Raw genomic sequence first — 57,671 nt, 5'->3', positions numbered from 1 at the left:
TAGTTCTATCTTCCTTCCTGCCTACTTTCAATCCATTCTCTTTCTCCTATTAAATGTTCTAAGAGATATTTAAATGTCCAATTCTCTGTTAATGGTGTTACTACAGCTAATATAACTCCAACAACAATCTTCCTGGCATATGGTATTAATACGGATAATTCCTTTGATTCACAATTATTAAATAAAATTAATCTTTCTTTAGATATACTTTCATTATAATTTATTATCTTAATCCCACTAATTATATCCTTAACCTTCATATCTGCCATATCTGGTGTTACATTAATAAATTTCAGGTTTGCCATCTTAAGTTTTTCTAGTTCTTCATTACTAAGTCCATAAACTAAAATACACTTACTATTTTCTAGCACACCTTTCACCTCAACTATTCAATTATTTCTGGTTCTTTATATTCTTCTCCAAAAGTCTCAACTGTCATAGATTTTATAACTTGATCTTCATATGGCTTATCATTATAATCTCTTTTTGTATTTACTATTTCATCTGCTACTTCCATACCCTCAATCACTTTACCAAATGAAGCATATTGATCATCTAAATGTGGAGCATCTTTAACCATAATAAAAAATTGACTTCCTGCTGAATTTGGATCCATTGTTCTAGCCATTGATAAAACACCTCTTGAATGCTTTAATTCATTTTTGAACCCATTACGTGAAAATTCCCCTTTTATACTATATCCAGGGCCTCCCATTCCTGTTCCTTCTGGACAACCCCCTTGAATCATAAAACCTGGAATCACCCTGTGGAATATTACCCCATCATAAAATCCTCTTTTAATTAAATCTATAAAATTATTTACTGTATTTGGAGCTATTTCTGGATAAAGCTCTGCTTTAACAATTCCACCATTCTCCATACTTATAGTAACTATTGGGTTTTTCATAATACTTTTCTCCCTTCAATTCTGATAATAACTAGTATTATCATATTTATCCTTATAAATTCATTATACTTATTATATATATATAACTGCTTATTTTCAATGCACAATAAGGAAGATTTTTTGCTAAGCTAATTTGATTTTCTAGTGATTACATAAAATTGAAGATAATTTAATTCTAAAGACTAGTATAATTATATTTTGTATATTTTATATATTGACGTTAAAGCTCTAGCTAATCTTTGCATTTTACTAGATAACTTCTGTTTGTCACTTTTATTATATATTTCAATAAACAAATTATATAAATCTAACAAATTATATAGTGTTTGATTTTTTAAGCACCATTCAATTCCTTTAGATGCTGCATTCTCTGCCTCTATTAATCTTTTTTTTATTAGATGATATTTTGCGATGTTATAATAACACTTAGAAAAATTGATATAATGGATATCTTGATACAAATTTTTTTGTATTAATATTAGACATTTGCTTAAATAAGTATCTGCCATGTTATTATTATTCTCCGCATATAGAACACCAAGCAAATTTATAAAATGTATTTCTATTGGCATTGGATTTAGCTTAAATTCCGTGTAAGTCATAAATAACCCATTTTCTAGTAATTTTGTTGCTTCTTTTAAATCTTTCTTAAGATGATAGTAACATCCCCCTTTTAAATAACTCACCAGTTGCTCGTATTTTAAAAGACTTTCTTTATCCAATGTTTCTATAATATTTAAACATTCTTCAAATTTTCTCATATAATATAATTCCGTTAAATTTTTAAATTTATATATCTCTATTCCCTGTAAATTATCATCTAATAATTCGCTTATATTTATATCCAACTTATTTGCTATTTTGTAGCATAAATCAGCGCTTGGTAGTAATTGATTATTTTCAATTTTACTTAACTCACTTTGTGAACAAATTCCATCTGATAAACTTTGTTGGCTATACCCTCTGACTTTTCGTACTTTTCTTATCTTGCCCCCAACACTATCCATTATGCCGCCCCCTTTATAGCAATATAATAACAAAAAGACAAATTTATGTCATTACTTTTTTGTTAATTATTGTAACAATCATAGAATATAAGACGAAATGTGTATGTTCATTGTACAGTCAAATCAAAATATACTATGGCAAATATTATTATAATAATATTTTTTACTTTTATTAAACAGGTCTATGGTAAAATAGACCTGTTTTTACTTTCACTATTTAATACTTATCTTTAAAATATGTTCATTTAAAATAATAACTAATTCAAAGAGGTGTATTCTCTATTTTCTCCTTTCATTTATATACATTATTAAGTTTTAACGAACAAATAATTAAATATTTTAATTATAAAAAATATTATGAAAATAATTATATTTTTTACAATTATTGAATTATACTTACTCTTGTAAACGCGTTAACAAATTTTATTATTTATATTTAATAGGAGGTGCTATTATGTGGGCAAGTATTCTTAAATTCGCTGGAAAATGGGGTATTAGAGGAATAAAATGGGCTTGGAAGCATAAAGGAGAATTAATTTCTGCTGGTGCTGCTGCTTACCAAATAATTCAACAAGCATTAGGTAACAATTAGTTCAAAACATATTAAATATTGATTAAATCACAAAAATTTCATATATTAATTTATTAAGAATTATTGTGATTTAATCATTATATAAAAAAATAAAATTATAGGTATATACTTATAGTTTTATTTTTTTATATAATATAACTATAAATTCAAAATTAAACCATTTGTGGTAACTCTCCACAAAATATAGGTATTCTAATATTCAGGAGGTATATATATGGTAATCAATAAAATAGAGCACAACTATGAAAATTTTCATTTAAGCATTGAAAACATCGAAATCAAGGAAAATACAATAATTGGCCTCGTAGGAGAAAATGGTGCTGGCAAGAGTACATTAATGAACTTATTTTCTGGCTATATGAAAGCTAATGAAGCATTTCAAATAGATGACTGGCAATCCAAGGACATATTATTTATTCCATCGGAAATTGATATATATGAGTATCTTACTGTAGAAGAATTTATTTTTTTTGTACATAAATACTCCAAAACCGACACCTCTATAAATGATATATTAGAACAATTAGACTTAACAGATAAAAAAGATACATTAATTGAAGAATTATCACAAGGAATGAGAAAGAAACTTACACTTGTCCCTATGTTTATAAAAAAATATGATTTTGTAATATTGGATGAACCATTTAATAGCATAGATATGAATTATATTTATAAACTAAAAAAATATTTATGTTTAATTAAATCATCAACAACTATTTTAATCTCTTCACACATTTTAGATACCTTAGTAGATATCTGCGACAAATTTATATTAATTGAAAAAGGAAGTATAAAAAAATCTATTGTAAATGATAGAAATATTGCAAGTATGGAGCGTGAAATATTTGATAGAAGTATTTAAATTAAATATAGAACTAATAAGGAAAAGATTTTCTATATATGGCCTTTTTAACATTATTAGTTTGTGCTTTGTACTCTTAGGATTACTATTTGGAATAAAATTTCTTGAACATAAATTTGGATACTATAAAGAAATTACTTTGTTTTTAATAAACTTCATATATGTCGCTTGCGGAAAACATGTAATTCCATCTAATTTTGATAGAAATGTTCAAAGACATAGAACATATTTTACCTTGCTAAATGTTAAAGATATAGAAAATTACTATATGTATAAAAACTTAATAACTTTTTATGTTGCTGTTACATATGTTATCTTTCCTACATCCATACAAGATTTAGGAATATTTACATTCTATTTAGCTGTTATGAATATATTGATATTTATAATAATTTTATTTAAAAATAAATTAAATAAAAACAAATATTTATCATTAGTAAACTGTATGAATATAGGTTGCCTTATCTTTACAATCCTATATATGAAAAACTTTATTACAATACCATTTGAAAAAATTTTGAACCAGTATAGTATAATTATTTTTATAGTTATCTCAATATATTTAACTTTTAAAAATTTCAAACATATAAACCCAAATGATATTAAGGGAAACTCTGTCTATTTCATGGGACTATCAAAAAAAATGTTGTTCTTATTTAATGATAAAGATTTGTTATTTATAATAAGAAAAAACCTTTTATTAGACCCTATATTAGTCATTTTATTAACTAATGTATCAGTAAAAAATACATTTAACTCTAGTAGTGATTTACTATTAAGTTGCATATTATCTTTTACTTGCTCATTTATAATGATTTATATGAACTTATTAAAAAATGATGAATCAAAAGTTATATTTTTTTATGGACCTAAAGATTTTAAAAAGTTTAGAATTGAAAAAATAAAAAATACAATATGTATATCACTTATTATATTTTTAATCGTACTGTTGCCTTTAATTATCTTAATTCCAATTAAAATAATATTGCCAAGTTACATTATATCAATTAGTTTATTCTTAATATCAACTATCATAATAAAAATAAACCTAGAAAAAACACTTAATTTTAAGAAAACAATTAGCAATAAAGAAATATTAATTATATTGCTACTAGCCATTTTAGGATCTATAACTGTTAGCTCAATCATATCTAATTTTATAATTTAAAACCTTTTACACATTAATTTCTATAGATTAAAAAATCACTATTTAACCCTGCTAAATAGTGATTTTTATATTTTTATTAAATTTTTCAACCTAACTATCCTCAATTTATATCTTAACTTACAAATGCAGTTCCTAAAACAACTCTAGAATAATCGCTAGGATTTGATAAATTTTTAACATCAATTCTGTCAAAAATTTCTCTCCTTTGCCTTTTGTAAAGAAGCTCTCCAAATAAGCAATTAAAAAAAGTAGAAGGAACTGAATTTATTCCTGCAAAGTCTAAAGTGATATTCTTCCCTTCATTTTTCATAATCGTTTCTCTTAACAATATTGCATCTTCTATGCTAAAACTTTCTCCAAGATATTCTTTAACCTTAATTTCCATTAAACTTCACCCCTAAACATTTCTAAATATTCTGATAATTCTCTCTACTATTATAATAGCAACTCCAGAATTATTTGTCAACATTTTAACAAAGTTTTTTTGAAAAATTTATTTATCAAAATACCCTATGCTTTTATTAACTATATAATAGTTTGTTACTTATTTTTATTATGTTATCTCCCTCAAGCGAATTGTAAATTTTCACATCACCTTTTTCTTCCGAACCACTTAACACCTTTAACTCCTCTAACTTCCTTTTTAATTCCTTAGAGGTTCCAAATCCACCATCTATTATAGGTACATCATAACCTAATATATCTTTTATTAAATTCTTAACAAAAGGATAATGAGTACACCCTAAAACTATAGATCCTATCTCAATATTTTTATATATCTTAAACTTTTCTTCTAAATACTGTCTTACTTCTTCTCCATCTATATTTCCCTTTTCTATAAATTCCACTAATCCCGGACATGGCATAGATACTATTTCGGATTCATCTTTATACTTCTCCATAAGATTAATAAACTTCTTTTCTTGTAATGTTACTGGTGTCGCCATTATAACTACTGCTCCATCTCTGTGTAACTTTACAGCTGGTTTTAATGCTGGTTCAATTCCTATTACAGGCATTGACGTATAAGTTTCTCTTAATGTGGAAATTGCTGCACTTGTAGCTGTATTACATGCAATTACAATAGCTTTAGCGCCTTTATCAATTAAAAATTCGACTGCTTTATGTGTAAGTTCTCTTACCTCTTCTACCTTTTTTACACCATATGGAGCATTTTTCGAATCTCCAAAATATATAAAATGCTCATTTGGTAGAAGTTTTATGGCTTCTCTTAATACACTAAGTCCACCTACTCCTGAGTCAAAAAAACCTATTGGCATATTATTTCTATTCAAGGTATATCACTCCAATTACTTTTTCTATAATCATTTTATTACTTTATGATTAATAAATCTATATAATATACTAATTTATTAATCATAAATCATATTATGTATTAAAGGCGAATTCATTTCCCGCTATAATATAATCATTTTATGTATCTCAATGGAAAAATTGTAAAATATATGATATAATCCTCTATATTAATTAGTATTGAGGTGTTTGTATGCGAATTGTTCCAGTAAAATCTGTACCTAATGGTTCTCTCTTAGGAAAAACAATCTTTGATAATAATGGTAGATTGCTCTTCAAGGAAGGTATGTTATTGAATAGCGATATTTTAAATAGAATAAAAGACTCAAACATTTCATCACTTTATATAATAGAACCTTATTGCAAAAAAGAAATCCAATATATGATTAAATCTACACTTGAAAGAAAGTTTAAAAGCTTTAACTTTTTTGATATAGTTTCACAAAACTTATTAAATTATGTTGTAAATGATGAACTATTGATAAATAATCTACTAGATATTAAAAACATGGACAATTACACTTATAAGCATTGTATAAATGTTGCTGTTATTTCTCTTATTATTGGAATAAAACTAGGTCTAGATGAGATAAACTTAAAAGACTTATTTATTGGAGCATTGCTTCACGACATTGGTAAACTATTTATTCCTAAGCATATTATAAACAAATCATCCTCTCTCACTTCAGAAGAATTTCAATTCATAAAAAAGCATCCCATAATAGGATATAATTATTTGAAGAAAAACTTAAAGATAGATTCCCAATATACACTTATAATCCTTCAGCACCATGAAAGAATCGATGGAAAAGGATACCCATATAATCTTAATTCTGCTGAAATTTATTATCTTTCTAAAATTGTATCTATAGCAGACGTTTATGATGCTCTAAATTCAACACGTCCATATAAAGTTGCTTTATGTACAAATGATGTATTAACTTATATATCAAATAATTCAGGGATAATGTTTGATGATAAACTTATACCCTTATTTGTTGAGTTAGCATACCACATTTAAAGGAATTGTCATAATTTCTTTAGAGTATATCTCTTTTTTATTTAATGGTGTGTGATCAATTATATATTCAGCTTCTTTATAATCCTTGGCCTTGAAAACTATAGTCCAACCATTTTTATCATACTTCCCCGCACACATCATATATTTGCCGCTTTGACCACTTTCAATACCGTCTTTATCTACAATAAGGCTTCTAACCTCACCGATATTTTTTAAACTTAATTTTACAAAAACATCACTTTTATTCATATAAACGCCTCTTTCCAAACATTTGTTCTATATGTTCATTATATTCGAACCTTTGTTCGCATGTCAATAAAAAAAGTTTAGGAATTTTTTATTCCTAAACTTTTAATTACTTTATGCTCAATGCTTATTCAGCTATATTAAATACTTCTAAATCTTTATTACTTTCTAATCCCTCTGACTTTACTTCAACTATAGCTCTTAAAGTATCTAATGCTGTTATAACTCCAATATTTCTTTCAACAGCAGCTCGTCTAATAAGGAACCCATCTCTCTTTGAGTCATTTCCCTTAGTTGGAGTATTAACAACTAAATCAACCTCTTGATTTTTTATTACATCAAGTATATTAGGGCTTTTTTCATCAAGTTTTCTAACTACTTTTGCATCTATTCCAGCTTCCTTAAGCAAATTACATGTACCTTCTGTTGCTACAAACTTGTATCCAAGCTTAGCAAGCTCCATTGCCATTGGTAAAAATTCGGCTTTATTATGTTTATTTATAGTTGTAAGAATATCTCCTTTTCCTGGTAACATTCCCGCTGCTATAAATCCTTTATATAATGCCTCTTTAATATTTCTTCCTACCCCTAAAACTTCCCCTGTAGACTTCATTTCTGGTCCTAATGACACTTCTACATTTGGCAACTTCTGAGTCGAGAATACTGGAACCTTAACTGATACAAGTTCTGGTTCTTTATACACATCTACTCCATATCCCAAGTCTAAAAGCTTTGATCCAAGCATTACCTTGGTTGCAAGATCCACTATTGGAACCTTACTTACCTTACTAATATATGGCACAGTTCTTGATGCTCTTGGATTAACTTCTATTACATAAAGTTCTCCCTCAAACTCTATGAATTGAATATTTATCATACCTTTTATCCCAATTGCTAAAGCTAACTTTTTAGTATATTCTAATATTTTATCTTTTATATCACCACTGATATTTTGACTTGGATACATGGTTACGCTATCCCCTGAATGAACTCCAGCTCTTTCTAAATGTTCCATTATGCCTGGAATCAATACATTTTCCCCATCTGAAATAGCATCAACTTCTATCTCTCTTCCCATTAAATACTTGTCTATCAGTATTGGATTTTTTGAATCTTTCTCAAAAGCATTTTCTAAGTAATAAGTTAATTCTTCTTCATCATGGGTTATCTCCATACCTTGCCCCCCAATTACATATGAAGGTCTAACAAGTACTGGGAACCTTAACCTTCTAGCTTCTTCTAACCCTTCTTCTACTGACCAAATACCTTTACCCTTAGGTCTAGCAATATGAAGTTTTTCAAGTAATTCATCGAACTTTTCTCTGTCCTCAGCCATATCTATTTGATCTGCAGTTGTTCCAAGCGTTGGAATTCCCTTTTCTTTCATAAAATTTGCAAGCTTAATAGCTGTTTGACCACCAAATTGAAGAATAACCCCATCTGGATTTTCTTTTTCTATTATATTAAACACATCTTCTTCCGTTAATGGTTCAAAATATAATTTATCTGATATATTAAAATCTGTACTTACAGTTTCAGGGTTATTATTAACTATTACAGTTTCTATTCCCATCTTCTTTAAAGCTAATACACAGTGAACCGATGCATAATCAAATTCTATACCTTGCCCTATTCTAATCGGCCCTGAACCTATTACCATAACCTTCTTCTTATCTGAAACTTCTACTTCATCATATTCATCATAAGTAGAATAATAGTATGGTGATAAAGCTTCAAACTCCCCTGCGCATGTATCAACCATTTTATATGAAGGTTTTATGTTCCATATATCTCTTAATCTGTACACATCTTCAGGACTTACTTTTAACATATCTGCAATTGCTTTATCTGAAAAACCTTTTTTCTTTAATTTTAGTAACCATTCTTTATCTAAATCTTCTATATTAGAAAGTTTTAATCTTTGTTCTTCCTCAACTATCCACTTGAATTTTTCAATAAAGAATATATCTATTCCTGTTATTTTAGATATCTTATCCACTCTATAATCTCTTCTAAGCATTTCTGCTAAAGCAAATATTCTTTCATCATCTGGCGTTACTACTCTTTCTTTCAACTTTTGCATGCTAAGTTCTCTAAACTTTTTATGTTCTAAAGAATACTTCCCAATTTCTAAACTTCTTATACCTTTAAGTAGTGCCTGCTCTAAGTTAGACCCTATAGCCATCACTTCCCCAGTTGCCATCATCTTTGTTCCTAGTGCTCTATCTGCTCCAAAAAATTTATCAAATGGCCACTTTGGAATCTTACATACTACATAATCTAAAGCTGGCTCAAAGCATGCATAAGTCTTTTGCGTTACTGCATTCTTTATTTCATCTAATCCATATCCTAAAGCTATTTTAGCTGCAAGCTTAGCTATTGGATAACCTGTTGCCTTTGATGCTAAAGCTGAACTTCTAGATACTCTAGGATTAATTTCAATTACAGCATATTCAAAGGAATTTGGATTTAAAGCGAATTGAACGTTACAACCACCTTCTATTTGAACTGCATTTATTATATTTATTGATGCAGTTCTAAGCATTTGATATTCCTTATCTGATAAAGTTTGTGATGGCGCTACAACTATACTATCTCCTGTATGTATTCCTACTGGATCTATATTCTCCATATTACATACAGTAATACAGTTTCCGTAAGAATCTCTCATAACTTCATACTCAACTTCTTTCCAACCCTTAACAGACTTTTCAAGAAGTACTTGCCCTATTGTACTTAATTGTAATCCTGATTCTAAAATCTCTTCTAATTCTTCCTTAGTTTCAGCAATTCCACCACCAGTTCCTCCTAGTGTATATGCTGGCCTAACTATGACTGGATAACCTATTTTTGCAGCAAAGTCTAACCCCGCTTGCATATCAGTAACTATTTCTGATTTGATTACAGGTTCTTCTATCCTGTTCATCATATTTCTAAATAATTCTCTATCTTCACCTTCCTTAATTGAATCTATTGAAGTACCAATTACTTTAACATTATATTTATCTAAAATTCCATTATCATGTAATTCAACTGCTAAATTTAGCCCTGTCTGACCACCCATTCCAGCTAGCAAACTATCTGGTTTCTCCTTAGCTATTACTTTTTCTACGAATTCTATAGTTAGAGGTTCTAAGTAAACTTTATCTGCTACCTCACTATCTGTCATTATAGTAGCTGGATTGGAATTAACTAGAACAACTTCAATTCCTTCTTCTTTAAGTGCTTGACATGCTTGCGTTCCAGAATAATCGAATTCTGCCGCCTGCCCTATTATGATTGGACCTGACCCTATAACTAAAACCTTTTTTATTTCTTTATTTAATGGCATATGAAAAACCTCCTATAATGCATATTTCATGAATTTATCAAATATATATTCACTGTCCTTAGGTCCAGCTGATGCTTCTGGATGGAATTGAACTGAGAATATTGGCAATTTCTTGTGCTTCATTCCTTCAATTGTCCCATCATTAATATTCATATGCGTAGCTACTACTTCTTCTGGTAAAGTTTCTACAACATACCCATGATTTTGCGAAGTTATCGTTACCTTATTTGTTTCTAAATCCTTGACTGGATGGTTACATCCTCTATGCCCAAATTTCAACTTCACTGTTTTTCCACCTAAAGCTAATGCTAGAAGTTGATGTCCTAAACATATTCCTACTAAAGGCTTTTTGTCAGCTAATTTTTTTATATTTTCTATAACATCTGGTAAATCTTCTGGATCTCCAGGTCCATTTGATAAGAAAACCAAATCAGGTTTAACTGCTAGAACTTCTTCTGCTGTCGTACTAGCACTGAAAACAGTAATCTTACATCCTCTCTTTTGAAAACATCTTATTATATTTTGCTTTATACCAAAATCCATTATAGCAACATGTTTTCCATCTCCATCAATTGTATAGTTACTCTTTGTTGTAACATTCTTAACTGCATCTACAGTTGAGAACTCTTTTATTTTCTTATCTAAATCTTCACTATCTATTTCATCAACTACAATAATTCCTCGCATAGTTCCGTTATTTCTAAGAACCTTAGTAAGAGCTCTAGTGTCTATCCCTTCAAGTCCAACAATTTTATTTTGCTTCAAGAAGTCATCTAATTCCAATTCACATCTAAAGTTATTAGGCAAATTACATTTTTCTCTTACTATAAATCCCTTAACCTTTGGACCATTCGACTCCATATCTTCAAGGTTTATTCCATAGTTTCCTATTAGCGGATATGTCATTGTTACTATTTGACCATAGTATGAAGGATCTGTTAATATTTCTTGATAGCCTGTCATACCTGTTGTAAATACTACTTCCCCAACGCTATCTTTTAGGTATCCAAAGGCTTTACCTTCAAAAATCATTCCATTTTCTAAAACTAGCTTTGCTTTCATGCCTAGCCCTCCTTATATTATGTTTAAGGAAAATACACTTTAAACGACATTGTTTTTTGAATATAAAGAAAAGGATAATAAAGAGACTACAGAAAGTCTGGTCTCATCACTATCCCATTATACTTATATATATTATTTTTCAATGCCTTTAAAGACAAAGCTATGAAATTTCTTTTAAAACTATTCATAGTTGCAGACTCCTTTCTGGCCTCACGGGACCAAGTTAAAGTGTATCTTTACCTCTTATTTAATTTTATCTTATTTATTATTTTAGTTTATTACTTATTTACTGTCAAGGTAAATGCTAAATTAATTAAGACCAATTTGTTTATGTTCTTCCAACATATTATATATAGTATTGAACTCTTTAAATATTGGATTATTATTTTCAATTGATTTATACTAAATATGTATACAACAATCAAAGGAGGATAATATGAATTACTTATCAGATTTACATACACATTCAATTGTAAGCGGTCATGCATATACCACTCTTTTAGAAAACGTAAATTACTGTGCTGAAAAAGGAATAAAAATTCTTGGAACATCTGAACATGCTCCATCAATGCCTGGCGCTCCACATGCTTGGTATTTTGGCAACTTGAAAGTCGTTCCTAGAATAATAAATAGAGTTACTATATTAAAGGGCTGCGAGGCAAACATAACAGATGTAGATGGAAACATTGACTTACCTTCTGAAGCTTCAAGATTCTTAGACTATATGATTGCATCCTTTCATGAACCTGTATTTACCCCAATGTCTTTAGAAGAAAATACAAAAGCAATGATTAATGCAATAGATAAAAATCCATTAATTGAAATAATGGGGCATCTCGGAAACCCTTCCTATGAACTAGATTATGAAGCTCTAGTAATAAAGGCTAGAGAAAAGAATATAATGATTGAAATGAATAATTCTTCAATCGCAGGTAGTTCTAGAAAAGGTAGTTCTGTTAATTGTAAAAGAATAGCTGAATTATGTATGAAGCATGGAACTAAAATAATTTTAAGTTCTGATGCACACATAAACTTTAGTATAGGAAATTTTGATTGTGCAATAGAACTTCTTAATTCTATTAACTTTCCAAATGAATTAATTATGAATGACCCAAATAAATTAATTTCTCATTTAAAAAGCAAAGGAAAACTTTTAGATTTATAAAAAAAGTATACTCTAATTAATTATCTTAATTAGAGTATACTTTTCTATTCTAGGACGCATTAATTTTACTATAAGATATTTGTCTAACTGTAAAGTAAGTATCTATAATCATATATATACCTATTGCTGGTACAACTTTGCTTAATACACCAACAAAATTAAAATATATGTGATCTATTAATGGATTTAATATAATTAGCGTAAAAAACACTAAAATTGCCCAACATATTGAAAACCTTGCACATATCACTCCCTGAAAATTGTATTTAATCTTGCTATAATCCCAATACGCTTTTCCAAAACATTTTTTTAACAAGTGTCCACTTATATATTCTATTAACGTTGGAACTACTATAAATAATATAGCTAACGATATATAGCTAACTTCTCTCACATAATAGAAATAAATTAAAATACATATAGCAAACCCGTACATAGGTTTAAATGGACCTTTTAGAAAACCATCTTTTTTAAAATGCCCCATTATGTAATAACTATATCCTTCCTCTAAGCACCATCCTAAAAAACAATAAACCTCAAAAACAAATGCAAAATATAAAAGCCAATCCATACTAACACTCCTTAATATATTTAAACTTAGTATTAGTAAAATTAGCCTTATAAATTCTCTATTTTTTTATTTTTTCTTCTACATAACTAATAACATAAGCTATAGGATGATCATCATTAGATGGTGCAATATATTTTGCCTTTTCTAATGCTCTCTTTGCTCCAGTTTTTATACAAAATCCATAGCTAGCTACCTCTAACATTTCTATATCATTCATATTATCCCCTACAGCTATAACATTTTGGGGATTAATTTTTTCTATTTGTACTAGTTCTTCTACTGCCCTTCCTTTAGTTATTCCATTTGCTACTATATCAAAATAACTTGGCCCGCTTCTAAAAGCATTTCCCTTATCATATTTTATTCTATACTCTTCTTCTAAAGCATCTAATTCTTCTTCATTACCTATTAGTAGTACCTTTGTCCAATCCTTTTTCCATATTTCATCTGGCAAACTATATACTACCTTAAAGTCATGCTTCTTATATCTCTCTGTTAAGTAACAACTTCTATAAATATATACAATCTCATCTGAAAATACTTCTATTCCAATATGAGGGTAATCTTCATAAATCCTTTTTATTGCTTCTTTTCTATAAGATTCTATAGAATGTTCTGATATTACTTTTTCTTCTCTATAGTCATATATCTTTGCTCCATTATGTAATATTGCAGGGATATCAATACTTAATTCATCTATAAATTCTTCTACTGATGAAAGCATTCTTCCTGTAGCTACAGTGAATTTCCCTCCTCTTTCAACAAAGTATTTTATAGCTTCCTTATTTTCCTTTGATATTTGCTTTTTGCTATTCAGTAATGTCCCATCCATATCTGAAACTAATAAATATCCTTCAAAAATCTTCTCCAACTTAAGTTCCCCCTATTTGCTTTTGTTTGAATACATCACTATTTTTCTTCCTAAACTTCTTGATGCCAACTTATTTCCTAATACCAATAACTTATTTTTGAATCCAGGAATTATAATGACTTTTCCCTTTTTAAAATCTCTATATGCAATTATAGCAACTTCTTTAGGACTCATCATTAGCCCTTTAGTTTTGTCATTCTTCATTATACCAGCCTTGCTTTGAAAGGCAGTTTGTACGGCTCCAGGACATAAACAGCTTACTCTAATTCCATAGTCTTTAACTTCTTCATGTATAGCCTCTGTTAATGATAACACATATGCCTTTGATGCATAATATATATTCATTTTAGGCCCAGCTAAAAATGCAGCAGTTGATGCCACATTTAAAATTCCACCAGTTTTTTCATCAATCATTTTCTTTAAAAAATAATTGGTTAACTTGGTCAAAGATCTTATATTTATTTCAATTAGTTTTTCCTCTCTTTCCATATCTAGCTCATGAAAAGAACCAAAACTACCAATACCAGCATTATTTATTAAGTTATCCACAACGAAATTATTTTTTTCCACAAATCTATAAATTTCTTCACAGGAGTTATTCACAGATAAGTCTATTGATAAAATTCTAGCTACTATATTGAATTCTTTTTCAACTTCCTTCTTAACCTTTTCTAGCCTCTCCTTATTTCTTGCGACAATTATTAAATTATGTTTATCTTTAGCAAATAACCTGGATAGTTCTAACCCGATTCCTTCAGTACCACCTGTTATTAATGTATACCTGTTATTTTCACTCATACTATCATTCCTTATATTCTATTTTACTTATTATATTGTTTTCATTAATACATGTATCATTACTATAAAGAAACACGCATTGCTCAAATCTAATGCGTGTTTCTTTACAGTAATTTTCTTAATTAATTTGCTATATAATTCTTTATAAACTTCCTAATAGTACCCCAATAAAGTTGCGGATTAGTTTTTGATGCTTGTGCATGAGCTGCACCTTCAACTACTAACTTTTCCTTTTCCACATTTGCTGAATTATAAACCTTATCTAACATAGAGTAGGGAACAAATGTATCCTTATCACCATGAATAAATAACATTGGTGTTTTTGATTTAGCAAGTTGATCTATTGCTGATGCATCTTGAAGCCAATATCCCGCTCGTATTTTGCTAACTAGACTTGCAGATTGTAGCACAGGAAATTCTGGTAACCCAAACAAAGAGTCAAGTTGATATGAGAACTCGTCCCAAACTGATGTATATCCACAATCTTCTATTATAGCTTTTACATTGCCTGGCAAATCTTCTCCTGATGTCATCATTACAGTTCCACCACCCATAGAAACTCCATGCAGTACAATGTTAGCATCACTGTCTTTTTGCAATATATAGTCAATCCAACTTAAGATGTCTTTCCTATCATCCCATCCCATTCCTATATATTTACCTTCACTTTTTCCATGTCCTCTTAAATCTGGAACCAACACATTATATCCCATATTATAAAATGCATTTGCATACCCTTCCATCTCCTTGCCTTGTCCCATGTAACCATGTACAGTTATAACCCAAGTTTTAGATGGATTTGTATTTATTATTTCATATCCGTGAAGTTGCAAATCATCTATTGAATCTATAAACGCATCCTTATACCCCGACTTATCAGTTATCCAATTACTAACTGCAACATTACTAGCCTCAACAGACTTATCTTTAGTTCCAAATACTTTCTCCTTTGAAGTTTTAGGGTTTAAAGCTAAATTATAAAAATAATTTCCTGCCACACCTATAGTAGCTAAAGCTAACACCAAAACAACACTTATTATAATTAATAACACTTTCTTCACTTTGCTCATATATATTCTTTTCCCTTATCTTATTTGTCCATTTCCATAAATTATATATTTTGTAGTAGTTAATTCATTAAGTCCCATAGGTCCTCTTGCATGAAGCTTTTGAGTACTAATTCCTATTTCAGCCCCGAATCCAAACTCATATCCATCAGTAAACCTCGTAGATGCGTTAACATATACAGCTGCTGCATCAATTCGTTGTAAAAACTTTTGGGAATTTTCATAGTTATTAGTTACTATAGCCTCTGAATGACCTGTTCCATATTTATTTATATGTACTATAGCTTCATCAATACTACTTACAATTTTTACACTTATAATATAATCATTATATTCCTTTCCCCAATCTTCTTCTGTAGCTTCATTGATGTTATCAACTATTTTCATAGTCCTTTCATCTCCTCTAACCTCAACATTCTCATTTTTTAATGCTGAAATTATCACCGGCAAAAACTTATTTGCTATTTTTTCATGCACTAAAAGTTTCTCTTCTGCATTACAAACAGATGGTCTACTTGTTTTAGCATTTATTACAATATCTCTTGCCATCTCTAAATCTGATTCATCATCTACGTATACATGACAATTTCCGGTTCCAGTCTCTATCACTGGTACAGTTGCATTCTTCACTACAGATTGTATAAGTCCTGCCCCACCTCTAGGAATAAGAACATCTATATAATTATTCAATTTCATCATTTCAGTTACAACTTCCCTACTAGTATCTTCAACAAGTTGAACAGATCTTTCAGGCAACCCAGCTTCTTTTATACCTTCTGATAAAGCTTCAACTATAGCTTTATTTGAATTGATTGCTTCACTACCGCCTCTTAAAATAACTGCATTACCGGTTTTTAAGCAAAGTCCAGCTGCATCACAAGTAACATTTGGTCTTGCCTCATATATTATTCCAATTACCCCCAAAGGCACTCTTTGCTTTCCTATTTGTAATCCATTAGGTCTTCTCCACATAGATGTAATTTCCCCAACTGGATCTGATAACAAGGCTACTTGTTTAAGTCCATCAGCCATATCTTCAATTCTCCCTTTATCTAAAGAAAGTCTATCTAACATTGCTTTTGAAGTTCCCTTTTTAATAGCATTCTCTAAATCTTTTTTGTTTTCTTTTAATATGTTTTCATAGTGTAGTAATAATTTATCCGCCATTTTAATTAATGCTTTATCTTTTTCAGTAGTACTTAAATTCATAAGGTCATATGATGCTTCCTTCGCTCTTTGACCTAAACTAATTAATTTGTTCATTTACTTTGCCCCTTTCTTCCTAAAAATAAAGTTCCCACTTCTTCTCCGTCCAATATTTTTAACAGTATAGATGGTTCACTACCATTTGCCAGAACCATATCTACTCCTTCACTAGCTGCAGTTTTAGCAGCAGCTAGTTTTGTAATCATCCCACCAGTTCCCAAATTAGTACCAGCCCCACCAGCACATTCTTCAAGTTCTTGTGTTACTTCTTCTACTACTCTTAACATTTTTGCATCCTTATTGCTTCTCGGATCTCCATCATAAAAGCCATCTATATCTGATAATATTATTAATAAATCTGCTTTACACAATCCTGCTACTATAGCAGATAAATTATCATTATCTCCAAACCTCACAATATTTTCTATCTCATCTATTGAAACAGTATCATTTTCATTTACTATAGGGACTATTTTATTTTCTAATAATGTTTCAAAAGTATTACATACATTACTTCTAACATGATCATCCTCAACAACATCTCTAGTTAATAAAACTTGCCCAACGGTATGACTATACTCCCCGAAAAACTTACTGTATATGTGCATAAGCTCACATTGTCCTACTGCTGCAACTGCTTGCTTTTCTCTTATACTTTTTGGCTTCTCTCTGAGTTTTAACTTGCTCACACCAACCCCAATTGCTCCTGATGAAACAAGAACAACTTCTCTTCCTGAGTTTTGGATATCTGATAAAACCCTAGCTAACTTCTCAATTCTTCCTAAATTAATATTTCCATTATCATAAGTTAATGTTGATGTACCTACTTTGACTACTATTCTATTAGCATACTTTAAACTTTCATGAAAACCCATATTTACAGCCCCTTATTTCTCTATTATTCTAATATCTATATTACTATACCTTACTTCTCTTATCAACATTACTAAAATCAGTTAAGATCCCCTTTTTGACTAAATTCCTATAAGCCAATTTTAACAACGAATATATAGGTACTATACAAAAAGCAGCTAAAGGTCCGCCTATAGTAGAAGCCCCTACAACAAGAAATATATCTGTAATAGGATGTATCTTCATAGCTCTTCCCATTATTAATGGAACAATAACTCTTCCCTTTAGTGTTTGGGCGGTTATAAACATTACAGTTAATTTTACAAGCATATCAAATCCAACCACTGTTGCAATTATATATGGGATTATCATAGAAATAAAAAAACCTATAAAAGGAATAAATGCTAGTATAAATGTACTAGATGCTAATAATAATGCACTTGGCATTTTAATAATTTTATATCCTATAAAGACCATTGTTGCTAAAGATAAAGCTACTGTTGCCTGCCCAATTATATAAGTTGATAGTACCGTATCTCCCTCGCTTAATATATCATCTGATACTTCTTTATATTTTTTAGGTATATACTTTAATACTGTAGGCTTAAAGTTAGCCCCATCTCTAAGTAGAAAGAATGTTACCAATATAATTAGCAATATATTAGAAAAAATTATCATGCCTTTATCGAATATGTCTTTAATGTTCGCAAATATAAAATTCACATATGTCATAAGTTCAGAAGAAATATTCTGAACAAAAGTTTTGATACTACTATCCTTAAGATAATCTTGAGCTATGTCTAAAACATCCTTATTATTAATCGTCATTATAATTACTTTTTTCAATTGCATAACTTGCTCCATTAAATACTTTCCAAAGTACGTTCCTATCCCTCCTAATATAGCAAATGAAACTAATATTATAATGGTTGCTGACATTGAAGATTTATAACCTTTCTTAACAAAAAAATTATTTATAGGTTTTAAAATATAAAATAGAAATACGCCAAAAATGATAGGAGCAAATATTACCCATACTATTACCTGTATTAATTGATTAATTACTTGAAATTTTTTTAACATAAATAAAAAAATAAGAATTAAATTTGCTATAACTAAATTTATAATAACTTTTTTTCTTACCATAACAACACCCCTTAGTCTAAGGTTAGTTTATCCAAATTGATGATGTTAATTCTAAATTATAAATATAATTATGCAAAAAATAAAAACGAAGTTAGCTCTAAGCTGACTTCGTTCTTTGTTTTTGCTTTGGAAATTTACATAATGTAGTATCTGGGGGGTACTACTTAGGGGTTTGTTTATTCCTTAGCATTTTACTATTATATTTTACACCATCTTCAAGAAAATTTACAGCGTTAATTTTTTACTTTGTCATCTCGCAAAGCTATACACACTTTTCTATATTTTTTCACCATTAGATGCTATAACATCTTTATACCAATAAAAACTCTTTTTCCTTATGCGGTTTAGATCTTTAAGATCAAACTCATCTCTATTTACATATATAAATCCATATCTTTTCTTAAAACCTTGATGAGTGCTAATTAAATCTATAGCAGACCAAGGACAATATCCTAGTAAATCAACTCCATCTGTTATAGCTAATCTCGCTTGTTCTATATGCTTTTTTAAATAATCTATTCTATAATCATCATTTATAGTTCCATCTTCCTCCAACTTATCATATGCTCCTAATCCATTCTCCGTAACTATAAGAGGAAGATGATATCTATCATATATTTCTCTTAACGTAATTCTAAACCCAATAGGGTCAATTTCCCAACCAAATTCAGTTTTTTGAAGGTTCTCATTTTGTGTTCCTTTATAAACTCCATACTCTCCGACGGAAATTTGTTGATCTCCTCCAGTTTTTAAATCTGTCTCACCTATTTTACTTTCAGCAACAGTCCCTGTACAATAATAGTTGAAAGCTATAAAATCTGGTTTAGCTTCTCTTAATATTCTAAAGTCTCCATCTTCCATATTTGGCTCAATTCCTTTTTCAACCATATAGCTCCATGCAATATCATTATATTTCCCATAAACAGCTACATCTAAATACAACCAATTTCTAATAGCTGAAAATGTTTGTGCTGCTAATACATCTTCTGGTTTAGATGTTTTAGGATATATAGAAGTAATATTAGGTGCAGGACCGATTTTAGCATTCATACAAATTGTATGACATATCTGCATAGCTTTTGCTTGCGCTAATAGCATATGATGATTTTGCTGATATAAATCTTTTTGAATGTTATCATTTTGAGAATCACCTATACCTATTGCAGCTCCATGAAGTATCATCATATTTTCTTCATTAATAGTTAACCAATACCTCACTCTATCTCCGAAATTCTCAAATAACACCTTAGAATATCTAACAAATGCATCAATTGTTTCTCTATTTGACCAACCACCTTTTAATTGAAGTGCATATGGTAAATCAAAATGATACATAGTTACTATTGGCTCTATATCATGTGCTATTAATTCATCTATTAAATTATTATAAAATTCTATTCCTTTTAAATTTACCTCCCCATCGCCATCTGGTATTACCCTTGACCACGATATGGAGAACCTATATGCTTTAAATCCCATTTCTGCAAATAATGCTATATCCTCTTTATAATGATGATAATGATCACTTGCTACTTTAAAGTCTGGTGTGCCTTCAATTACATCCTTTGTATCCTGAACTGATAATCCCTTGCCATCTTCATTGTAAGCACCTTCCACTTGATATGCCGATGTTGAAGCTCCCCATAAGAAGTTTTTCGGAAAAGCCTTTAATTCTTTATGAAACATGTCTATTCCTCCTAATCATCTCTTAGTATTTATACCCTAAATATTAGTACAAATATTTACATTTTTATATATCATAATAACTTAATTGTACCTGTACAGATTAACCATCCTATTATCTTTTATTCTTGAATTAATAATTTACTATGAGTATTTTAACCTTTCACATATTAATTCATTCTTAATTATAAATTTATTTAATAATAAAGTTTTATAAAAAATATAGAGTTTATTCAAAATAGAAACAAATTTTCTACTTAGAATAAGCTCTAACATTATTTTAATCCTAATGCCTTATAAATAGCTTTTGCTACCCCTGCATTATCGTTAGTATCAGTTATATATTTAGCAACCTTTTTTATTTCATCTATAGCATTCTCCATGGCAAAAGATTCAGTAAACTCAGTAAACATAGAATAATCATTAAAACTATCTCCAATTACCATAACCTCATCTCTTTTTACGCCCATCTTTTTAGCAACCTTTGCCAATATAATCCCTTTTTGAGCCATTTTGTTGGTTATTTCTATATTATCTCTAAATGATGAAGAGACTGCTAATTCCTCTATTTCATCTAACCTAAATTTCATATTTCTTATTACATTCGTATCATTATAAAATGCAAATATCTTTCTGATTTCTACTGATGTTTCTAAAAACTTTTCAAGATTCTCAATATATTTCAAATTATTAAAATGCTCTTGATTTCTAGCTACTTCCAAAGCTTCTTCAAATGACTCTATCTTTTGAAATGATTGAACCATATATGCCAATCCCTTCAAAGCTTCTTCTTGGCTATCGGTAGTAAAAATGCCTCTATCAGTGAATAACTGAGCTTTTATACCAACTTTATTCATCATCTCTATAACTTTTTTAACTATATCTTTTTCTATATTTATTGTTTCTAATATATTGAAATCCTCGTCTCTATATTCAGCTCCATTAGATAATATACACTCACACTTCAATCCATAACTCTTAAGTACTGGTAAAACTCCATCAATATCTCTTCCTGTTGATATTGTAAAATGTACTCCTAATTCTTGTGCCTTTTTTACAGCTTCTAAATTTTCTTTAGATATTTCATGATTACTATTTAATAATGTTCCATCCATATCAGAAGCAATAATTTTTATCATATAATTCCTCCATTTCTTAAATAACTATAAAAGTATTATCCACAAATGTGACATTGATGCTACTCCAAATAATACCGAAAGAGTATTTATTATAACTCCTACTAGCACATACTTCATCTTCTATAAATAATTAAAGCATTGTTTTCAATAACATGTCAAATTATACGTATTAATATCATATTGTAGAGTTATTTGGAACTTGTTTTCTTATCATAAAAAACATAATAAATCATTGCCATATTAGTTCAAAATCATTTTTTTATACTGTACGTACTAATCTGCATAATTATATTTTAATTTATCTCTCTAAAAATCTAGATTATTAAATCTTTAACCTGTACCCATACAACTTCAAGCTAAGCTCCAGTCAAAAAGCAGTAAATAGCTTTCTATTTACTGCCCTTAAGTAAAAAATATTCATATCAATTGCTTGTATAAATCAATTTTCCGATCAACTTTAATCGGAAAATTTCTTCTAAAATCTTTTATATCGTCTTCAATATCCTGTATAAGAAGCCCTTCATCATAGGATAAACTTTGAAGTACCCTTCCTAAAGGATCAATAATACAACTATCTCCAGAATAATATAATCCGTCCTTTTCTCCAATACAATTTACTCCTAAAATATAAACTTGATTTTCAATAGCTCGTGCCTTTAACAAACACTTCCAGTGCTCTCGCCTTTTTTCTGGCCAGTTAGCTGGAACAATAATTATTGAAACATCTTTCGATACAGCTTGAAATACTTCTGGAAATCTTAAGTCATAACAAATAAAAGTACTTAATTCAAATTCCTTTATACTACACTTTTTAATTTCATTTCCTGAAATAAAATACTTATCTTCATATGCATAACTAAAAGGATGAATTTTTATATAGTCCAATATAACTTTTCCACTAGAATTAATAATAGTATAATGATTTTCAGCCTTGCTCCCATTCCCTTTGACCCATCCAAATCCAATATTAATCAGATTTTCTTTAGCACATTTTTTAAAAACCTTAATACTTTCATAATTTGATTCTTTAATTTTTTCTATATTCATAGAAAAGCCTGTGAAACTCATTTCTGGAAACAATATGACATCTGATTCTTTCAATGCCGCCTCTTCAATATAAGATTTTGCTACTTTATAATTTTCTAACTTATCTTCCCAAATAATATCTGTTTGACAAAGCGCTACTCTCACATGAACTTACCTTCCTTTTACACTTCTTGAAGTTTTAGTTTTCTATATCTATTAAATGCTGACATTATCTCTTGTTTTCTAGGCATAGCTAAATTTCCATTTCCACTAAAGCTAATTAGCCCTCTACTTTTAATTGTTTTTAGTATTTCATCTACTACTTCCACTATATCTAACTTTCCATTCACTATATTTTCTTCTGCCCACTTCATAATATACCCAATTGATGTAACTTGCTCATGATCTACGATCTGTTCTACAGCTCTCAGTTCTATCTTTTCCTTATTTATATCCAAGCCATCTATTCCTAATGTCTTAATCTTTACTCCCTTAGGTCCTCTTTCAATACTTCCCTTTCTTATTACTCTATTAAATTTAATTTTTACATCTTTATCTTGTACTCGTGCTAGAATCTTTCCTGTACTTAATTCCTTTGCCTTTTTAGTAACATCATTAGGTTCATAAGCATCCATTTGGATAACAGTATCTGCCACATCGAAAAAGTCTCCTGAGCTACCTACAACTATAATAGTTGATATTCCCTTCTTCTCATACAAAGGCCTCACTACTTCAATAAAAGGTGTTATAGGTTCCTTTTCTCTTGAAACTAAACTTTGCATTACATCATCTCTAATCATAAAGTTTGTTGCAGATGTATCTTCATCTATCAAAAACAAGTTTGTTCCACTTTCTATCCCTTCTACTATATTAGCTGCTTGTGATGTACTTCCACTTGCATTTTCGCTACAAAATGATTTTGTATCTTTTCCATTTGGCAAATTATTTATAAATAAAGATATATCATCCTTATGAATTACTCTTCCATCTTCTGCTCTTACCTTTAGTGCTGTATCATCAGTAATAACAAATTCTCTTCCATCTCCTTCTATATGATTATATACTCCAAGCTCTAAAGCTCTTAATAATGTTGACTTTCCATGGTAACCTCCACCAACGATTAAGCTTACACCACATGGAATTCCCATTCCTTTTATTTCTCCTCTATTAGGGAGATTAAAAGTTACCTCTAGACTTTGGGGAGATACAAACTTTTTACCATCCTTCAAAGGTTTTGTTGATACTCCACTTTCCCTAGGTAATATTGAGCCATTAGCTACGAAAGATATTAATCCTTTTCTTGAAAGTTCATTTCTTATATGCGCTTGATCCTCAACAAGTCTTACTCTATTCATAAGACTTTCCTTATCTATATTTTCATATATAATTGAGTTATCAATTATTAGTGGCAGAAAATCATATAATATCTTTTCTAGCTCCCTAGCAAGAACGCTTCTTCCCCTAGCCGGGAACCCAACTTCTATCCTCACCTGTATCTCTTTCTCGTTTATAATAATAGCTGTTCTGTCTAATATTTCCTGTGGACATTTACTTATCAATATTAGTCCACTTTTCCCTGAACCATATACTCTTCTGGTATAAGCATTTATATTTCTATAAAATGCCCTTGTTAAAAAATCTTGTACAGCCACCTTTTTATGATATTTATTAAATAATTCTTTAGGTATCTTAGAAACTTTTTGATCCATGATTATTCTAACTTTTGAAGGAGCTGCAAAAGGATCTCCCTGAACATGGTCTATGGATAAAATATATTTATTAAAATCATATTGTCCTTCTAGCGATTTATAAGCTTTATATCCCCTTCCATCTATACTATAAATATCTTTCTTTAAATCATTGAAGTTCTTCATTTATTTTGATTCCTCCCCAAAAAATTTATCAATTAACTGTTCCCCAATTCTCCTGTACATATTACTCATCGATATCATAGAAGATACAAGCAGAAATTTCTCTTCAAAATCATCCTCCTTTGATATATCACTTAATTTATCTACCTTCTTTTTAACCGAATCTTCTAGCTCATTACTATCTGCTGTAGTTACTTTTAAATATCTCTCATATAGACTTCTTAAATCATATTCCTCACCATTCTCATACTTATTAACTATAGTTTCTAACATAAGCTTAATATCGTTAATAGATATAGCTCCTTTAAAATTGTAAATAAAACTCATTAATATTAAATGCTCTTTTGAATATTTTTTATTTTTCACAGACATTAATAGCTTTGCCTTTGCATAATTATTTATCATAGTTTTTGTTAAGACCTTATCCTCTTCTTTACGTTTTAACTTTGATAACTTACTTTCGAATAATTGAATAACCTGATCCATATATAAATCTATTTCTGGTATATCATCTAATCCTATCTTCTCATCTATATTCATATTTTGAATTAAATCTATTGTATTCTCTTTATTCACATTACCACTCCTTAACATAGTTTTAAAAACTATATATTGTTTTATATATATAATATTAATAGTATTTACGAGATATTTCAAGAAAATTGGGTAAGATATAAATATATAATTGTCAAATCGGCTAAATTTGGATTTGACTTACTTATACATATATATGATAATTTCAATATAACATGATGTAGTTATAAAAACTACATATCGTTTTACGGAGGTGCAAAAAATGACAAAACATTTAAGAGAACCTATAAACGGGTTAACTCATTTAACAGGTGCTATTTTATCACTCTTAGGACTAATTGCTCTAATTATTAAAGTAGCATCTTCTAATGGAACACTAATTCATTATGTTGCTATTGTAAGTTTTGGTGTAAGTATGATACTACTTTATAGTGCATCAGCAACTTATCATTCTGTTATTTCTAGTGATTCAGTTATTAAAGTTTTGAAGAAAATCGATCATTCCATGATTTTCATTCTTATAGCTGGCTCATACGCACCACTTTGTTTGATAGCATTGCAAAACTCTATTGGGCACACGCTATTTGTAACTGTGGCCATTGCAGCTGTTATTGGAATAGTATTTAAGATTTGCTGGGTTACTTGCCCAAAATGGGTTAGTAGCACTATTTATATAGGAATTGGATGGTTTGCTATATTTGCAATTTATCCTTTATCAAAAGTGTTAGCTTCCACTGGTATATTTTTATTAGTTCTAGGAGGGATAATGTATACAATAGGTGGAGTTATATATGCTTTAAAATCAGAAAAAATCAGAATTGGTTCCTTTGGTGGGCATGAAATATTTCATATTTTTATAATGCTAGGAACTCTATGTCATTTCTTTTGTGTATTTAATTATGTATTATAATTTGCCTGCTCTTCATTAAAAAGAAACATTTTCCTCTTTTTAATGAATTAAAAAAAGCAAAGGTGCAACCTCCATTGCCCTTTGCTTTTTATATTATATAAATTAATTTTATTTAGATTCTACTTCATTTTAAAGATTCATTGAATCTACTCTTCTAAAGAAAGTAAAGTGTATTAATTTAGAAGATTCTAAATCATCATTACTAAATACATTTGCAATAAAAACCCCTGTTATCATATAATTGCCCAGGCAATATAGTACAAAAAAATTATATTCAATTAATTTGTACTAAAGCTTACTCCGAATTTAAAATTATGTTCTCTTAAAAACTTCTATTTTCATAAACTATACTATTATAGGCTCAAACTTTGCTCCAATTATAGTAGCTATATCTAAAGGATTTGCTTCAATTTGAAGTCCTATCTTTCCAGCACTAAATACTATACTGTTAAGGTCCTTTGCTGAATTATGTATAAATGTTTTATAAAGTTTTTTCATGGCTAATGGAGAACATCCTCCTCTAATATATCCTGTATATTTATTTATATCTTTAACATGTATCATTTCTACATTCTTTTCACCAGCTGCTTTAGCTGCTTTTTTTAGATCTAATTCTTCACTAACTGGTATTACAAATACATATAATTCTTTCGAATGTCCTTGTGTAACTAATGTTTTAAATACAGAGTTTACATCTTTACCTATCTTTGCTGCAACAGCAACCCCATCTATTTTTCCATCTTTATTCTCATAAGTTATTATATTATAATCAATATTACTTTTTTCTAATAATCTCATTGCATTAGTTTTTTGCATTAATTTATCCCTCCTTTATTTGCAGTTAAATTACAACTACTACGTTTGTTAAAACTCCAAGCATGATTTCCTTTATTTTATACCTTAATTGACAAATTTGTAAACAATCTATCTTGTTAAAAAAACTCTGACTGTTCTTTATCTATTAGTTATATGGTATAATAACGAAATGAATAAAAAATGAAATGAGGTAGAATTAATTGATAACTGTATCAAATGTAAGTTTAAGATATGGCGGACGTAAATTATTCGAAGACGTTAATTTAAAGTTTACTCCTGGTAACTGCTATGGTGTCATTGGTGCAAACGGTGCTGGTAAGAGTACTTTCTTAAAGATTTTATCTGGAGAGGTTGAACCTAATACTGGTGAAGTTTCTCTAGCTCCAAATGTTAGAATGTCTGTTTTAAAACAAGATCACTATAAATATGATGATTTTGAAGTTTTAGAAACAGTAATTATGGGAAATGAAAGACTATATCAAATAATGAAAGAAAAAGATGCTTTATATGCAAAACCTGATTTTTCTGATGAAGATGGTATTAAAGCTTCTGAATTAGAAGGGGAATTTGCTGATCTTAACGGATGGGAAGCTGAATCTGAAGCCTCCTCGTTATTGCAAGGTTTAGGAATTGGAACAGAATCCCACTACAAAAAGGTTTCTGAACTTACTGGTGGAGAAAAAGTTAAAGTTCTTTTAGCTCAAGCTTTATTTGGTAATCCTGGAGTTCTAGTTCTAGACGAACCTACTAACCATCTTGATTTGAAATCTGTTAATTGGCTTGAAGAATTCCTAATCAACTTTGAAGGAACTGTTATAGTTGTATCCCATGATAGACACTTCTTAAACGCAGTTTGTACACAAATGGCAGATGTTGATTTTGGTAAGATTAAGATTTATGTTGGTAACTATGATTTCTGGTATGAATCAAGTCAACTTGCTCTTCAAATGTCTAAAGACCAAAACAAGAAGAAAGAAGAAAAGATCAAAGAGCTTCAAGACTTTATTGCAAGATTCAGTGCTAATGCTTCTAAATCTAAGCAAGCTACATCTCGTAAAAAGTTATTAGATAAGATTACATTAGATGATATTCAACCTTCAAGCAGAAGATATCCTTTCGTAGGATTCAAATCTGAGAGGGAAGTAGGTAATGATATCCTTACTGTTAAAGATCTTTCAAAGACTATTGATGGGGTTAAAGTTTTAGATAATGTAAACTTTATGGTTAATAAGGGTGATAAAATCGCTTTAATCGGTAACGAAATAGCAGTAACTACATTATTTAAAATATTAGCTGGTGAGATGGAACCAGATAACGGAAGCTATAAATGGGGAATTACTATTACAACATCTTATTTCCCTAATGATAATTCTGAATACTTCAATGATTGCAACTTATCTTTAGTAGATTGGCTTAGACAATTCTCTGAAGAAAAATCTGAAAGTTACATAAGAGGCTTCCTAGGAAGAATGTTATTCTCTGGAGAAGAGGCTTTAAAAGAAGCTAATGTTTTATCTGGAGGCGAAAAGGTAAGATGTATGTTATCTAGAATGATGCTTTCAAATGCAAATGTATTAATGCTAGATCAACCAACTAACCACCTTGATCTTGAATCAATTACAGCTGTAAATAATGGATTAAAGGACTTTAACAGCAATGTTTTATTTGCTTCTCATGACCACCAATTCATTGAAACTATAGCTACTAGAATAATTGATATTAAAGATGATGGTTCTATAGTTGACAGAACTATGACTTATGATGAATACTTAGAGTTTGCTAAAAACAATAATTAATGAAATAAATAATTCTGAGAAATAATTTTCATTCTCTCAAATTATTACTTTATAGCAATACCTATAGACAAAATACTTTTTATAAGTATTGAATCTATAGGTATTCTTTTAATTTATATTCATATAAAACTATAATAAATGGGCCAACTTTGCAAAATTAACACATCAAAGTCTAATTCCAAAACCTCCTATGCTTTTTATAAATAATAAAATGGATATGTTACTTAAAGAAACTCTTTAAAATAACATATCCATCTTATTTTAATTATATTAATTACTTAGTATATTTTAAGTGTAATAGTTCATGAGCTTTTCCATGTCCTGGTTCACCCATATATGTTTCATACATCTTCTTAATTGCTGAGTTTTCATGTGATTTTCTTATACCAGCATTCTTATCTTGGTTATACAGAACAGATGCTCTAACTGTCTTTATATCAATCTTTTCTCTATCTAAGTTATTTACATGTGGTTGTCCTCCACCATTTACACATCCCCCTGGACATGTCATAACTTCAATAAAGTGATATTCTTTACTATTCATTTTACCACTATTTACAAATCCAGCCAAGTTTGCTGCACCATTTACGACAGCAACGTTATAGTCATTTCCACCAATATTGATTGTTGCTTCCTTAATTCCGTCTAAACCTCTTACTTCAGTATAATCAACCTTATCTAAATCTTTTTTCTCTACAAAATCCTTAGCTGTTCTTATTGCAGCTTCCATAACTCCACCAGTAGCTCCAAATATAGTTCCAGCACCACTATACTCACCCATTGCTGGATCTGCAACTTCATCTTCAAGTTTAGCAAAATCAATTTTTGCATCTTTTATTAATTTTCCTAATTCTCTAGTTGTTAATACTGCATCTATTTGTCTTAATCCGTTGATTTCCATCTCTGGTCTATCAGCTTCATATTTCTTTGCTGTACAAGGCATTATAGTAACTGTAAAGACTTTTGCTGGGTCTATATCCGAGATATGTGGATAATATGTCTTTGTCGCTGTTCCAAATATTTGTTGTGGTGACTTAGCTGATGATAAATTATCTAATAACTCTGGATAATAGTTTTCAACTTGTCTAACCCAACCTGGACAACATGATGTAAACATTGGGAATGGACCATTCTTTTCAATTCTTTGAATAAGCTCTGTAGCTTCCTCCATTATTGTCATATCTGCACCAAAATTTATATCGAAAACTTTATCAAAACCTAATTTTCTTAATGATGCATATATCTTTCCTGTTACATCTTGACCATAACCCATCTTAAACAATTCACCCATTGCTGTTCTTACAGATGGTGCCATAGCTACTATTACATGCTTATCTTCATCTGCTAAGGCTTGCTTAACTCTATCTATATGACTCTTTTCACTTAACGCAGCTACAGGACATGCAGCTACACATTGACCACATAATAGACAATTTGTTTCATCAAAACATTTTTGATCTGTAGTTGTAACCATTCTCTTTCCATCAACGTTTGCTAGTTTAATTGATTCAGTTGCTGTCTTTTCTTTACACGAAGCTTGACATCTTCCGCAAAGAACACATTTTGTTCTATCTATAACTATTGATTTACTTCTTTCATCTACATATTCACTCTTATCTTCAACTACAAAAGGAGTAGTAGCTCTTCCTTTTGACTTAATAACTAATTTTAACAATTCACAATTTTCTTTTCTATTACATTGACCACATTTAAATTCATGCTTATTAAGTAAAGTAGAAACTCTTGTTTTTACTCTTTCCTGAACTTTTTCTGTATCAGTTTTGATAACCATTCCATCTTCTACCTTAGTTAAACAAGCTAGAGATAGATTGTTTTTTCCTTCTACTTCTACAGCACAAACTCCACATTTTCCTACATTTCCACATTCTTTTAAATAGCATAAAGTTGGTATGTCAATCCCATTTTGTCTAGCTGCATCAAGAATAGTAGTTCCCTCTTCTACTTGGTATGATTGTTCATTAATAATAACACTTTTCACGCCTTTAATCCTCCCTAACTTATCTCTATAAATATTTGCATTTTTGATATAATCCTTACTAGTTACTAGTTTATCATATAATTAGAGATAAACATTAATTTTCTGACAATTGTTAATTACTTATCAATCAACTATTACATTCTACTTTAGCATTAACAATATGCTAAATAATTTTATACTAATTGTATAGAATATAACTATGTGATAGACTTTTTAATGGTAATATCCTAAAATGAGTATTATACTAAACTAAAGAACTAATTAAGTGAGGTAATTATGATCAAAGTTTATAATAGAAAAACAAACACTTACGAAGAAGAAAAAGTTGCTGGAGGTAAATACATAACTTGGTGTTATGCTTCTCCTATTGGAAAAAGCTTAACAGAACTCCTAATTAAGAAAAAATTAGTTTCAAAGTTGTATGGGAAATACTGTGATACTAAATTAAGCAAAAGAAAAATTAAGACTTTTATTGATGATTTTGATATAGATATGGGTATAACAACTAAAAAGTTAGATGAATTTTCTTCTTTTAATGATTTTTTCATTAGACAATTAACTAATGAGGCTAGGCCTTTTAACACTGATATTAAAACTTTAATTTCCCCTGGTGATGGTAGATTATTAGCTTATGATAATATATCTATGAATAAACTTATTCAGGTGAAAAACCTTACCTATAGCTTATCTGAACTCTTAGGTGATGATAAGATTGCTCAAGAGTACGAAGGTGGAATTTGCATTGTATTAAGATTATGCCCTACTGATTATCATAGATTCCACTTCGTTGATTCTGGAATTCCTGGCAAAAGCAAATTTATTAATGGATCTTATTATTCAGTAAATCCAACTGCATTAGAAAGAATCCCTAAACTTTACTGCCAAAACAAACGAGAATGGTCACTATTTAAATCAGATAACTTTGGAGATATAATTCATGTAGAAGTAGGAGCAACTTGTGTAGGCACAATAGTTCAAACTTATACTCCTGGACAAAAAGTTAAAAAAGGCGAAGAAAAAGGCTATTTTAAATTTGGTGGCTCTACTACAATATTGTTCTTTAAAAAAGATACTATATCCATATCTGATGATATTTTAGTTCAAAGTTCCCTAGGATTCGAATGCAAGGTTTCAATGGGTGAAACAATAGGAACCAAAAAATAAAAAAATACCCTCTATAAAAAATTATAGAGGGTATTTTTTTTCAGTTATAATATTTTCTATCTTTTTCTTGAACATTTCTATATCTTTTCCCATAATAACCAAATTAATTCCCATTTCCTTAGCCCTATTATTAACAGTAACTTTTGACGGCTTTTTAGTAGCTACTAGTATCTTAATTGCATCTTCTCCTCCTAACCTATCACTATAAACTTTTAATTCATTTAATGCATCCTCATCATACTTTTCACTATCCTTACAAGATATACATACGAGCACTGAATCTCTAATTGCAATTACATCTAGTTCATTTCTTACCTCTTTAGCATTATTACTCCAACAGAATATCACTCCACTTTTTGTTTCATCTACTTGATCTATTTCTTTAACTATTAAGTGCGTAAGCACTTCTAACCATGTTCCACTCTTAAACAAGAATCCCTTTAAATAATTATTTTTGAAATCAACTACTATTTGATCATTTTCTTCAAAATATTCTATCCCATTAATATCACTTAAATACTTAAGTGAAGTATCCACAAGTTTTACTTCTTCTTCTTCTAAATTTCTCCTATTTATTATAACTCTATAAGAATCCCTATAATTATGTATAAAAGTATTATTGTCATATAGTTTTTGTTTATGTTTATGCCATATCTCTATGTTACTCTGTATTATTTTAGTTATATTTAAAATTTCACTTTTTTCTATTAGATATGATGATTCATCTATTATTTTAACTCCTGAAAGTTCAGTTATTTCTTTGATAGATATATCTTTTAAAGGTTCACTAACTATTCTAAAATCATTAGTAAATATATATCTTTTTTTATTTACTAAATCTACATAAATACTATCTATATTAAGTTCTGAAGCAGCTCTTGATAATATTAAAGAATCCAACTTCTCTCCTCCAGTCAAATTGACAAGTACATTTTTATATTTTTCTAGTATCATCTTTATACTTTCTATATCTTGATTTTCTACTTTTCTTATTTCAACTATACAATCAGGAAACATTTGTGAATAAATCTTTTTTGAATCTTTATCATATTCTGAAACCAGCAAAACCAAATTTTTAATTTTAAACTTTTCTACTAATAATATATTTACTTCATTATGTTCATCAAATAAGCATACAAGTGTATTAAACATCATAAATAACATCCTTTTAAATTTATTACTATATTAATTTAACCACTTCCTACTAAAAATAATCAAAAAAAGACTTAGCCTTACTGGCTAAGTCTAAAAATGGCAGGGCGTATAGGAATCGAACCCATAATGTACCGTCCGTAGCGGTAAGTTATATCCGTTTAACTAACACCCCATAACTAAATAACAGACTTATCTTATCACAAAGACAAAAATATCGCAAGTATATTTGTTAAATATATTCCATATTATAGATATATGTCTGAAAATTCTACTTCTAGTTGCTCAACCTTACTTCTTCCCCCTAGTTCATAATTAATCTCTTCATCTTCTAATAGAAGTATAGGAAGTTTCACATCAAATCTAGATCCTTCTCCTTCCTTACTATAAAGCGAAACTTTTCCACCATGTGCCACACTTAAATAATTAACTAAATCTAATCCTATACCACTTCCTGAATGCTCATTATTCTTTCGTTTAGTTGCTTGCACAAATCTATTGAATATTACCTTTTGATCTTCTTCTGATATACCTTCACCTTCATCTTGTACCGATATACTTATTTCTTTCTCATCTATGAATACTGATACTAATATTTGTGATTCACTTGGAGAAAATTTAATAGCATTTGATAATAAATTCATTACTATTCTATCTATTGCTTCCGGATCCACTGCACATATAAATTCTTCAACATTTGTATCAAAAATTATCCTTATTCCTTTTTCCTCAGCATACTTTTCTACAGATGTAACTGTATTTTCTAACATGCTAATTATCTCTATATTAGATCTTTTTAAATTATAATAGTTTTTTTCTAATTTCGATGAATCTATTATGTTATCTATAAGTTTTACTATTTTCAGACTGTTTCTTCTTATTATATCTCTATATTCTTTTCGTTTATCAACTAACTTTTTATCATTATTATCATCATATTTTAAGCATTGTAAAACACTTAATATTACGTTTATAGGATTTCTTAAGTCATGTGAAATATTTAATAGGAATTTATCTTGCAAGTCTTTAGCCTCTCTCAATTCATTTAGTAACTGTACTAACTCAAATTTGCTCATACTTTCAAAATTGCTTTTTTCTAATCTATTATTTAATTCCATCTCAATCTCCCTCTATACCATTATGTGTTATATTTTCCATTTATTTCAAATACGATACTTATATAATATCACAGTTTTTGTTTACAGACAACCTTTTTTGTAAATATATGGTTTTTATATAAATTAATTAGTATTTTAAGAGTATCTTTTTATTAATTAACGCTAAAGTTCGCACTACTTCCAGTAGCCGATATAGTTATTTCTAATTTTGACTCTATTCTCTCTTTTAATTCAGGAACGTGTGAAATTATCCCTACTAATCTTCCCCCTCTCTGCAACTCAATTAATGAATTGATAGCATTGTCTAATGATTCAGAGTCTAAAGTACCAAAACCTTCATCAATAAAAATAGTGTCTAATGATATTCCTCCAGCATTTGTTTGAACTACATCTGATAACCCTAGAGCCAATGATAATGAAGCTTTAAAACTTTCACCACCTGATAGTGTTTTTACATGCCTACACTTTCCTGTGTAGTTATCATAAACCTCAAGCTCTAATCCTTGCTGATAACTTCCTTTTCCTTTATCCTCCTTCCTCTTTAGCGCAAACCGATCCCCTGTCATCTTACTTAGTCGCAAGTTTGCAGCATCTATTATTTCTTGGAAATATGATGCTAAAACGAACCTTTCAAATGTAACGTAAGGACTTTTCTTTCCACTTGCTAAAGTAGCAAGTTCTCCTATTGTTTTGTACCTCGATTCTCTATCTTCAAATTTATATTTGATTTCCTTTATTTCCTTTAATACATTAGAATTATTTGTTGTAATTGAATATATTTCTTTTTCTTCATTATAGACATCATTCTCTATTAATCTAAGCTTCTTTATGCTTTCTTCTATTTCGTTTATATCAATTACTTCCATATCCTTCGTTTTATCTTGTAGCTCTATAAATTTATCCCTAATTGATTTGAACTCCTCGTTAAACTTATTGATCTCACTTTTAAGAACTTCCTCCTTACCAATTAAATTTGTAATGCTTTTATAATCTTCATAATTATTAAATCCACATGTTTGTATTTTTTCTTCTAGCAAAGATTTTTTAGTTTGTATTTCTTCTTCCAATTCTTTTATTATCTTTTCAATTCCCTTAGCTTTTGTTTCTTTTGAAGTTAATTCATTATTATATTTATTTACACTTTCCAAAGCTAATTTTAATTGTTCATTATACTTATTTAACTTATCTTTAAGTTTATTTATTCTATCATCTAATTCTGTAATAGATTTTATATCTTTTGGCAAATCACTTTCTAATGACTTCAAAGTTTCTTCTTCTCCCTTAAGGCTGCCGTAAATTGTTGTATGCTCACTATTTATATCTTCTAACAATTTTTCTTTTACTTTAAGTTCTTCATCTATTTTAACTAACCTAAAATTTATAGACTCTTTTTTAGATATTTCTTTATTGATTGCCTCTACCTCTTCCTTCAGTTCATTAATCTTATTTCCTATACTTTTCCCTGATACTAATACCTTTTCCTCTGTATATTCATTAAAACTTTTACTACACTCTATAACTTCTGATAAATTATATAACTTCTTATTAATTACTTCATCCAACAAATTATCAGCTGACGACCTTATCTTTGTTAATTCTAACAAACTCTCATTATATTCTTTTTGATGAAATTCGAAGATCTTTTTGCTAGCTTCTAACTCATCTTCTGTAGGTACATTATTCAACCTTTTAGCTGGATTTGGATGTTTCACTGATCCACAAACAGGACAAGGAGATTCATCTACAAGCTTCATAGCTAATATTCCAGCTTGTTCTTTCATATATAATTCCTCTTTTTCTTCAAACTCCTTCTTTTTCTCAATATATACCTGTTCCTTAGATAAAAACTTTACACTTAATTCTTCATGGATCTTGTTCAATTCCTTAAACTTGGTAATTCCTTTATATAAATCTCTAACTTCTTGAATTTTCTTATTATTCTCTTCTATATCCTTTTCTAAAATTATCTTTCTCTTCTCAAACTCAGATATTTCTTTAATCAAGTTTTCTTTTTCTTTTTTCTCTATTTTAAGGAATTCAATAGATTCTTTTTCTTTCTTAGTTAATTCAATATTTTTTTTCAACTTTATACTTAAATCATTAATATTATTAATCTTATTATCAAATTCAATTATTTTGGGTCTCTTTTCACTTAGTGAATTTATTTGCTCTGATAACTTTGATCTTTCTTCTTCTCTATTCTCTTCAACCTTTAAAGAATTTTTAGCCTCATCTAATTTCTCTTTTATATCTATAATTGCGTTATTACATTCAATATTATCAGTAATTTTTATTTCTTTATTATTTATTTGTTTTAATAGCTCCTCTTCAATATAGGTAATTTCTCTCGCCCTATTTAACTTATCCCAAAGTATTTCTTTTTCTTTTATAAATTCTTTTTCATTTGTCATTTTTTCTAAAGTTGCTTTAGTGTTATTTTTTTCTTCTATTAATTTATTGATATTTTGTCCATTGATCTTTTCTTCACTAAATCTATCAATTTCTTTTTTAACTCTATTTAATCTTTTCTGAGTTTCATCATATTTTGCTTTACTTTCTTTAATTAACTTTTCAAGTATTTGTATTATAGCATCAAATTCTACATAATCACCTACGTCTATTTTCTCTTCACACCTAACATTTTTAACGTATGCCTTTACTCTTTCTTTTGAACTTTCTAATTCCTTATAAATAATTCTAGCCCTATCATATAAGAGAGTTTGAATTTTCTCATATGTGTATGTACCAAATATCTTTCTAAATATAATTTCTCTCTCTTTAGAATCTGCTAAAAGAAGTTTTTTAAATTCCCCTTGAGGCAACATAACTATCTGTTTAAACTGTTCTTTATTTATACCTAAAAGTTCATTTATCTTGTTACTAACATTATTATTCCCAGTCTTAACTTTACCATCAGGTAGTATTAATTCTGCCTCTGAACTTTGAGTAGTAAATCCTTCTCCCTTAACTTTAGGTTTTAATTGTTGAGGAATTCTTCTAATATGGTACTTTTGCCCTCTTAACTCAAAATCTAATTCTACAAATGTTAATCTATCAGCTGCTGAAAAATCACTTCTTAATGAATCATTTTCTCTTGCACTCCCGCTAGCTTCTCCAAATAAAGCATAGCTTATAGCATCAAATATAGTTGTTTTTCCTGCTCCTGTAGAACCTGTAATCAAAAAAATATTCTTTCCATTTAATAATTGAAAATCTATAACTTCCTCTTTTGCATATGGTCCAAATGCAGATATAATTAGTTTCAAAGGTCTCAATTAAAATTCCTCCTTCCTAAGAACCTCATTTATAACATCTTTTATAATAGTTTCTTTTTCCTTTGTAAATTCTCCATCACCAAGACTATCATAATATTCTTTAAATAAATCTATTTCCGATTTATTTCTATATCCTTCCGATGCTGCTGTAGCACTCTCTCCTATACTTTTTCTCTCTTCCCTTTTAAGTAACATTATATTAGGATATACAGATCTAAGTTTTCCTATTGGATCTAACAATTCTCCTTCATCAGTTAATATAGCTTGAATATAATCTTCACAAGTACTATCCTCATTCTTTGCAACCTTTATCAATTCTTCTATAGGTCCTTTAATTATCCTCATTTCTCTAAGTGGTTTTATTTCTTCTTGTCTAATAATTAGTTTTTTATTTTCTTTTGTTTCAATTATGGTTACACCTTTTTTATGATTTACTTCTGAAAAGGAATACTTTAGCAGCGACCCTGAATATCTAATACCTTCCCGTCCCACTTTTTGCCTTCCATGTAGGTGTCCTAATGCAACATAATCAAAACTTTTAAATACTTCTCCATCAATCAAATCCGTCCCACCAATTGATAAAGGTCTTTCTGAATCTGATGTCTGTATCTCAGCTATCTTATACTTATCTTCATCTTCACTGTTTATGGCTTCTTCTCTCTTTCCTGTAACATATCCATGAGCTACAATTATATTTATAGAATCACTATTAAACTTCTCTTCAATTCTAGAGATTATAGCTTTCATAGCATCATTATGACTTCTTATGTTTGAATCATTATATCTTTTCCTTATCACTGCTGGATCCACATACGGAATTAAATAAAAATTAACCTCTTCATTTTTATCCTTTAAATTTACAACCTTTATATCTTCTTCTAGTACACCAGCTATATATAAACCTTCTCTTTCTAGTATTTCACTTCCAAAAGCAAGTCTTTCGCCACTGTCATGATTCCCTGAAATCGCAACTATCTTAACTTTATTTTCAATTAAAATTCTTTTAAGTGTTTCATTTAACAATTCTACTGCTTCAACAGGAGGAATAGATCTATCATATATATCTCCTGCAATTATTAACACATCTGGTTTTTCTTTTTTTATTAGTTCTATCAACTTATTCAAAACATATTTTTGATCTTCTATCATAGAAAATTCATTTACAATCTTTCCTATATGCCAGTCTCCAGTATGAATTATCTTCATGATTAATCCTCCTAATTATTATCTGAATCTGTAATATAATAAAAAGTGGCATAGCCACTTTTTATTATAAATTTATTTCTTTTCTTAAATCATTTAATATTATGTAAGTAAATATTATCGTTCCAACCATACCAGCTGTATCAAATGGAACGTTCGGAACTAATATAGTTAATATCAATATTAAAATGTTTGGAAAAGTTGCTGTATATATTGCTAATGAGAATAGCTCCTCAAGTTCCATGTTTAACTTGAATAATTTGCTTGGAATTAATGATAAAACACCTATCATCAATGCTACCATCAAGTAGAATATAAATTCTTGTATAATATAAACTATAGCAATTAACACCATGATAGGAAGTTTTATATTTCGAATCATATCTATTAATGTTTTATTATCAAATCCATTCATTATACCTAATTCATTATAATTATACTTCATTTGACTAATTCCTGAGTTATTTGAATTTACAACAATCCCATCATTCAGCATTAATATATATGTGCCTTCATTAACTATTGTAGAATTACTTAGCTTGGCACTTTCACTTATAGTTATATCTTTATCCATATAAATGATCATATTATTTTCTTCGATTTTTAAAGGTGTATTTACCAAATTTAACTGTCCATTAACAATAGAAAATTTATATTTTTCATCACTTATAATTCTAATTGTTTCATTGCTAGAATTATTAAAACCTATACTCTTAATTATTCCTTTTATTCCACCAATAAAAATAGTTAAAATAAGGGCATATAAAATAGCTTTTTTTATTCCTTCTTTTCTGTAACTCGGAAATTCTTTTAAGTTATATATCGAATTAATGATTTTTTTAAAAATATTATCTCCTTTAGTCATTTTACACTCCTATTCTAATTTGTTTAAATTATCATGGTTACATATATTATAATTTTAACCATACTATCTCCATTATTACAACCTAATTTATCGATTTATTGTTTAAGTTGTACAAATAATGTCAATATTATATGTATATTGCATTGTTAGGAGGTTTTTATTTAGATGAAAAAATCACAATTTAACTTTAGTAGAAACATCACAAAAAAAAGTAGCTTAAAACTTAAAATATTTATTGTTTTACTTTTTATGTTAGTAAGCACACTAACACTTTGTGAATACTTAAATTATAAAACTTTATTTAATGACTTTTCATCTAACTTTGATCAAAAGAAGTTTTCCAATGCTAATAACATATTGCTTAAAGAAGAAACACTTAACCCGTTTAAGTCAATTCTACTAAAAAGTGACTTGAAAAATTACTTTTCCCAAAAGTTAAATACACTCTCTCATGAAGTTGAAGTTGAAAACATAAATGAACAATCTATATTAGAATTAATTAATGAAATAAAGAGATATGATATTCCACTAGATAGTTCTAATAATTCTATAACTAACTTAGACAATTCCTATAACTCTGGAGTTGCCTTATTTGACTCTGGAAAATATATTTATGCTTATAATGTCTTTTCAAATATAAAATACACTGATGATAATTATCCTAGCGCTGTTGAATATATTAGAAAATGTAAAGAGCATATAATTTCTGGCATAATATCAAAGTCAACTGCTCTTATTAATGTGAAAGATTATGATAAGGCATTATCATTGTTAGATAGTGTAAATTATATTGTTGGTGATAATGAATCTATTGTATCTAAAATTGAGGAGATTAAAGCTTATCAAAGTTATTCAAACTCCAATGCTAATGCAACTCAACCAACCTCTTCAAAAGTTGCTAATATAACTATATCAAATATAAATACACTTTCTTTGGATAGTAATACACCTTACTTAATCCAAGTTGATTTGAACAATCAAAAGACTAACATTTATAAAGGCAAAAAAAATTCTTGGAACTTAGTTAAGTCTTTTTGTTGTTCTACTGGAATTAATGGAGAAGAAACTCCTAAAGGAACTTACACTATAAAAGAAAAAGGTAAATGGTTTTTCTCTAACAGCTATAAACAAGGTGGAAAGTACTGGGTTCAATTTAATGGAGACTATTTATTCCACTCACTACCTTATAACGAAGATAAAAGCAAGATAGTTGACTTTACCCTAGGTAAACCTGCCTCCCATGGTTGTGTTCGTCTTGGAGAATCAGATTCAAAATGGTTATTTGATAACATTCCTAGAGGAAGTAAAGTAATAATTCAATAACTACCTTCATTTAATAGTATCTAACCTTAGTAGATTATTTCTCAGGAAATAAAAATTTCAATTGCTAAGAAGTAAGCAATTCATAGCACTCTTTAAATAAAATGCTGTGAATTGCTTACTTTTAAATACTTATCTCTTTATCTAAATAAAATAAATATAAATAGGATTCTGAAACTGTTTTTCCTGTTATTTTTTTTAGAGCTTCTTTATAATACTTTATTTGTACAGAATATTTCTTTATCATATCCTCTTCATTTCCTTCTTGTACATAATCAGTCTTATAATCTACTAAAATTATATTATCCATTTCGTAAAAGAAACAATCTATAACACCTTGGAGTCTTACTTTTTCTTTCTCGATATTATTTGATAGTTCATTATCTATTTCTAATGGACTTATTTCAGTGTAAAAAGGTAGCTCTTTATACACCTTGCTTCCATCTTTAAAAGCTTTCAACAATCTTTTTCCTAAGTTACTTCTAAAAAAATTAAATATCTTTGTAGGATTAATTGCCTTATGTTCAGCCTCACTTAAAAGGTCATTGATTAATAATTCATTTAATTGCTCTTTTATTTCATCAACTGTATTAACCCTATTGAAGTAAATCCTCTGCATAACAAAATGAATTGCAGTTCCTTTTTCAGCAGAAGTAATACCTTTTTCCTCTTTAAGAAATTTAGGAATTATGTCTATTTTATCTTTAAAAAATTCACTACCCTCGTTAGTATCCAACTCTTCAAAATTCTTCTTTTTTAAATCTGATACAGAAAAATTACTTCTGATATTAGTCGCTTCTTTAAATTTATATCTAAACCCTAACCTTCTTTCAATCTCTTCATCTATCATTTCACAAGTTGAATTTATAAAAAGATTTTCTTTTCTTGTTTCATCTATGATTTCTAATGTATTTTCATTAACTAATTCTGATTTACTCCAAAACTTAATATTCCAAGATGATAGACTTTCTTTTATTTCTATACCTAAAATTCCTACTAAATCTCTAATCACTTCTCCATCTTTATGTTTAGCTAATGCCATCCCAATCCACTCTAAGTATGATTTTCCTTTAAGGACCTCTGAAGATTGTATGACCTCTTTATCTAAATTAGCTGCATTACAACATTTCTTTGCCCATTTCTCTAAATCTGATGCTGAGCCTGTAATTATAAGCTTTTCCTTTGCTCTTGTAAATGCTACATATAATATTCTCATTTCTTCTGATAAAGTTTCAAGTCTAATCCTTTGCTTTATTGCTTCTTTTGGCAAAGTGCTATGACTTACCCTCTTTTCCAGATCAATAAATTCAGGACCTAATCCAAGTTCTTCATGATATAGTATATTCTTATTCAAGTCCATTAAATTAAACTGTTTTCCAGATCCAGATAAAAATACTATAGGAAATTCTAATCCCTTACTCTTATGAATACTCATAATCCTAACTACATCTTCATTTTCCCCTAAAATTTTTGCGCTTCCCATATCTCCTGATGATTTTCTAAGCCTGTTTATGAAATTAATGAAGTTAAACAATCCTTTAAAACTTGTTTTTTCATACACTTCCGCCCTCTGAAATAGTATCCTAAGATTTGCCTGTCTTAATACTCCATTAGGCATAGCTCCTACATACCCATAGTAAGCAGTATCCATATACAAGTACCATATCAATTCATCTATCGGCATATATACCGACTTATCTCTCCATTCATTAAGTTTTTTAATAAAACGTAAGCACTTTTCTTTTAATACAATATCTTCTTTATATTCATCAGTACATATTAACTTTATATTTTCATAGAAATAGCCTTCTTTATTAATTAATCTTATATTGGCTAACTCTTCTACTGTAAAATTTAATATAGGTGACCTTAATGATGCAATTAAAGGCACATCTTGCATTGGATTATCAATAACCTTCAAAAGCGACATAACAGTTCTTATTTCTATTGATTCAAAATATCCTGAGCCAGTATCTGAATATACAGGAATACCTTGTGCTCCTAATTCATCTAAGAATATTTCTGACCAATTCTTAGTTGCTCTTAAGAGTATAACAATATCCTTATATGTAACTGGTCTATATTCTCCTGTTTCTTTATCTAATACCTTAAAAGTTTCCTTTTCTTTTCTAGACAGTAATTTCTTTATTCTTTTCGCTACAATTCTAGCTTCTATATTAATTGCCCCAACATCTTCTTCTAGTTCCTCACTTGCAACCTCTTCTTTGCTACTTTCATCAATACAAGAAGATTTATCAAACACATGAAGTTCAACATCTCCTCCAGTAACCCCTGTCTCCTCCAACAACTTATAATCAGCTCCTAAATTTAGTGCCTCTTCATCTGTGTAATCTAATTCTCCAACAACCTTGGACATTAGCTCTTTAAATACAAAATTAACTCCACTAATTACTTCAAATCTACTTCTAAAATTCTTATATAATTGTATTTTTCTATTTTTACCTTCATTCTTAGAATAAGTATTATACTTTTCTAAAAACAACTCTGGTTTTGCCTGTCTAAATCTATAAATACTTTGCTTAACGTCACCAACCATAAATACATTAGGGTTATCACTGTTTTTTCTTGATACTAAATCAATAATAGCTTCTTGAACATTATTTGAATCTTGATACTCATCAACTAAAACTTCATCAAAATGATCTTTAAAATTCTCTTTAACATTAACCTCTTCATTAGTTAATATTCTTAAACATAAATGTTCAAGATCATTAAAATCTAATGCTCCTTTACTCTTTTTGGCCTTAGAGAATCTCTCTTGAAACTCAATTACAAGGTTTGTAAGTTCTTTCATGTAAGTATATGACCTCTGTACACTTTTTAACATTTCATCTGGATTCGCTGAAAATATATCTTCTCTTATTTTTCCAATCTTCTTCTTTATGTCATTCCTAATTAACTTAACAGTTTCTTTTATACTATCATCCTCAACAGCACCTTTTTTTATTGTTTTAAGCTTTGAAAAACTTACATTAAATAACTTATCATAAATAGTATCTAAATCCTTATCTAAAGATTCATAAATTTCTTCTAATATTAATCTATCTGATTCTAAATTTTCCAAATACGGCTCCAAACCTACTGTATCATTACATATCTGAATAGACTTATAAACCATACTTATTAATCCATTAACTTCAATTTTAAGAGTTTCTTTAAGAACCTCAACCCAATTACTTTTAGAAAGTTCTTCTTTATCTTTAACATTAAAATCTTCTGCTTTTTCTCTAAGCCATACTTCTGGCCAAGGTCCACTCATTGAAAATCTATATAAATCTAATATTATATCTTTAAGTTTTCTATCGTCCCTTGAACCGCTATATGCTTCAACTAATGTTAAAAATTCATTATCTTCTTCTTCATACTTATCTTCAAAAAGTTCATCTATTACTTCACCTTTTAAAAGAACACCTTCTGTTTCATTTAGTATTCTAAATCCAGGATCTATGTCTATTACATGAAAATTATTCTTTATAACATCTAGACAAAATGAATGCATTGTCGTTATATTAGATCTACTTAATAAAGTTAATTGTTTTTGAAGATTTTTTGAGTTTGGTTTTCTTTCTAAAGCCTTAGTTATAGCACCTGCTATCCTCTCTCGCATCTCTGAAGCTGCTGCACTAGTAAAAGTAACGACTAATAATCTATCTATATCCACAGGGTTCTCTTCATTTGTTATAATTTGTATTATTCTTTCTACTAAAACTGCAGTTTTTCCAGATCCAGCAGCTGCAGCTACTAATAAGTTGCAATTTCTAGTTTCAATTGCATCTAACTGCTCTTTAGTCCATTTAGTTTCCCCCATTACCATAGCCTCCTTCTACTGTACTTTTTATCATATTCCAAACTTCATCTTCATTCTTTTTCAAGACTAACTTATATTTATTGTCTTTTATACTTGTATCAAACTGACATATAGCAGAATAATCACAATAATCACAATATGCTGTTGTCAAGTTCTTACAAGGCTCTATTCTTATTACTCCACTTAACATATCCTCACATAATTCTATCATTTTCTCATTTACATAATCCCTTAATATACTAAACTGCTCCTCTGTAATCACTGAACTATTTGATGAAAAATCCCCATCCTTTTTAAATGTAGCAGGAATAACCAATGAATAAGTCTCCATATCATTATCCATTGATCTAACCAATTCAGCATCTTTAAGTAATAACCCATTCATTTTAAGTTTTTGAAGCACTTGCTCTCTTACTTGATCTTCCTCAAGATCACCTTTGCTTTTAATAATAGGATCATCTATCCTAAAATATAATATAGCCCCTGGAATAGCCTGCTTATTCAGTATATACTTAGAATTCTTAATTATTGCATCTAAATACACTAAAAGTTGAATTTGTAATCCATAATATAATTCATTTAAATCAAATTTCTTTGCTCCGGATTTGTAATCTATTATTCTTATATAAGTGTTTCCATTCATATCTAAAGAATCTATTCTATCAACTCTACCAGTTAAAAACACATCTTCTCCTGAAGGTAAACTTATTTTAATTGGAGCTCCATCATTAAAACTTCCAAACACAAATTCATTACTAAATATCTCAAATTGCCCTTTTCTCATTTGTTCTGCTATTATTGATACAGACTTAGTGATAACTCTCTTAAATCTGTCTGTAAAATACTTATATCTTTTACTACTATTTAATATAGAATTACTATTCTCCTTTAGCTTTGCTTGAACAAGTTCACCAACTATAATTCTACACTTATCTGCATTTAACTCGGACCACGATATCTTCTCACCTTTTACACGTTTAGTAAATTCATCCAGTATGTCATGCATAAATGAACCTAAATCAGGAGCTGAAAACTCATATACCTTTCTATCCTTTGCTTTAAGACCATATTGAACGAAATAGGAAAACGGGCATTCTGCATACATTTCAAGCCTAGAGACACTAAATAATAGTCTTCCACTATCTGTACTATATAAATCTTTTATCTTGCTTGTAGACATAACTTCTGCTGCATTGTTATAATCCAACCCATTAAGTATATTTCCTGACTTATTTTCAAATTCCTCTTTATCTTTATACCAAGCATATACCTGATCCCAATAATCCTCAATTTCTTCCATTTCATAGTTTTTTCTCAAGGCTAATATAAGATTGTTAAATGTCGGAATGGGGGCAACAACATTAGCATACTTGTCTTTCTTATCTCTTAAATTATATAAATCACTTTCTTCAATTAACTTTGTAAAAATTCTCTTCATCTTAGGAACTATTATAGATGGTCTTAAAGATTTTCCTTCAAAATCAGCCATTGGATAACTAATCATTAAATAGTTACTAGCTAAAGTTAATGCAGTATACACCATAAATTGTTCTTCAAACACCTTTGACTTAGTAGTTGATGATAATTCTACTCCAATGTCTTTTAATATATCTCTATCTCTATCTGAGAGTATTCCCTCTTCTTTATTAGCAGCAGGTAAAACTCCATCATTTACCCCCACGATAAATAAAGCTTTTACTTCTCTCCCTTTAATCCTAGCTATATCTCCGATATTTACTTGATCTAACGCTACTGGTATAACTCCTATCTCTTTACTCGCAAACCCAGAATTTATTATTTTATAAAATTCTTCTATACTCAAATTATCTTGCCCCATTACTTCTACAGCTTGATTTAAAACATCTAAAACAATTTCAGAAACTTGTTCATATTCCTTAACTTTATTATTTATCCCCTTATCTTCAAAATCTTTTATCCAAGATTCTATTCTATTAAAGATATCTAAACTAACTAAAAATTCATATACTGATTTACAAACCTCTCTTATACTCTTATTTTTTTCCATATCTTTATGAAACTTTATAAGAGGTCTTCTAACCCTTTCCATAATTTCAATGATTTCATTTTCTTCTGATTCTTCATGAAAATTTAAATTACCAGTCCACTTAAATCCTTTTATTCCATTAGCCAACACATAATTCTCTAGTATATCTATCTCTTCTCTATCTATATCAGTTAATCCACTCTTTAGATATTTAAATACACTTTCATAAGACCAATTTTTTAGATATACTTCAAATGCTGATAATATTATTACAACCATTGGGTTATCTAAGATATCTATTTTTTTATCTAAGAAATATGGAATTTCATACTCATTAAATATTACACTAGCAATTTTCTCGTATTCATCTATATTTCTGCACACTAAAGAAATATCTCTATATCTATAGTTTTCATCTCTAACCAACCTAATTATCTCTTTTGAAACAGTTTCTATCTCATCATAAGAGTTATTAGCTTTGTAAAGCCTTATATCCTCCATAGGACTTATATATCCCTTAAATGGATAGGTAAAAAAATATCTTTCCAAATGACTAAGTTCTTTGCTATTTCTAAATCTATAAGGCTCTTCTTCATTAAGATTAATTGGCTTAAGATATCCAATATTGTTTTCCTTCATCATATTTAGTATTCTTAGCTCGGTTGACTTAATAACATTAAATATATCCGTAATTTCGCTGCTATTTCCCTTATTTAACTCATCCATGCATAGAGTAATGTTCACAATTTTGCATTGGCTAGCCAACCTTTTTATTACCTCCATCTGCTGTGGAGTGAATGTAGTAAATTCATCTATCCATATTTCGGCTCCTTCATATACATTACAGCTTCTAAGTTTTTCTGCTAATATTGTTAACTCATCATCTCCATCAATTAAGTTTTCAGCTATATTTCTATTAAAACTTTCATAAATTACTGATAAATCTTCTAACTTATCATGAAGTTCTCTATCTTCAACATTTTTCAAATTATCTCTAATTATCTCTGGAGTAATATTATACTTTTTAAACTCACTTATAGTATCTGATATTATATCTGTAAAACCTTGTTCCTTAGATATTCTATTAAAATATAATAACTTTTCATCTGACTGCTGAAGAATTTTATGAATAAGCATACTTCGACCTGAATCTTTCATTCTATCGTTAACTCTGCCACCACATTGTTCAAAAATTCTTTGAGCCATTCTTTTAAAGCTTAAAACTTCTGTCCTAAGTAAAGCTTTCTCTCCAACATTTCTAAGAAGCAATGTTTCTCTCTGAAATGTATATTGTTCAGGAACTATATATATTAACTTATTTTCTTCTATGCTTTCTATTTTCTTTTTAATTTCCTTTAAGCAAAAATAACTCTTCCCACATCCTGCTCTTCCATAGATAAACCTTATTCCCATAGCATTAACTCCTAAAACTTATACTTTTTCCTAAAAATAAAAGAGTCCTATTAAAGGACTCTAAACTAATTATAATTCTATTTTACTACTTTTCTATTTTATAATACATAATTATTTAAAATAAAAAGCACCTATTTATATAGATGCTTTTTGGCGGAGAACAAGGGATTCGAACCCTCGCACCAGTTTCCCGGCCTACTCCCTTAGCAGGGGAGCCTCTTGAGCCACTTGAGTAATTCTCCAAATAAATTATGGCGGAGAGACAGGGATTCGAACCCTGGGTACCCGTGAAGGTACGCCGGTTTTCAAGACCGGTGCCTTAAACCAACTCGACCATCTCTCCATAACTTACTTAGCTATTGTACCAACATTCTAACCTTATGTCAACACATTTATTAAAATTTTTTCAAATTATTCTTATCTACAATACTTTTCTATTATATAATAAAGTATCAGTAATTTAAGGAGGTAATTATGAATTTATATATTTCAGATTTAGATGGAACCTTACTTAACTCTCAAGCATTAGTTTCAGATAATAGCAAGAACCTTTTAAATAGGGCTCTAAATAAAGGAATTAATTTTACAATAGCTACCGCACGTACACCTGCTACTGTTGTTAATATATTAAAAGGTATAAATATAACCCTTCCTATAGTAACTATGAATGGGGCTACTATCTATGATATTAAAACTAATAAATATTTTTATTATTTGACTATTGAAAGAAAATTAATTTCTACATTACAAAATATTATTGCAGAAGAAAATTTAAATGCCTTTATATACTCAATAAAAGATGATCATATTTTCGTGTATCATAATATTTTAAAGCACCCTTATCAAATAAAATTTTATGAAGAAAGAAAAAACACAATTTATAAAACTTTTGTACAAAAAGCACCTCCTGAAAACCTAGATATACTTTACTTTACTATTATGGACTATGAAGATAAAATTAATTCTCTTTATTCTAGAATACAACATATTCCTGGCTTATCTTTAGTTAAATATAGAGATACTTACGATAAAAAAATTATGAATCTTGAAATATATCATAGCTCTGCATCAAAAGCTAATGCAATAAACCATTTAAAGAACTATTTCTATTTTGACAAGCTTATATCCTTTGGAGATAACTTAAATGATATTCCAATGTTCAGAATTTCGGATGAGTGTTATGCTGTTAATAATGCTGTTGATGAACTTAAAAATATTTCAACTTCAGTAATTGAAAGCAATTTAGATGATTCCGTAGCAAAATTTTTAAATAGTTTATAATAAAAAAAACCTCAACATTAATTGTTGAGGTTTTTTGGCGGAGAGACAGGGATTCGAACCCTGGGTACCCGCGAAGGTACGCCGGTTTTCAAGACCGGTGCCTTAAACCAACTCGACCATCTCTCCATAACTTACTTTGCTATTATACTAATATTTTATACTATTTGTCAATATTTTTATTCCATAAAATTTAAAATGGATTTTATCTAAATAATTCTAATATAAAGCTTAACTATTTAGAAAAATCCATTTAAGAATATTAATTATCCTCTAACTTTCCATGCTTTTCATATCTGGATATTTTATTTATCTTATTTTCATCGTCAACAAATACAACATGTGGCTTATGAGTTTTAGCCTCTTCATTATTCATTTCACAATAAGCCATTATAATTATTCTGTCTCCAACTTGAACACATCTAGCCGCAGCTCCATTTAAGCAAATTAAACCACTACCTCTTTCTCCTGCTATTGTATATGTTTCAAACCTTTGTCCATTATCTATATCTACTATTTGGACTTTTTCATATTCTAAAATTCCTGCTGCATCTAATAAATCCATATCTACAGTAATACTTCCTACATAATCTAGTTCAGCTTGTACCACCTTTGCTCTGTGTATTTTCCCTTTTAACATTGTTACGTTCATTTCTATAACCCCCACTATATTTCAAAAATAAAGTTATCTATTAATCTAGTTTTTCCAATATATACAGCAATAGCTACCAACACAGGCTTTTCTATAGTTTCAACATCCTTCATTGATAATAAATCGACTATTTGAACATAGTCTATCTTTGCTAATTTCTCACTCTCTATATTTCCCTTTATCAACTCTATAATATTTCTACTATTTCTTTCTCCTGAGTTTATAGCTTCTAATCCTAACTTTAATGACTTACTTAATATTACAGCGGCTCTTCTTTCTTCTTTACTTAAATAAGTATTTCTAGAACTCTTAGCTAATCCATCCTCTTCTCTTATTATTGGACAACCAACAACTTCAATATTTAAATTTAAATCACTAACCATTCTCTTTATAATGGCTAATTGTTGTGCATCTTTTTGTCCAAAATAAGCTTTATCTGGAGCTACTATATTAAATAATTTAGTTACAACTGTACAAACTCCACCAAAATGCACTGGTCTACTTTTTCCACATAAGTTCTCAGTAAGTCCTGTCATGTTAATTGATGTACAAAACCCTTCTGGATACATTTCTTCTCTTTGAGGTGTAAAAATAACATTTACTCCTGAATCAGAACATAAGCTACTATCCCTTTCTAAATCTCTAGGATAACTTTCTAAGTCTTCATTTGGTCCAAATTGAGTAGGATTAACAAAAATACTTACTACAACCCTATCATTTTCTTCTACTGCCTTATCGATAAGGCTCTTATGTCCTTCATGTAAATATCCCATTGTTGGCACAAAACCTACAGTTAAACCTTCTTTTCTCCACTCTCTTACAGCATCTCTAACTTCTTTAATAGTACTTACTACCTTCATACTTCTCACCCCTAATACAACTTTTCTATAACATCTTCATCTATTTTGAAACTATGAATTTCTGCTGGAAAAACTCCATCTTTGACTTCTTGATCGTAACTTTTAAAAGCATTTTTCATTACTTCACCTACGTTTGAGTATTTTTTAACAAACTTCGGTGTAAAATCAGAAAATAAACCTAACATGTCTTGATAAACTAATATCTGACCATCACAATGAACTCCAGCACCTATTCCTATAGTTGGTATAGATAATTGACTAGAAATAAGCTTTGTTAATTTTGCTGGCACACATTCTAGTACTACAGCAAAAGCCCCTGCTTCTTCTACAGCTTTTGCATCTTCTAAAAGTTTCTTAGCTGTCTCTTCACTTTTTCCTTGTACCTTAAATCCTCCAAATGCATTTACAGACTGTGGAGTAAGTCCTATATGTCCCATAACAGGTATTGATGCATTAACTATTGCTCTAACGCTTTCTGCAACTTCTTTTCCTCCCTCAAGTTTTACTGCTTGAGCTCGTCCTTCTTTTATTAATCTACCTGCATTAATAACTGCATCATAAACTGAGGCTTGATAAGACATAAAAGGCATGTCTGTAACTACTAATGCGTTCTTTGTCCCTTTTGCAACAGCTCTTGAATGATGTATCATATCTTCCATTGTTACAGATAGAGTATCCTCATACCCTAAACAAACCATTCCTAATGAATCTCCAACTAAAATCCCATTAATTCCCGCTTCATCAATTACCTTCGCTGTTGAATAATCATAAGCTGTTAACATTGTTATCTTTTCATTTCTTTGTTTAGATTCCTTAAACGTTATACTAGTATTCTTCATAATCTATTCTCCAATCATATTTTCTATCTTTTCATAGCACTTATCTTGATTTTTTATCATTGCTATTTTTAACAATTTTTTTGACATTAATTTATATAATTCTCTATCTTCATTATTTAAATGATTTATATGCTTCTCAATTGTGCCTATATCATTTCTTTCAACAGGTCCTGTCAAACTATTAATTATACCTTTAGATCGAATGTTAGAGACATTATTATTAATTAATGGATACAATGCTTCAATAGCCTCCTTTTCATTAAATCCATATTCACTTAAAAGAATAACAGCCTCTTCCACAAGAGCTATAAAATGATTACTTGCAACTACGGAAGCTAGATGATATCTTGCTTTATCTTTATTTGTAATAATTTTAGTCTTATTCCCTAACCTGACAAACATATCATTAACTAAATTGATATATTTAACCGACCCCTCAATTGTTATAAATGCTTCTTTTAATCTTTTATGAGAATTATATTTATCGCTGATTGCGAACATTGGATGGATTGAATAGCCAAATGCGTTATGGCTTTCAATATTAGAAAATACTCCTGAAGATAATGATCCACTACAGTGGCAAATGATTTTATTTTTAATCGACAACTTATCTATGCTATCCCATATTTCTTCTATAACTCCATCTGGAGTCGTAATGAAAATAGTATCACATTCTTCTATAAGTTCTTCCATATTTTCAAAGAACTTAGTACTTGTAAATCTTGCTGCTTCTTTTGCAGAATCTGAATTTTTGCTATAGTACCCAACAACCATTAAGTTATTTATACTAAAATACTTTCCTAAGGAAAATCCTACTTTTCCTGCTCCTATAAACCCTATCTTTATGTTATCACCTCCAAAACTAGAGTGTGACACTTTCTAGTCCCATTCCTATATGGATATGAGCTGTCTAAAATAACAAATCATTATCTGGTGTAGCTTTCTATAAAAATACCACCCACTCTTAGAATTTAACATATTTATATATGTATTTCAATATAAAAAACCAGCTTTTATTTTTATAATAAAAACTGGCTAATTAATCATTACTATTTTATTACATCACATCTTAAGTATGACTTTAACACCTCTGGAACTAAAACACTTCCATCTTCTTGTTGATAGTTTTCTAATATAGCTGCAACTGTTCTTCCAATGGCCACACCTGACCCGTTTAGAGTATGTACAAACTGTGGTTTATCTTTTGGAGTTTCTTTATACTTAATATTTGCCCTTCTTGCTTGGAAGTCTTCAAAATTAGAACAACTTGAAATTTCAACATATCTACCATAGCTAGGCATCCATACTTCTATATCATACTTTAACGCTGCTGTAAATCCTAAATCCCCTTTGCATATTCTAACTATTCTATAAGGTAGTCCTAATCCTTGAAGTACTGATTCAGCATCTTCTACAAGCTTATTAAGTTCATCATAACTATCTTCTGGCTTACAGAACTTAACTAACTCAACTTTATTAAATTGATGTTGTCTTATTAATCCTCTAGTATCTCTTCCAGCAGACCCTGCTTCTGCTCTAAAACAAGCTGAATAAGCTGCATGCTTAATTGGAAGATCATCCCCTATTAAAACTTCATTTCTATACATATTAGTCACTGGAACTTCTGCAGTTGGAATTAAGAAATATCCATTATTCTCAACCTTAAATGCATCTTCCTCAAACTTTGGTAATTGTCCAGTCCCTGTCATACTATCTCTATTAACCATATAAGGAGGAAGTACTTCTGTATATCCATTCTCTATTGTATGTTTATCTAGAAAATAGCTAATTATAGACCTTTCAAGTCTAGCTCCAAGACCCTTATAAATAGTAAATCTTGAACCAGCTACCTTGCCCCCTCTTTCAAAATCTAAAATATTTAATTCTGTTCCTATATCCCAGTGTGCTTTTGGTTCAAACTTAAACTTAGTTATCTCTCCCCAAGTTTTTATTTCAACATTATCTTCATCTGTTTCCCCTTCTGGAACTTCTGGATTCGGAATATTAGGTATTCTTAACATGATATATTTTATTCTTTCGTCAATTTCGGCCACTTTTATATCAAAAGCCTTAATTTCATCACCTAATTCTCTCATTTCTTCCATTACAGATGTAACATCTTCTCCAGCCTTTTTCCTTTTAGGTATTTCAGCTGAAACTTGATTTCTTCTTCCTTTTAATTCTTCAACTTTTACTAGTATTTTTCTTCTTTCTTCATCTAAAGAAATTACTTCATCTATTACTGAAGAATCAAAATCTTCTCCTCTATTTGTTAATGCCTTTTTAATTCCTTCTGGATTAGTTCTAATTCTTTTTAAGTCTAACATTCTTTTTCCTCCTCAAATTACTAAAATAAATATAAAAAAAGAGCCCCTTCCCTTAAAAAAGGGACGAAAGACTCCGCGTTGCCACCCTAATTGATAGAATAAATTTATCCTATCCTCTTAATTAATTTAACGATTTCCCGTTCTGCTCATCACAGACCCTCCAAGGTGGATTCATAATAACAAATTATTAGTTTGCACCAAACACTAACTCTCTTAAAATTAAATCATTACTACTAGCCTTTTCAAAGGTTTACTATTTTATTATATTAACTATATAACACTTTTCTAGTCCTTGTCAATATTTTACTAAGGCATTTTATTGTTTTTCAATATTTTTAGTAGATATTATATCGACCCCAGTATTAAGTATATTTCTACATATAACATCTCCTATATATATTGGAGTGCCTACATATATTCTACCCAATACCTTGGAAAACTGAACAAATAGTTCTCTGTCAACTGCTTCGCTACTTTTTATAGAAACAACTCTATGTTTACTATCTCCCTTTATTCTAACTAAACTAGTAAATACTTCTTTCAATATAGATATCCCCCTTATTATAAGTATTTATACTTCATCAAATTCTTTTATCCTATTAAGCCAAACCTTAGAATCCTTTGAATCCTCCACTATATCGGTTGGCCTTTTATCCATCTCTCTAGCTAAAATATTTATTATTTTCCTCACACAATATGATCCATGACAATTTCCTAATGCTGCACCTGTTCTTCTTTTAATACCTTGAACTGTTCTAGCTCCTAGAGGTCTTCTTATTGAATCAATAATCTCTCCTTCAGTTATTTCATTACATACACAAACTATATTTCCATACCTCTTATCTACTGATATTAACTCATTTCTTTCTTCATTATTCATATCTCTAAATCTGTATATTTCTCTTCTTTTATCTATGAAATCCTTTTTTTCAGTAGTTTTCAAATTATATGCTATGGATATACTTATGCTTTGTGCTATTGCAGGTGCAAGTGTTATTTTCCCATAATGAGTACCTGTTACTCTTATATATCCATTGCTTAAATGCTTATCATCTATAACCATAGAATCTTTCTTATACGTATCACTAAATATATTATTTACATTACTTTTATCCATCCCAGGAACTATCATATTGGCATAATCTATGCCATCATCTATATTTACTGCTCTAGGATTCTTTATTCCTATAATAGATCCTCCAGATAAGTTTGGTATATTAATTACAAATGTTTTCTCGTCTAATACCTTTATTACAACTTTATCTAAAGGATTATCCATGTTATCATCTATTAAATAATAACTCATGTTTTTTGAATCTTCTTTATCATCTATAATATCATTTTTCTTTATACTTTTTCCGTCAACATACATTTCATTCGCTATAGTATCAACTACTACTCTACAAGTAAATTTATTTTTATTTGTGGTCACTTTGAATCCCTTATTAATGTTACTTATTTCTATTACTTCTTCCTCAAATCTAAAGTTAACTCCATTCTCAGCAGCAACTTCGGCATATGCTATTGCTAAATCATATGGAGCTATTATAGCAACATTTTCCGAATACAATGCCTTCTTTACATCTATTTTTAAATTGTTGTCTATCTCCAATGCTTCTTTTCCATCCACTAATTCAACATTGCTTATTTTTCTATTCTTAGCCCTTTCATACATCTGTTCTATCCCTTTAATGGCAATTTCACTATCAGTTACTCTTAATGCGCCTATTTTTTTATATGGCACTTTAAATTTAGAACAGGCTTTTTCTATTAGTCTACTCCCTATGTTTTCTAATGATGCCATCACAGGATCTGAAGTTTCTGATCCATCGTAGACTACTGATGTATTTACAAATGATATATCATCTGCTATATCATAATCCTTTTCAATGAGTGCTATATTTAAATTATACTTTGACATTTCATAAGCCACTGAACACCCTATTATTCCTCCACCTAAAATTAATACATCATAATCCATAATATACCTCCACATAAACGTCAAATTTAGCTATTCTATAATAAAACCATTCATTTTTAGTTCTTTTAAAATATTACTCATATTCTCTTTTGTATCAGTTGATATAGTATGAATATGAATTCCATCTGTTAGTAAAGATAATAATTTGGCCTCATTGCTTCTGTATTTTACCAAGAACTTATCTAATTCATTTAAGTTTTTTATCATTAACATCCCTTTAATTTCACCGTATAATGGATGTTCAACTATAACATCCTCGACAATCCCTCCATATTTTATTATAATATTAAGTTCTTCTGCTAATCGACTATCATCATGTACTACTGCTATTATTTCCTTCACCCTATTTTCTTCTCTACCTATTATGTATCCGTCCGGGGTTGCTATTATTTTATTGCCTTTTGCTCTTAGTATCGCTACATCCTTAACAATAATTTGCCTTGTTACATTATATTTTATAGCTAATTCAGTCCCTTTAATTGGCTTATTACTTTCTATTAAGTTTTTTAATATTTGCTCTCTTCTATCATTCGAATTCATAATTAATTACCTTCCCTCATTAACTAATTACTATCATCACATTCTTTTACTATCTTCAAATATACATTTGTTCCTATATCTTTCCCATGATGTTTTCTAATAGCCTCTATAAATTCATCATCATACTTATGTATATTTCTTAACAACTCAACTGATTTTTTTGGATGGTTATAATATATATCTATTTTTTTACTAAAATTATATCTTTTTAATCTCCCTTTGGTCATCTTATCAAGAATAACAATTAATGATTTATCTATTATATTTAAGTTTCCTAACGATTTTCCAACATCATGTAGTAAAGCTATTTTAGCTAGTTTTTCCTTATCTACATCCCTTAAGATGGATTTGCTTAAGGCATCTTTACATACTCTTATTGAATGATGTTTTTCTGATTTACTCAATTTATTAAACAAATTTTCTTCATCGTTATTTAAATACTTCTTAATAACACTTATATCTATTGGTTTAAACTTAGATGCAATTGCCCACATAAATTGTTTAACTCTATATATAACCATAGTAATGATCTCTCCTAATACTAATTATCTATTATTAATAATAACATTATGAACATATATTATCAATTTTATATACTTGCTAAATTTACTTTAGTATTAACATTCAAGTTTCAATGTTAAAAGTGTAGTTTCTATATTCATTAAGTTATCTACCATTCTAAGTAAACTAAAAAAAGAAGTTATGAATTTATCATTCATAACTTCTTTATATGGTGGAGATAAAGAGATTCGAACTCTTGACCCCCTGCGTGCAAGGCAGGTGCTCTCCCAACTGAGCTATACCCCCAAAATGGTGGACCTTCAGGGACTCGAACCCCAGACCTACCGGTTATGAGCCGGTTGCTCTAACCAACTGAGCTAAAGATCCAA

The 57,671-nt window shown here is 29.2% G+C and carries 49 protein-coding genes, 6 tRNA genes and 1 other annotated feature (1 of these 56 cut by a window edge); of the genes, 10 read left to right on the top strand and 45 right to left on the bottom strand.

Annotated features, from left to right (window positions below):
* From FAY47_RS15585 to FAY47_RS15570, 4 genes are all read right to left on the bottom strand, one after another.
* Position 1, bottom strand: a 1-nt sliver of a protein-coding gene (locus FAY47_RS15585; RefSeq protein ID WP_143317840.1) for a helix-turn-helix transcriptional regulator. It extends 686 nt beyond the left edge of the window; a 1-nt sliver of its 687-nt coding sequence is all that appears in the window; its start codon straddles the left edge of the window (only 1 of its three bases is visible, at position 1); the stop codon falls past the left edge of the window.
* Between the two features lie 4 nt (positions 2 to 5).
* Positions 6 to 371, bottom strand: coding sequence for a DUF3783 domain-containing protein (locus FAY47_RS15580; protein WP_143317824.1), 366 nt, complete (start codon positions 369 to 371; stop codon positions 6 to 8).
* Positions 372 to 385: 14 nt separating this feature from the next.
* Entirely contained in the window at positions 386 to 907 is a 522-nt protein-coding gene (locus FAY47_RS15575) for a peptidylprolyl isomerase (RefSeq protein WP_143317823.1), read from the bottom strand.
* Positions 908 to 1,098: 191 nt separating this feature from the next.
* Complete coding sequence (locus tag FAY47_RS15570; RefSeq protein ID WP_143317822.1) at positions 1,099 to 1,914, bottom strand: helix-turn-helix transcriptional regulator; 816 nt, start codon at positions 1,912 to 1,914, stop codon at positions 1,099 to 1,101.
* Between the two features lie 454 nt (positions 1,915 to 2,368).
* On the opposite strand from FAY47_RS15570, the gene FAY47_RS20375 reads away from it, so the two are divergent.
* The 3 genes from FAY47_RS20375 (at position 2,369) to FAY47_RS20370 (ending at position 4,536) form a co-directional block, all read left to right on the top strand.
* A complete protein-coding gene (locus FAY47_RS20375) occupies positions 2,369 to 2,506 on the top strand; it encodes a hypothetical protein (RefSeq protein ID WP_185966856.1) in 138 nt (45 codons plus the stop codon).
* A gap of 214 nt (positions 2,507 to 2,720) precedes the next feature.
* Positions 2,721 to 3,368, top strand: a complete 648-nt coding sequence (locus tag FAY47_RS15565) for an ATP-binding cassette domain-containing protein (protein ID WP_143317821.1) — start codon at positions 2,721 to 2,723, stop codon at positions 3,366 to 3,368.
* Positions 3,316 to 4,536, top strand: coding sequence for a hypothetical protein (locus FAY47_RS20370; protein WP_207706253.1), 1,221 nt, complete (start codon positions 3,316 to 3,318; stop codon positions 4,534 to 4,536). The genes FAY47_RS15565 and FAY47_RS20370 overlap by 53 nt, the downstream gene beginning before the upstream one ends.
* Before the next feature lie 112 nt (positions 4,537 to 4,648).
* Here the strand turns inward: FAY47_RS20370 and FAY47_RS15560 are convergent, their stop codons facing one another.
* Both FAY47_RS15560 and murI read right to left on the bottom strand, forming a co-directional pair.
* Complete coding sequence (locus FAY47_RS15560) at positions 4,649 to 4,921, bottom strand: STAS-like domain-containing protein (protein WP_143317820.1); 273 nt, start codon at positions 4,919 to 4,921, stop codon at positions 4,649 to 4,651.
* A gap of 136 nt (positions 4,922 to 5,057) precedes the next feature.
* A complete protein-coding gene (gene murI, locus FAY47_RS15555; RefSeq protein ID WP_143317839.1) occupies positions 5,058 to 5,816 on the bottom strand; it encodes a glutamate racemase in 759 nt (252 codons plus the stop codon).
* 227 nt (positions 5,817 to 6,043) lie between these two features.
* Here murI and FAY47_RS15550 point away from each other — a divergent pair, with 227 nt between their 5' ends.
* A complete protein-coding gene (locus FAY47_RS15550) occupies positions 6,044 to 6,871 on the top strand; it encodes an HD-GYP domain-containing protein (protein ID WP_143317819.1) in 828 nt (275 codons plus the stop codon).
* Here the strand turns inward: FAY47_RS15550 and FAY47_RS15545 are convergent.
* The 3 genes from FAY47_RS15545 to carA all read right to left on the bottom strand — a co-directional run bounded on the left by FAY47_RS15545 (position 6,854) and on the right by carA (position 11,510).
* Positions 6,854 to 7,120: a hypothetical protein gene (locus FAY47_RS15545; RefSeq protein ID WP_143317818.1), complete on the bottom strand. Its 267-nt coding sequence runs from the start codon at positions 7,118 to 7,120 to the stop codon at positions 6,854 to 6,856. The genes FAY47_RS15550 and FAY47_RS15545 overlap by 18 nt on opposite strands.
* A 124-nt stretch (positions 7,121 to 7,244) precedes the next feature.
* The gene (gene carB / locus FAY47_RS15540) at positions 7,245 to 10,448 is read right to left on the bottom strand and encodes a carbamoyl-phosphate synthase large subunit (protein WP_143317817.1); all 3,204 of its coding nucleotides are present in this window, start codon (positions 10,446 to 10,448) and stop codon (positions 7,245 to 7,247) included.
* 12 nt (positions 10,449 to 10,460) lie between these two features.
* Positions 10,461 to 11,510 carry a glutamine-hydrolyzing carbamoyl-phosphate synthase small subunit gene (gene carA / locus FAY47_RS15535; RefSeq protein WP_143317816.1) on the bottom strand — a complete coding sequence of 350 codons (1,050 nt, stop codon included), beginning with the start codon at positions 11,508 to 11,510 and terminating at the stop codon, positions 10,461 to 10,463.
* 436 nt (positions 11,511 to 11,946) lie between these two features.
* Between carA and FAY47_RS15530 the strand changes: the two genes are divergently transcribed.
* Positions 11,947 to 12,675, top strand: coding sequence for a phosphatase (locus FAY47_RS15530; protein WP_143317815.1), 729 nt, complete (start codon positions 11,947 to 11,949; stop codon positions 12,673 to 12,675).
* A 49-nt stretch (positions 12,676 to 12,724) separates the two neighbouring features.
* Here FAY47_RS15530 and FAY47_RS15525 read toward each other — a convergent pair whose 3' ends face one another.
* The 12 genes from FAY47_RS15525 to FAY47_RS15470 all read right to left on the bottom strand — a co-directional run bounded on the left by FAY47_RS15525 (position 12,725) and on the right by FAY47_RS15470 (position 25,445).
* The gene (locus FAY47_RS15525; RefSeq protein WP_143317814.1) at positions 12,725 to 13,246 is read right to left on the bottom strand and encodes a putative ABC transporter permease; all 522 of its coding nucleotides are present in this window, start codon (positions 13,244 to 13,246) and stop codon (positions 12,725 to 12,727) included.
* Positions 13,247 to 13,304: 58 nt separating this feature from the next.
* Positions 13,305 to 14,117: an HAD family hydrolase gene (locus FAY47_RS15520; RefSeq protein WP_143317813.1), complete on the bottom strand. Its 813-nt coding sequence runs from the start codon at positions 14,115 to 14,117 to the stop codon at positions 13,305 to 13,307.
* 12 nt (positions 14,118 to 14,129) lie between these two features.
* Positions 14,130 to 14,915 carry an SDR family oxidoreductase gene (locus FAY47_RS15515; protein WP_143317812.1) on the bottom strand — a complete coding sequence of 262 codons (786 nt, stop codon included), beginning with the start codon at positions 14,913 to 14,915 and terminating at the stop codon, positions 14,130 to 14,132.
* 122 nt (positions 14,916 to 15,037) lie between these two features.
* The gene (locus FAY47_RS15510) at positions 15,038 to 15,985 is read right to left on the bottom strand and encodes an alpha/beta hydrolase (protein ID WP_143317811.1); all 948 of its coding nucleotides are present in this window, start codon (positions 15,983 to 15,985) and stop codon (positions 15,038 to 15,040) included.
* Positions 15,986 to 16,000: 15 nt separating this feature from the next.
* Positions 16,001 to 17,245 (bottom strand): glutamate-5-semialdehyde dehydrogenase, encoded by a 1,245-nt coding sequence (locus FAY47_RS15505; RefSeq protein WP_143317810.1) that lies wholly within the window; start codon positions 17,243 to 17,245, stop codon positions 16,001 to 16,003.
* Positions 17,242 to 18,063 (bottom strand): glutamate 5-kinase, encoded by an 822-nt coding sequence (gene proB, locus FAY47_RS15500; protein WP_143317809.1) that lies wholly within the window; start codon positions 18,061 to 18,063, stop codon positions 17,242 to 17,244. Before proB ends, FAY47_RS15505 begins: the two co-directional genes overlap by 4 nt.
* Before the next feature lie 43 nt (positions 18,064 to 18,106).
* Positions 18,107 to 19,186 (bottom strand): AI-2E family transporter, encoded by a 1,080-nt coding sequence (locus FAY47_RS15495; RefSeq protein WP_143317808.1) that lies wholly within the window; start codon positions 19,184 to 19,186, stop codon positions 18,107 to 18,109.
* 276 nt (positions 19,187 to 19,462) lie between these two features.
* Positions 19,463 to 20,872, bottom strand: coding sequence for a glycoside hydrolase family 1 protein (locus FAY47_RS15490; RefSeq protein ID WP_143317807.1), 1,410 nt, complete (start codon positions 20,870 to 20,872; stop codon positions 19,463 to 19,465).
* 272 nt (positions 20,873 to 21,144) lie between these two features.
* A complete protein-coding gene (locus FAY47_RS15485; RefSeq protein WP_143317806.1) occupies positions 21,145 to 22,008 on the bottom strand; it encodes a Cof-type HAD-IIB family hydrolase in 864 nt (287 codons plus the stop codon).
* A 417-nt stretch (positions 22,009 to 22,425) separates the two neighbouring features.
* Entirely contained in the window at positions 22,426 to 23,199 is a 774-nt protein-coding gene (locus tag FAY47_RS15480; protein ID WP_143317805.1) for a nitrilase-related carbon-nitrogen hydrolase, read from the bottom strand.
* Positions 23,200 to 23,216: 17 nt separating this feature from the next.
* Complete coding sequence (locus FAY47_RS15475) at positions 23,217 to 24,908, bottom strand: ABC-ATPase domain-containing protein (RefSeq protein WP_143317804.1); 1,692 nt, start codon at positions 24,906 to 24,908, stop codon at positions 23,217 to 23,219.
* Entirely contained in the window at positions 24,909 to 25,445 is a 537-nt protein-coding gene (locus FAY47_RS15470) for a DUF1836 domain-containing protein (RefSeq protein WP_243129637.1), read from the bottom strand.
* 256 nt (positions 25,446 to 25,701) lie between these two features.
* Between FAY47_RS15470 and FAY47_RS15465 the strand changes: the two genes are divergently transcribed.
* Positions 25,702 to 26,349 (top strand): hemolysin III family protein, encoded by a 648-nt coding sequence (locus FAY47_RS15465; protein ID WP_143317802.1) that lies wholly within the window; start codon positions 25,702 to 25,704, stop codon positions 26,347 to 26,349.
* Positions 26,350 to 26,694: 345 nt separating this feature from the next.
* On the opposite strand, the gene ybaK is transcribed toward FAY47_RS15465, so the two are convergent.
* Positions 26,695 to 27,165 carry a Cys-tRNA(Pro) deacylase gene (gene ybaK / locus FAY47_RS15460; protein WP_143317801.1) on the bottom strand — a complete coding sequence of 157 codons (471 nt, stop codon included), beginning with the start codon at positions 27,163 to 27,165 and terminating at the stop codon, positions 26,695 to 26,697.
* Between the two features lie 200 nt (positions 27,166 to 27,365).
* Here ybaK and FAY47_RS15455 point away from each other — a divergent pair, with 200 nt between their 5' ends.
* Entirely contained in the window at positions 27,366 to 28,961 is a 1,596-nt protein-coding gene (locus tag FAY47_RS15455) for an ATP-binding cassette domain-containing protein (RefSeq protein WP_143317800.1), read from the top strand.
* Positions 28,962 to 29,235: 274 nt separating this feature from the next.
* Here the strand turns inward: FAY47_RS15455 and FAY47_RS15450 are convergent, their stop codons facing one another.
* Complete coding sequence (locus tag FAY47_RS15450; protein WP_143317799.1) at positions 29,236 to 30,960, bottom strand: ferredoxin hydrogenase; 1,725 nt, start codon at positions 30,958 to 30,960, stop codon at positions 29,236 to 29,238.
* 276 nt (positions 30,961 to 31,236) lie between these two features.
* On the opposite strand from FAY47_RS15450, the gene FAY47_RS15445 reads away from it, so the two are divergent.
* Positions 31,237 to 32,124 carry a phosphatidylserine decarboxylase gene (locus tag FAY47_RS15445; RefSeq protein WP_143317798.1) on the top strand — a complete coding sequence of 296 codons (888 nt, stop codon included), beginning with the start codon at positions 31,237 to 31,239 and terminating at the stop codon, positions 32,122 to 32,124.
* Positions 32,125 to 32,145: 21 nt separating this feature from the next.
* Here FAY47_RS15445 and FAY47_RS15440 read toward each other — a convergent pair whose 3' ends face one another.
* The 6 genes from FAY47_RS15440 to FAY47_RS15415 form a co-directional block, all read right to left on the bottom strand.
* Positions 32,146 to 33,276: a DUF1887 family CARF protein gene (locus tag FAY47_RS15440; protein WP_207706252.1), complete on the bottom strand. Its 1,131-nt coding sequence runs from the start codon at positions 33,274 to 33,276 to the stop codon at positions 32,146 to 32,148.
* Positions 33,277 to 33,376: 100 nt separating this feature from the next.
* A tRNA-Arg gene (locus tag FAY47_RS15435) sits at positions 33,377 to 33,451 on the bottom strand.
* Between the two features lie 73 nt (positions 33,452 to 33,524).
* Entirely contained in the window at positions 33,525 to 34,394 is an 870-nt protein-coding gene (locus FAY47_RS15430; protein WP_143317796.1) for a HAMP domain-containing sensor histidine kinase, read from the bottom strand.
* A 152-nt stretch (positions 34,395 to 34,546) separates the two neighbouring features.
* Entirely contained in the window at positions 34,547 to 37,669 is a 3,123-nt protein-coding gene (locus FAY47_RS15425) for an AAA family ATPase (RefSeq protein WP_143317795.1), read from the bottom strand.
* The gene (locus tag FAY47_RS15420) at positions 37,670 to 38,875 is read right to left on the bottom strand and encodes an exonuclease SbcCD subunit D (RefSeq protein ID WP_143317794.1); all 1,206 of its coding nucleotides are present in this window, start codon (positions 38,873 to 38,875) and stop codon (positions 37,670 to 37,672) included. It abuts the gene before it with no gap.
* Positions 38,876 to 38,939: 64 nt separating this feature from the next.
* Positions 38,940 to 39,737 (bottom strand): DUF1189 family protein, encoded by a 798-nt coding sequence (locus FAY47_RS15415; RefSeq protein WP_143317793.1) that lies wholly within the window; start codon positions 39,735 to 39,737, stop codon positions 38,940 to 38,942.
* Between the two features lie 165 nt (positions 39,738 to 39,902).
* Between FAY47_RS15415 and FAY47_RS15410 the strand changes: the two genes are divergently transcribed.
* Positions 39,903 to 41,060, top strand: a complete 1,158-nt coding sequence (locus FAY47_RS15410) for a L,D-transpeptidase (RefSeq protein WP_143317792.1) — start codon at positions 39,903 to 39,905, stop codon at positions 41,058 to 41,060.
* Between the two features lie 121 nt (positions 41,061 to 41,181).
* On the opposite strand, the gene addA is transcribed toward FAY47_RS15410, so the two are convergent.
* From addA to FAY47_RS15390, 4 genes are all read right to left on the bottom strand, one after another.
* A complete protein-coding gene (gene addA / locus FAY47_RS15405; RefSeq protein ID WP_143317791.1) occupies positions 41,182 to 44,886 on the bottom strand; it encodes a helicase-exonuclease AddAB subunit AddA in 3,705 nt (1,234 codons plus the stop codon).
* Positions 44,873 to 48,304, bottom strand: coding sequence for a helicase-exonuclease AddAB subunit AddB (addB, locus tag FAY47_RS15400; RefSeq protein ID WP_143317790.1), 3,432 nt, complete (start codon positions 48,302 to 48,304; stop codon positions 44,873 to 44,875). Before addB ends, addA begins: the two co-directional genes overlap by 14 nt.
* A 151-nt stretch (positions 48,305 to 48,455) precedes the next feature.
* Positions 48,456 to 48,546: transfer RNA gene (locus FAY47_RS15395), tRNA-Ser, on the bottom strand.
* 10 nt (positions 48,547 to 48,556) lie between these two features.
* Positions 48,557 to 48,647, bottom strand: a tRNA-Ser gene (locus FAY47_RS15390).
* A 131-nt stretch (positions 48,648 to 48,778) separates the two neighbouring features.
* Between FAY47_RS15390 and FAY47_RS15385 the strand changes: the two genes are divergently transcribed.
* Positions 48,779 to 49,585, top strand: a complete 807-nt coding sequence (locus FAY47_RS15385; RefSeq protein WP_143317789.1) for an HAD family hydrolase — start codon at positions 48,779 to 48,781, stop codon at positions 49,583 to 49,585.
* 35 nt (positions 49,586 to 49,620) lie between these two features.
* Here the strand turns inward: FAY47_RS15385 and FAY47_RS15380 are convergent.
* The 12 genes from FAY47_RS15380 to FAY47_RS15325 form a co-directional block, all read right to left on the bottom strand.
* Positions 49,621 to 49,711, bottom strand: a tRNA-Ser gene (locus tag FAY47_RS15380).
* 133 nt (positions 49,712 to 49,844) lie between these two features.
* Entirely contained in the window at positions 49,845 to 50,234 is a 390-nt protein-coding gene (panD, locus tag FAY47_RS15375; RefSeq protein WP_143317788.1) for an aspartate 1-decarboxylase, read from the bottom strand.
* Positions 50,235 to 50,248: 14 nt separating this feature from the next.
* Complete coding sequence (gene panC / locus FAY47_RS15370; protein WP_143317787.1) at positions 50,249 to 51,094, bottom strand: pantoate--beta-alanine ligase; 846 nt, start codon at positions 51,092 to 51,094, stop codon at positions 50,249 to 50,251.
* An 11-nt stretch (positions 51,095 to 51,105) separates the two neighbouring features.
* Complete coding sequence (gene panB, locus FAY47_RS15365) at positions 51,106 to 51,933, bottom strand: 3-methyl-2-oxobutanoate hydroxymethyltransferase (protein ID WP_143317786.1); 828 nt, start codon at positions 51,931 to 51,933, stop codon at positions 51,106 to 51,108.
* A 3-nt stretch (positions 51,934 to 51,936) separates the two neighbouring features.
* Positions 51,937 to 52,779: a Rossmann-like and DUF2520 domain-containing protein gene (locus FAY47_RS15360; RefSeq protein ID WP_143317838.1), complete on the bottom strand. Its 843-nt coding sequence runs from the start codon at positions 52,777 to 52,779 to the stop codon at positions 51,937 to 51,939.
* 203 nt (positions 52,780 to 52,982) lie between these two features.
* Positions 52,983 to 54,260, bottom strand: a complete 1,278-nt coding sequence (gene serS / locus FAY47_RS15355; protein ID WP_143317785.1) for a serine--tRNA ligase — start codon at positions 54,258 to 54,260, stop codon at positions 52,983 to 52,985.
* A gap of 56 nt (positions 54,261 to 54,316) precedes the next feature.
* Positions 54,317 to 54,515, bottom strand: a binding site (T-box leader).
* 61 nt (positions 54,516 to 54,576) lie between these two features.
* Positions 54,577 to 54,807: a DUF1667 domain-containing protein gene (locus FAY47_RS15350; protein WP_143317784.1), complete on the bottom strand. Its 231-nt coding sequence runs from the start codon at positions 54,805 to 54,807 to the stop codon at positions 54,577 to 54,579.
* A 24-nt stretch (positions 54,808 to 54,831) separates the two neighbouring features.
* Positions 54,832 to 56,241, bottom strand: coding sequence for an FAD-dependent oxidoreductase (locus FAY47_RS15345; RefSeq protein WP_143317783.1), 1,410 nt, complete (start codon positions 56,239 to 56,241; stop codon positions 54,832 to 54,834).
* Positions 56,242 to 56,271: 30 nt separating this feature from the next.
* Positions 56,272 to 56,781, bottom strand: a complete 510-nt coding sequence (locus tag FAY47_RS15340; protein WP_143317782.1) for a transcription repressor NadR — start codon at positions 56,779 to 56,781, stop codon at positions 56,272 to 56,274.
* 23 nt (positions 56,782 to 56,804) lie between these two features.
* A complete protein-coding gene (locus FAY47_RS15335; RefSeq protein ID WP_143317781.1) occupies positions 56,805 to 57,302 on the bottom strand; it encodes an HD domain-containing protein in 498 nt (165 codons plus the stop codon).
* A gap of 210 nt (positions 57,303 to 57,512) precedes the next feature.
* Positions 57,513 to 57,588: transfer RNA gene (locus FAY47_RS15330), tRNA-Ala, on the bottom strand.
* 4 nt (positions 57,589 to 57,592) lie between these two features.
* Positions 57,593 to 57,669: transfer RNA gene (locus FAY47_RS15325), tRNA-Ile, on the bottom strand.
* Positions 57,670 to 57,671: the final 2 nt, after the last annotated feature.

The sequence above is a fragment of the Clostridium sp. HBUAS56017 genome (assembly GCF_007115085.1).
GTDB classification, from domain to species: domain Bacteria; phylum Bacillota; class Clostridia; order Clostridiales; family Clostridiaceae; genus Clostridium; species Clostridium cibarium.
This window is presented reverse-complemented; position numbering and strand designations above follow the sequence as displayed.

What these genes read in the sequence shown, in the direction of transcription:
- carB (WP_143317817.1), bottom strand. Translation starts at nt 10,448, where the DNA reads ATGCCATTAAATAAAGAAATAAAAAAGGTTTTAGTTATAGGGTCAGGT.
- FAY47_RS15545 (WP_143317818.1), bottom strand. Translation starts at nt 7,120, where the DNA reads ATGAATAAAAGTGATGTTTTTGTAAAATTAAGTTTAAAAAATATCGGT.
- FAY47_RS15485 (WP_143317806.1), bottom strand. Translation starts at nt 22,008, where the DNA reads ATGATAAAAATTATTGCTTCTGATATGGATGGAACATTATTAAATAGT.
- FAY47_RS15550 (WP_143317819.1), top strand. Translation starts at nt 6,044, where the DNA reads ATGCGAATTGTTCCAGTAAAATCTGTACCTAATGGTTCTCTCTTAGGA.
- FAY47_RS15475 (WP_143317804.1), bottom strand. Translation starts at nt 24,908, where the DNA reads ATGAAGAACTTCAATGATTTAAAGAAAGATATTTATAGTATAGATGGA.
- proB (WP_143317809.1), bottom strand. Translation starts at nt 18,063, where the DNA reads ATGGGTTTTCATGAAAGTTTAAAGTATGCTAATAGAATAGTAGTCAAA.
- FAY47_RS15430 (WP_143317796.1), bottom strand. Translation starts at nt 34,394, where the DNA reads ATGGAATTAAATAATAGATTAGAAAAAAGCAATTTTGAAAGTATGAGC.
- FAY47_RS15420 (WP_143317794.1), bottom strand. Translation starts at nt 38,875, where the DNA reads ATGAAGATAATTCATACTGGAGACTGGCATATAGGAAAGATTGTAAAT.
- carA (WP_143317816.1), bottom strand. Translation starts at nt 11,510, where the DNA reads ATGAAAGCAAAGCTAGTTTTAGAAAATGGAATGATTTTTGAAGGTAAA.
- FAY47_RS15345 (WP_143317783.1), bottom strand. Translation starts at nt 56,241, where the DNA reads ATGGATTATGATGTATTAATTTTAGGTGGAGGAATAATAGGGTGTTCA.
- FAY47_RS15410 (WP_143317792.1), top strand. Translation starts at nt 39,903, where the DNA reads ATGAAAAAATCACAATTTAACTTTAGTAGAAACATCACAAAAAAAAGT.
- FAY47_RS15565 (WP_143317821.1), top strand. Translation starts at nt 2,721, where the DNA reads ATGGTAATCAATAAAATAGAGCACAACTATGAAAATTTTCATTTAAGC.
- panC (WP_143317787.1), bottom strand. Translation starts at nt 51,094, where the DNA reads ATGAAGGTAGTAAGTACTATTAAAGAAGTTAGAGATGCTGTAAGAGAG.
- FAY47_RS15385 (WP_143317789.1), top strand. Translation starts at nt 48,779, where the DNA reads ATGAATTTATATATTTCAGATTTAGATGGAACCTTACTTAACTCTCAA.
- FAY47_RS15440 (WP_207706252.1), bottom strand. Translation starts at nt 33,276, where the DNA reads ATGTTTAATACACTTGTATGCTTATTTGATGAACATAATGAAGTAAAT.
- FAY47_RS15575 (WP_143317823.1), bottom strand. Translation starts at nt 907, where the DNA reads ATGAAAAACCCAATAGTTACTATAAGTATGGAGAATGGTGGAATTGTT.
- FAY47_RS15510 (WP_143317811.1), bottom strand. Translation starts at nt 15,985, where the DNA reads ATGAGCAAAGTGAAGAAAGTGTTATTAATTATAATAAGTGTTGTTTTG.
- FAY47_RS15530 (WP_143317815.1), top strand. Translation starts at nt 11,947, where the DNA reads ATGAATTACTTATCAGATTTACATACACATTCAATTGTAAGCGGTCAT.
- addB (WP_143317790.1), bottom strand. Translation starts at nt 48,304, where the DNA reads ATGGGAATAAGGTTTATCTATGGAAGAGCAGGATGTGGGAAGAGTTAT.
- serS (WP_143317785.1), bottom strand. Translation starts at nt 54,260, where the DNA reads ATGTTAGACTTAAAAAGAATTAGAACTAATCCAGAAGGAATTAAAAAG.
- panD (WP_143317788.1), bottom strand. Translation starts at nt 50,234, where the DNA reads ATGAACGTAACAATGTTAAAAGGGAAAATACACAGAGCAAAGGTGGTA.
- FAY47_RS15445 (WP_143317798.1), top strand. Translation starts at nt 31,237, where the DNA reads ATGATCAAAGTTTATAATAGAAAAACAAACACTTACGAAGAAGAAAAA.
- panB (WP_143317786.1), bottom strand. Translation starts at nt 51,933, where the DNA reads ATGAAGAATACTAGTATAACGTTTAAGGAATCTAAACAAAGAAATGAA.
- FAY47_RS15515 (WP_143317812.1), bottom strand. Translation starts at nt 14,915, where the DNA reads ATGAGTGAAAATAACAGGTATACATTAATAACAGGTGGTACTGAAGGA.
- FAY47_RS15490 (WP_143317807.1), bottom strand. Translation starts at nt 20,872, where the DNA reads ATGTTTCATAAAGAATTAAAGGCTTTTCCGAAAAACTTCTTATGGGGA.
- FAY47_RS15505 (WP_143317810.1), bottom strand. Translation starts at nt 17,245, where the DNA reads ATGAACAAATTAATTAGTTTAGGTCAAAGAGCGAAGGAAGCATCATAT.
- FAY47_RS15340 (WP_143317782.1), bottom strand. Translation starts at nt 56,781, where the DNA reads ATGAATTCGAATGATAGAAGAGAGCAAATATTAAAAAACTTAATAGAA.
- FAY47_RS15335 (WP_143317781.1), bottom strand. Translation starts at nt 57,302, where the DNA reads ATGGTTATATATAGAGTTAAACAATTTATGTGGGCAATTGCATCTAAG.
- FAY47_RS15560 (WP_143317820.1), bottom strand. Translation starts at nt 4,921, where the DNA reads ATGGAAATTAAGGTTAAAGAATATCTTGGAGAAAGTTTTAGCATAGAA.
- FAY47_RS15570 (WP_143317822.1), bottom strand. Translation starts at nt 1,914, where the DNA reads ATGGATAGTGTTGGGGGCAAGATAAGAAAAGTACGAAAAGTCAGAGGG.
- FAY47_RS15465 (WP_143317802.1), top strand. Translation starts at nt 25,702, where the DNA reads ATGACAAAACATTTAAGAGAACCTATAAACGGGTTAACTCATTTAACA.
- FAY47_RS15470 (WP_243129637.1), bottom strand. Translation starts at nt 25,445, where the DNA reads ATGAATATAGATGAGAAGATAGGATTAGATGATATACCAGAAATAGAT.
- addA (WP_143317791.1), bottom strand. Translation starts at nt 44,886, where the DNA reads ATGGGGGAAACTAAATGGACTAAAGAGCAGTTAGATGCAATTGAAACT.
- FAY47_RS15495 (WP_143317808.1), bottom strand. Translation starts at nt 19,186, where the DNA reads ATGGTAAGAAAAAAAGTTATTATAAATTTAGTTATAGCAAATTTAATT.
- FAY47_RS20375 (WP_185966856.1), top strand. Translation starts at nt 2,369, where the DNA reads ATGTGGGCAAGTATTCTTAAATTCGCTGGAAAATGGGGTATTAGAGGA.
- FAY47_RS15525 (WP_143317814.1), bottom strand. Translation starts at nt 13,246, where the DNA reads ATGGATTGGCTTTTATATTTTGCATTTGTTTTTGAGGTTTATTGTTTT.
- FAY47_RS15415 (WP_143317793.1), bottom strand. Translation starts at nt 39,737, where the DNA reads ATGACTAAAGGAGATAATATTTTTAAAAAAATCATTAATTCGATATAT.
- ybaK (WP_143317801.1), bottom strand. Translation starts at nt 27,165, where the DNA reads ATGCAAAAAACTAATGCAATGAGATTATTAGAAAAAAGTAATATTGAT.
- FAY47_RS20370 (WP_207706253.1), top strand. Translation starts at nt 3,316, where the DNA reads ATGATAGAAATATTGCAAGTATGGAGCGTGAAATATTTGATAGAAGTA.
- murI (WP_143317839.1), bottom strand. Translation starts at nt 5,816, where the DNA reads ATGCCAATAGGTTTTTTTGACTCAGGAGTAGGTGGACTTAGTGTATTA.